The 41,533-nt window shown below is 59.0% G+C and carries 32 protein-coding genes; 14 read left to right on the top strand and 18 right to left on the bottom strand.

From position 1 onward, the window contains the following. Nucleotides 1-24: 24 nt before the first annotated feature. Entirely contained in the window at nt 25-249 is a 225-nt protein-coding gene (locus tag ABG996_RS06345; protein WP_347479079.1) for a hypothetical protein, read from the bottom strand. Between the two features lie 306 nt (nt 250-555). Between ABG996_RS06345 and ABG996_RS06350 the strand changes: the two genes are divergently transcribed. Further along, complete coding sequence (locus tag ABG996_RS06350; protein ID WP_347479077.1) at nt 556-1,695, top strand: DUF389 domain-containing protein; 1,140 nt, start codon at nt 556-558, stop codon at nt 1,693-1,695. Nucleotides 1,696-1,822: 127 nt separating this feature from the next. Here ABG996_RS06350 and ABG996_RS06355 read toward each other — a convergent pair whose 3' ends face one another. The 7 genes from ABG996_RS06355 to ABG996_RS06390 form a co-directional block, all read right to left on the bottom strand. Beyond that, nucleotides 1,823-2,272: a hypothetical protein gene (locus ABG996_RS06355; RefSeq protein WP_347479075.1), complete on the bottom strand. Its 450-nt coding sequence runs from the start codon at nt 2,270-2,272 to the stop codon at nt 1,823-1,825. A gap of 500 nt (nt 2,273-2,772) precedes the next feature. After that, nucleotides 2,773-7,554, bottom strand: a complete 4,782-nt coding sequence (locus ABG996_RS06360; protein ID WP_347479074.1) for an acyl-CoA dehydratase activase-related protein — start codon at nt 7,552-7,554, stop codon at nt 2,773-2,775. Nucleotides 7,555-7,566: 12 nt separating this feature from the next. After that, entirely contained in the window at nt 7,567-8,277 is a 711-nt protein-coding gene (locus tag ABG996_RS06365) for a TetR/AcrR family transcriptional regulator (RefSeq protein ID WP_347479072.1), read from the bottom strand. Nucleotides 8,278-8,551: 274 nt separating this feature from the next. After that, the gene (locus ABG996_RS06370; protein WP_260699404.1) at nt 8,552-8,677 is read right to left on the bottom strand and encodes a hypothetical protein; all 126 of its coding nucleotides are present in this window, start codon (nt 8,675-8,677) and stop codon (nt 8,552-8,554) included. A 471-nt stretch (nt 8,678-9,148) separates the two neighbouring features. After that, a complete protein-coding gene (locus ABG996_RS06375) occupies nt 9,149-10,006 on the bottom strand; it encodes an HAD-IIB family hydrolase (RefSeq protein ID WP_347479070.1) in 858 nt (285 codons plus the stop codon). Nucleotides 10,007-10,266: 260 nt separating this feature from the next. After that, complete coding sequence (locus ABG996_RS06385; protein ID WP_347479068.1) at nt 10,267-11,286, bottom strand: putative ABC transporter permease; 1,020 nt, start codon at nt 11,284-11,286, stop codon at nt 10,267-10,269. Nucleotides 11,287-11,289: 3 nt separating this feature from the next. After that, nucleotides 11,290-11,826, bottom strand: a complete 537-nt coding sequence (locus tag ABG996_RS06390; protein ID WP_347479067.1) for an HD domain-containing protein — start codon at nt 11,824-11,826, stop codon at nt 11,290-11,292. 228 nt (nt 11,827-12,054) lie between these two features. On the opposite strand from ABG996_RS06390, the gene ABG996_RS06395 reads away from it, so the two are divergent. From ABG996_RS06395 to ABG996_RS06420, 6 genes are all read left to right on the top strand, one after another. After that, on the top strand, nt 12,055-13,836 hold the full coding sequence (locus tag ABG996_RS06395; protein WP_347479065.1) for a 1-deoxy-D-xylulose-5-phosphate synthase: 1,782 nt from the start codon (nt 12,055-12,057) through the stop codon (nt 13,834-13,836). Between the two features lie 651 nt (nt 13,837-14,487). Further along, on the top strand, nt 14,488-15,483 hold the full coding sequence (locus ABG996_RS06400; protein ID WP_347479063.1) for a glutamate ABC transporter substrate-binding protein: 996 nt from the start codon (nt 14,488-14,490) through the stop codon (nt 15,481-15,483). A gap of 138 nt (nt 15,484-15,621) precedes the next feature. Next, nucleotides 15,622-16,281 carry an amino acid ABC transporter permease gene (locus ABG996_RS06405; RefSeq protein WP_347479062.1) on the top strand — a complete coding sequence of 220 codons (660 nt, stop codon included), beginning with the start codon at nt 15,622-15,624 and terminating at the stop codon, nt 16,279-16,281. Beyond that, nucleotides 16,278-17,111 carry an amino acid ABC transporter permease gene (locus ABG996_RS06410; RefSeq protein WP_117840241.1) on the top strand — a complete coding sequence of 278 codons (834 nt, stop codon included), beginning with the start codon at nt 16,278-16,280 and terminating at the stop codon, nt 17,109-17,111. The genes ABG996_RS06405 and ABG996_RS06410 overlap by 4 nt, the downstream gene beginning before the upstream one ends. A gap of 36 nt (nt 17,112-17,147) precedes the next feature. Next, nucleotides 17,148-17,912 carry an amino acid ABC transporter ATP-binding protein gene (locus ABG996_RS06415; RefSeq protein WP_117746439.1) on the top strand — a complete coding sequence of 255 codons (765 nt, stop codon included), beginning with the start codon at nt 17,148-17,150 and terminating at the stop codon, nt 17,910-17,912. An 87-nt stretch (nt 17,913-17,999) separates the two neighbouring features. After that, nucleotides 18,000-18,809 (top strand): gamma-glutamyl-gamma-aminobutyrate hydrolase family protein, encoded by an 810-nt coding sequence (locus tag ABG996_RS06420; RefSeq protein ID WP_347479061.1) that lies wholly within the window; start codon nt 18,000-18,002, stop codon nt 18,807-18,809. 109 nt (nt 18,810-18,918) lie between these two features. Here ABG996_RS06420 and ABG996_RS06425 read toward each other — a convergent pair whose 3' ends face one another. From ABG996_RS06425 to ABG996_RS06455, 7 genes are all read right to left on the bottom strand, one after another. Next, nucleotides 18,919-20,544, bottom strand: a complete 1,626-nt coding sequence (locus tag ABG996_RS06425; RefSeq protein WP_347479059.1) for a hypothetical protein — start codon at nt 20,542-20,544, stop codon at nt 18,919-18,921. After that, nucleotides 20,541-21,302, bottom strand: a complete 762-nt coding sequence (locus ABG996_RS06430; protein ID WP_347479057.1) for an ABC transporter ATP-binding protein — start codon at nt 21,300-21,302, stop codon at nt 20,541-20,543. The genes ABG996_RS06425 and ABG996_RS06430 overlap by 4 nt, the downstream gene beginning before the upstream one ends. Nucleotides 21,303-21,446: 144 nt before the next feature. Continuing rightward, the gene (locus ABG996_RS06435; protein WP_089572320.1) at nt 21,447-21,776 is read right to left on the bottom strand and encodes a helix-turn-helix domain-containing protein; all 330 of its coding nucleotides are present in this window, start codon (nt 21,774-21,776) and stop codon (nt 21,447-21,449) included. 8 nt (nt 21,777-21,784) lie between these two features. Continuing rightward, a complete protein-coding gene (locus ABG996_RS06440) occupies nt 21,785-22,324 on the bottom strand; it encodes a hypothetical protein (protein ID WP_347479055.1) in 540 nt (179 codons plus the stop codon). A gap of 251 nt (nt 22,325-22,575) precedes the next feature. Further along, nucleotides 22,576-22,932, bottom strand: coding sequence for an Hpt domain-containing protein (locus ABG996_RS06445; RefSeq protein WP_347479053.1), 357 nt, complete (start codon nt 22,930-22,932; stop codon nt 22,576-22,578). Nucleotides 22,933-22,956: 24 nt separating this feature from the next. After that, nucleotides 22,957-24,837 (bottom strand): diguanylate cyclase, encoded by a 1,881-nt coding sequence (locus ABG996_RS06450; RefSeq protein WP_347479051.1) that lies wholly within the window; start codon nt 24,835-24,837, stop codon nt 22,957-22,959. Between the two features lie 211 nt (nt 24,838-25,048). Further along, nucleotides 25,049-25,846, bottom strand: a complete 798-nt coding sequence (locus ABG996_RS06455) for an alpha/beta fold hydrolase (protein WP_347479049.1) — start codon at nt 25,844-25,846, stop codon at nt 25,049-25,051. Nucleotides 25,847-26,071: 225 nt separating this feature from the next. Here ABG996_RS06455 and ABG996_RS06460 point away from each other — a divergent pair, with 225 nt between their 5' ends. The 3 genes from ABG996_RS06460 (at nt 26,072) to ABG996_RS06470 (ending at nt 28,918) form a co-directional block, all read left to right on the top strand. Beyond that, on the top strand, nt 26,072-26,848 hold the full coding sequence (locus ABG996_RS06460) for a radical SAM protein (RefSeq protein ID WP_347479047.1): 777 nt from the start codon (nt 26,072-26,074) through the stop codon (nt 26,846-26,848). 160 nt (nt 26,849-27,008) lie between these two features. Next, nucleotides 27,009-27,896 carry a methionyl aminopeptidase gene (locus tag ABG996_RS06465; protein ID WP_347479045.1) on the top strand — a complete coding sequence of 296 codons (888 nt, stop codon included), beginning with the start codon at nt 27,009-27,011 and terminating at the stop codon, nt 27,894-27,896. 86 nt (nt 27,897-27,982) lie between these two features. Then, nucleotides 27,983-28,918, top strand: a complete 936-nt coding sequence (locus ABG996_RS06470; protein WP_347479043.1) for a D-2-hydroxyacid dehydrogenase — start codon at nt 27,983-27,985, stop codon at nt 28,916-28,918. Nucleotides 28,919-29,199: 281 nt separating this feature from the next. Here the strand turns inward: ABG996_RS06470 and ABG996_RS06475 are convergent, their stop codons facing one another. Beyond that, nucleotides 29,200-30,585, bottom strand: a complete 1,386-nt coding sequence (locus tag ABG996_RS06475) for a M18 family aminopeptidase (protein ID WP_347479042.1) — start codon at nt 30,583-30,585, stop codon at nt 29,200-29,202. 161 nt (nt 30,586-30,746) lie between these two features. On the opposite strand from ABG996_RS06475, the gene ABG996_RS06480 reads away from it, so the two are divergent. Beyond that, nucleotides 30,747-31,832, top strand: coding sequence for a carcinine hydrolase/isopenicillin-N N-acyltransferase family protein (locus ABG996_RS06480; RefSeq protein ID WP_347479039.1), 1,086 nt, complete (start codon nt 30,747-30,749; stop codon nt 31,830-31,832). Between the two features lie 138 nt (nt 31,833-31,970). Beyond that, nucleotides 31,971-33,050: a 6-phosphofructokinase gene (locus ABG996_RS06485; protein WP_117821054.1), complete on the top strand. Its 1,080-nt coding sequence runs from the start codon at nt 31,971-31,973 to the stop codon at nt 33,048-33,050. A gap of 541 nt (nt 33,051-33,591) precedes the next feature. Here ABG996_RS06485 and ABG996_RS06490 read toward each other — a convergent pair. Both ABG996_RS06490 and ABG996_RS06495 read right to left on the bottom strand, forming a co-directional pair. Beyond that, complete coding sequence (locus ABG996_RS06490) at nt 33,592-36,357, bottom strand: FtsX-like permease family protein (RefSeq protein ID WP_347479037.1); 2,766 nt, start codon at nt 36,355-36,357, stop codon at nt 33,592-33,594. Between the two features lie 5 nt (nt 36,358-36,362). Beyond that, nucleotides 36,363-37,064 (bottom strand): ABC transporter ATP-binding protein, encoded by a 702-nt coding sequence (locus ABG996_RS06495; protein ID WP_118206577.1) that lies wholly within the window; start codon nt 37,062-37,064, stop codon nt 36,363-36,365. Nucleotides 37,065-37,335: 271 nt separating this feature from the next. Between ABG996_RS06495 and ABG996_RS06500 the strand changes: the two genes are divergently transcribed. Next, a complete protein-coding gene (locus ABG996_RS06500; RefSeq protein ID WP_347479034.1) occupies nt 37,336-37,974 on the top strand; it encodes a GyrI-like domain-containing protein in 639 nt (212 codons plus the stop codon). 207 nt (nt 37,975-38,181) lie between these two features. Beyond that, nucleotides 38,182-41,193, top strand: coding sequence for a type II CRISPR RNA-guided endonuclease Cas9 (cas9, locus tag ABG996_RS06505; protein ID WP_347479033.1), 3,012 nt, complete (start codon nt 38,182-38,184; stop codon nt 41,191-41,193). Nucleotides 41,194-41,533: the final 340 nt, after the last annotated feature.

Genomic DNA, 41,533 nt, shown 5'->3' on the forward strand with positions numbered 1-41,533 from the left:
GGCCTGGCGTTAGCATGTCGCGATTCAATCTCGAAAACGGCATTGCCCAGTTGACAAAACTATAGGAACACCCCCCTGAACAGAATCGCCGTTATCGGTTGACGGTGCGGCGATTGCCGCCAGCGGCGACATGAGCGGCTGAGCGATGAGGCCCGCCGTCAAAACGGTTGCGACGGCGCGGTTGGCAACGCCCTTGACGTTGACGGCCTTGGCCCGAGGCTCAAAGTGTTGTGGACTGTAGTTTGCCATGGCTTTCTCCCTTTGACACGGATGTATCCATACGTATCAAACGGTATCTGTCGATTTTTGAATTCTGTTGCGCAACATTGGCGACCAGCGTTTTTTTGAAATTCGTGCTCCTGTGCTTCACAATTTCGTCACATTTGAAGGAGCTGGTGCATCATATTTTCGCGGGATGGAATTGAGCCTGTGATTTGCATTTGCTCCCGCGTCATCCGCCCTATCGGATTCCGCATCCAACAGACACCCCGCCCGCCACGGTGTAGAGTTAAGACAACGGGCGCGTTGCGCGGACCGCGCTGGAACGAGGTGGACATGGAACTCGACAAACAACAGATCAAGCGACTACGCGAACGCCATCACCGGCGCCACGGCATCCGCCCTGCTCATAGCGAGGCTGCCGAGCAGGCTGGTCGCTTTTTAAAGCGCGCGTTCAACATTCGCGAGGGACGCGCGCCCTATCACGTGATCCGCAAGCGTTTTGTAAACGGGGCGCGTCTGACTGGCTCTCACCTGTGTATCCTCATCATCGCCATGCTCATCGCAAGCATCGGCCTCGATATCGACTCGGACATCGCCATCGTGGGCGCCATGCTCATCTGCCCGCTTATGGGATCGGTCCTTGCCATGGCATATGGCATCGCCACGCTCGACCGCGAGATTACCGTCGAAGCCGTCGCCAGCCTTGCGCTGCAGATGGCCTTTTGCCTGGTCACGTCCACGCTGTACTTTAAGCTCTCGCCCCTTGGCACCACCACGGCCGCCATCATCGACAATTCGACACCGACTGTTTGGGACCTTGCCGTCGCGCTCGCGGGCGGCTTTGCGGGTGGCCTGGGCAACTCGCGCGACCAGGAACCCGCCACGCTCATCGCCGGCGTGGCCGTGGCGACCGCGCTCATGCCGCCCCTGTGCGCGGCGGGCTATGGCATCGCCATCGCAAGCGGGTCGCTGTTTCTCTCGGCACTCTACGAGTTTGGCATCAACGTGGTCTTTATCGCACTGGCTGCCGAAGCCGTACTGCTTCTTCTGCGCGTGCCGCTCAAGCGCGACCTGAACGGCGACGGTATTGTGACCGCTGAGGAAGACACCGAGGTCGACGAGCTGTCACGCAAAGTGCGCCGCCGCATCATCGTGGGAACGGCCATCTTTGCCATCCCCTGCATCGTTATGACGGCGGGGTCCATTGGCTCGGCGCAGACCGGCGTGCAGGACGGCTACGGTGTCACCGAAACTACGCGCGAACTTGCCGCGGTGCTGCCAGGCTTTAAGGATTACACCGTCGCCGTCGAGACCTCGGCTACCGAAGGTGACGAGGAAGGCATCGTCGAGCGCGAGATTGTCGCCCATGTGACGACAGGCGAGGCGCTTGGGGCGCACGACCGCCACGTCGCCCGCAAGCTCATAGACCTCAACGTACCCGAACTCGATCGCGTGGAGTTCGATGTGGAGTAATGCGGAGCATGGGATGGCTCCCGCGCACAGGCGCAAGTCGCGGCGAGGCTCAGACGCGACGCAGGCACATGCAAAAAGCGGGGTGCAGTTCACACCCGCGCCCCGCTCGCTTTTTTATTGCCGTGAATCAACTGTCCGAATCGACCTCGTCAGACTCCACCGTAAACGCCGGATCGGTGCTCACAAGATAAAATCGGGTCACCTTAGTATTTCTAATTAGGTAAATCTGCCCTTGATTGCGTCGGCGCGATATATATGCAACGTGAACCGTGCCGAACTCTTCGCCGTTTTCCTTCTTTAATACCAGGATATTGGGATCGTCCGTACGCTTAAACTGCCCGTCAACGCAGCTGCCGTCTTTGTCGACCAGTTGCCACCGATGGTTATCCTCTTCAAGAAAGGCCAGGGTTTCCAGACTCGTCTTGTCGTCCCGATAGTAACCGTCAATGGCAAACCCTTCGGAAGCGCACTCCTGCATATAGGACGTTTCTCGGCTTATAGCAAACAGCCCTGTAGCGCCCAGGAGCACAGTCAGGCAGACCACTGCAAGGGTTATCGAAATAGCACGGCGACCCATGTTAGCCCAACCGATAGTTGTTTAACGGAGCGTGAAACATACCTGGAACCTCCGATATTAGGGGGAACGTCGCCAGCAGGCTGGCGACAACTATATGTTTCTGATATCAAACCATATGGCTACCACTCACGGAGGGGGCATCGGCGAACGGCGTGTTTTCATACTCCATTGGTCAAACCTAAGCGCAGCGCTACAGCTCGTACTTGTACACGCGGTAGATATACTTTTCGGCTTCCATCTCGTAGGTGGCGATGGGCAGTCCATAGCGATCGTCTCGTCGTTTGGCAGATAGGTCACACTGTGCTGGCCTGCGTTGAGCGAAAAATCGCCTTGGGCCTGCAGTAACTTGTCCTCAAAGCCCGAACCGGCCCAAAAATCGGGTGAGCCCACGGAAGGCTGTAGCAAGGTCATTTGCGCAACATGTGTCCAGCAAAAACGGGTGGTAGCCGGTACGGTCACCACCCGTTTGTCTCATATCTAGCTATCTCATAGCAGGCCAGCTACTTCTTAATACCGCGCCCCAGACGCTTGGCGACCGATGCAACGGCCTCCTCGCTGGCCGGCCCGCAGCTCACACAGCCGTCGTGGGCACGCATCTGGCCGGTGACCTCGTCCATCGCGAGCGGCGCCACCTTCTCGAGCTTAAAGCCCTTACCGGCGCGCATGTTTTCCTTGGCCACGCTGATCATGAGCTTAATGCGGTTGAGCTGGTTGACCTCAGACGCGCCGGGGTCGTAGTCCACTGCGACGATGTTGCTCTCGGGATGCTGGCGGCGCAGCTCCTTGATCACGGCCTTGCCCACCACGTGGTTGGGCAGGCACGCGAAGGGCTGCGTGCAGATGATGTTTGGTGCGCCATGGTCGATCAGGTCGAGCATCTCGGCCGTGAGCAGCCAGCCCTCGCCCATGTTGTTGCACACCGACAGCACCGTGCGGGCCTTATCAGCCATGGTGCCGATGCGCTCGGGCGCCTCGAAGCGGCGGGACTTCTCGAGCATCTCCTCCACCGGCGTGCGCATCCAGTCCACGAGCTTGATGAGCGCCTGCATACCAGCGCGCGTGGTAGCGGAGCTTCCCAACTCGTCCTTCTGCAGCTCGGCGTTGCTCATGGAGTACAGGAAAAAGTCGAGCAGACCCGGCACCACGGCCTCGCAGCCCTCGCGCTCGATGACATCGACCACGTGGTTGTTGGCTGTGGGGTGGAACTTGACCAGGATCTCGCCGACCACGCCCACGCGCGGCTTGGTGCCCTCGCCCACGAGCGGCATGGTGTCGAACGCGCGGATGGCCTCGCGGCACAGCTTGGTGTAGTTGTGGCGATTGAACTTGGGCGCCAGCTTGCGGGCTCGTGCCATGTACTCCTCGTAGAGCGCGTTGGCGGCACCGGGCGTAGCCTCGTACGGGCGGCAGCGATAGAGCATCTGCATCATCACGTCGCCAAAGAGCACCGCGTAGACTGCCTGCTTAAGCAGCGCCGGCGTAATCTTAAAGCCGGGGTTGTCCTCGCCCAGCGCCACGGCCGAAAGCGAGATCACCGGGATCTCGGGGTGGCCGCTCTCGCGCAGGGCCTTGCGGATGAGTGCGATGTAGTTGGTGGCACGGCAGCCGCCGCCGGTCTGGCTGATAACCACGGCTGTCTTGGACAGGTCATATCGACCGCTCTCGATGGCCTCCATAATCTGGCCCGTTACCAGGATCGACGGATAGCAAATGTCATTGTTCACGTAGCGCAGACCGGCCTCGACGGCATCGTGGTCAGTCGAGGGCAGCAGTTCCAAGTTGTAGCCAGCACCACGGAACACCTCTTTGACTAGATCAAAGTGGATCGGCGCCATCTGCGGGCACAGGATGGTGTAGCCCTCGTCGCGCATCTGCTCGGTAAAGGGCACCTTGGGCCACGCGGTCGAAGCGCTCTCACGCTGGGCCTCGAACGTGTACTTGCGGCTTGCAAACGCAGGAGCATCCGTGGAGGGTGCCACCGGCGCGGCATCGCCCTGCTCGTAGGCCTCGCCCGCGGCCGTGGCCTCGGCCAAGCGCTCGGCCTCCTGGTCCTTAAGCGCTGCCATGAGCGAGCGGATGCGGATGCGCGCGGCACCCAAGTTGGATACCTCGTCGATCTTGAGCACGGTGTAGATCTTGCCGCTGGCCTCCAGGATCTCCTGCACCTGGTCGGTGGTCAGAGCGTCCAGGCCGCAGCCGAAAGAGTTGAGCTGAATCAGGTCCAGGTCGTTGCGCATCGTCACAAAGCGGGCGACGGCGTACAGGCGGCTGTGGTACATCCACTGGTCAACGACGCGAATCGGACGCTCGGGCTTTACCAGATGCGCGAGCGAATCCTCAGTAAAGACCGCAAAGCCAAAGCTCGAGATAAGTTCGGGCAGGGCGTGGTTGATCTCGGGGTCGTTATGGTAGGGACGGCCGGCGAGTACGATGCCGTGGCCGCCGTGGTCCTCGACCCACTTAAGGGCCTCCTCGCCCATGGTCTGGATATCCTCGTGGAAGCGCGCATCGGCCTCAAAAGCAGCGTTGACGGCAGCATCGACCTCGGAGCGCGTGATCTTGGGTCCACGCACGCGACCGCGACCGGCTTGCGCATCGGCCACGCGGTCGACGGCGAGCACCTGGTATAGACGGCGCTTGAGCTCGGTCTTATCGTGATAGGGCACAAACGGATACAGGAACTCGATGTTCTGCTCGCGGATCTCGTCGATGTTGAGTGCCAACGCCGTGGGGTAACTCATGACGATGGGGCAGTTATAGCAGTTGCCGGCGGTCGGGTCCTCCTTGCGCTCCCAGCGCACGCACGGCATCCAGATAAAGTCGACGTCGCGGTCGATAAGGTTTATCACGTGGCCGTGGCTCATCTTGGCCGGATAGCACACGCTCTCGGACGGCATGGACTCGATGCCCGCCTGGTAGGTCTTTTTGCTCGACTGGTCGGACAGCTGCACGCTAAAGCCCAGGCGCGTAAAGAACGCGTGCCAGAAGGGGTAGTTCTCGTACATGTTGAGTGCGCGCGGGATGCCGACGGTGCCGCGCGGGGCCTCGTCGGGACTCAGCGCCTCGCGGTTAAAGAGCAGCTCGTTTTTCTTTTTGAAGAGGTTGGGGGCCTCGGTCTTCTGCTTTTTGTGGCCGGCACCCTTCTCGCAGCGGTTACCGGTAATGAAGCGCCTACCGCCGCCAAAATCGTTGACGGTGAGCTGGCAGTTGTTGGAGCAACGACCGCAGCGGACATGCTTTTGCGTCACGGTGAGGTGTGCGATGTCCTCGGCAGAAAGAATGGTCGAAGTGCCGTCGGCACCAGCGCGATCGCGGGCGAGCAGGGCCGCACCATAGGCGCCCATGCAGCCGGCGATGTCGGGACGCACGGCGTGCACGCCGGTGAGCTGCTCAAACGCGCGCAGCGTGGCATCGGACATAAAGGTGCCGCCTTGGACGATCACCTGGCTGCCGATCTCCTTGGGATCGCGCAGCTTAATAACCTTGAACAGGGCGTTCTTGATGACGGAATAAGACAGACCTGCCGCGATATCGCCCACCGTGGCGCCTTCCTTTTGCGCCTGCTTGACGCGCGAGTTCATAAAGACCGTGCAGCGACTTCCCAGGTCGACCGGGGCTTTGGCATGGATGGCGGCGTTGGCGAACGCGCGCACGTCCATGTTCATAGAGACGGCGAAGCTCTCGATAAAGCTACCGCAACCCGACGAGCAGGCCTCGTTGAGCATGATGTGCTCGATGACGCCGTCCTTGACGCGCAGGCACTTCATGTCCTGGCCGCCAATGTCCAGAATGAACTCGACGCCGGGCAGGAACGCCTTGGCGCCGCGCAGGTGCGCGACGGTCTCGATCTCGCCGGAATCGGCCTTGAGGGCCTCAATGAGCAGCGCCTCGCCGTAGCCCGTGGTGGTCACGTGGCCGATGGTGCAGCCGGCGGGGATATGGTTGTAGAAATCGGCCATGATGACCTTGGCCGTGCCCAGGATGTCGCCGTTGTTGTTGCCGTACCAGGTGTGCAACAGCTGGCCGTCCTCGCCCACGAGCGCGGCCTTCATGGTCGTGGAACCGGCGTCGATGCCGATGAACACGCGGCCGGTGTAGCCGTCGAGCTTGCCCTTGGGGACGACCTCGGTGTCGTGGCGGTTCTTGAACTCAGCAAAGTCCTCATCGGTGGCAAAGAGCGGATCCAGGCGCTCGACCTCGGCACCCTGCGTGTCGCCCAGGCTGTCGATGGCATCGATGAGCTGCGGGAACGTGCTGAGCTTGTTGGACTCGTGCGCCATGGCGGCGCCGCTCGCCACAAACAGGTGAGCGTTTTGGGGCACGATACGGTGCTCCTCGTCCAGGCTGAGCGTGAGGTAGAAGCGGTGGCGCAGCTCGGAGAGATACTGCAGCGGGCCGCCCAGGAAGGCGACGTTGCCGCGGATGGGACGGCCGCACGCCAGGCCCGAGATGGTCTGGGTCACGACAGCCTGGAAGATGGAGGCGGCCACGTCCTCGGGGCGGGCGCCCTCGTTGAGCAGCGGCTGGACGTCGGTCTTGGCAAAAACGCCGCAGCGGCTGGCGATGGGATAGATGGTGGTGGCGTTGGCCGCGAGTTCGTTAAGGCCGCTAGCGTCGGTGTGCAGCAGAGTGGCCATCTGGTCGATGAACGCGCCCGTGCCGCCGGCGCAGGTGCCGTTCATGCGCTGCTCGATGCCGTTGTCGAAGTAGATGATTTTGGCGTCCTCGCCGCCCAGCTCGATGGCAACATCGGTGGCCGGGATGAGGGTCTCGACGGCACGCTTGCTGGCGATGACCTCCTGGACAAACTCCAGGTCGAGCCACTGGGACAGCAGCAGGCCGCCCGAGCCGGTAATGGCGCAGGTCATCTGGGCCGTCGGCAGCACGGTCGCAGCGCCCTCGAACAAGTCGCGGGCGCAAGCGCGGACGTCGGTGTGGTGACGCTGGTACTTGGCGTAGACGATCTGGTTATCGTCGTTGAGCACGGCGAGCTTGACGGTGGTGGAGCCCACGTCAATGCCCAGGTGCAGGTTGCCGCGAGCGTTCTCGGGGTTGAAAATTGCGCCTTCGGGGGCGTGGGCGGCGGCTACGGGCTCAGCGGCAGTGACGGGCTCGCTAGCGACGGACGTCTCCCCTGCCGCATTCTTGGCCTCGGCAACCGCCTCGGCAACTTTCTCGGCAGCCGCGGTCGCGGCCTTCTGCGCGGCGTCCACCACGGCGGGCGCGGCCTCGCGTGCGGCAGCGACCATGCGGTCCTTGATGCCCTCGACGAGTTTGCTCATCTGTCTCTCCTCTTAGTTGTTGGACTCGACGGTTGCGACGGTGTCGGCCGCATCCTCGAGCTGCAGGTTCAATAGCTTCAAGCCGTATTCCGGCACGTTGATATCGATGGGTTGGCCATATAAGTCGCCGGGACGCACAAAAGCGATAACCGTCATAATACGCGCCATGGCCTCGGGCGATTCGGTGAGCCCACGCTCAAACCAGCGCTGAATCAGGCCGACCTCGGCACTCACGACGTAGGTGACGTAGTAGTCAAAGAACGTGCCCAGCGCCAGGCCCAAAATGCCCGTCTGCGCACGCGGCACCACAGCCTCACGCGCGGTGTCGATGATCCGCTTAATGAAGGCCTGGTCGCCGCCCGGACCCAGCAGCGCACCGATTAAGTCGCGGTTGGCCGCAAGGTAGCGCAGCAACTCAACCGAACCAGGCGCCGGCTCGAGCTCATCGATGTTGTGATAGAGATCGGGCAGCTGAGCTGCGGTGATGAGCTCAATGCGCTCACGGATCTCGGCCAGTAAGCCGTCCTCGATTTGATTGATAAAGTCGGGGATATCACGGTAGTGCGAATAGAACGTGCGGCGCGTAAGACCGGCACGCTCGGTGAGCGACGCGACGTTAATGCGCGAAAGGTCGCCGCTCTCCGCAAGTTCGCTGGCAAGCGCCTGGCGAAGGGCGCGCTGCGAGCGAAGGGACCGGCGATCGCATTTCTCGAGCTGGGACAAACGTCCTCCTTGTTACTCAGCCTGTGCGCTATTGCACAGTGCGAGTATTATTGCACACCGTGTGCATCAACACGTAAAGGCAATATTTGGAATGTGACAAATGGCAGTCCCTTTGTCACATTCAGCGACCGCCTAGGTTGTGCCAGTTGTGCCTGGCTTTTGGAGCGGCATTGCCGATTGTTCAAAATGTCATTCGTGGGTAGAATAGTGTCGACGGCAGCCCAAGTTCTGGAAAGCTGGGCAGCGCCGTTGCTTGGATTAAGGGGTCAACGCCTTAGCGGCGGCGACCCCTTTTACGTTGCTTCGAACGTTGCTTGAGTGCCTCGGAAAGCCCGACGAGCGCCGTGGAGAACGAGACCAAAGCGGTCAGAAGTCTCACGAAATCAATCAGATCGGTCATGGGCATCACCTCCCATCAGATGGAGGGCGTTGCCCGGCACATGGAACTGCCGCCAACAGTATCAATTCTATCAAAGCGCAGTTAGATATGCGAATGTTTGTTCGCATTTCAGAAGATCGGAACTCGGGTATGGCGAAGGAACAGTTCCTTTGCCATACCCGAGCTTGTCGCCGAACTGCTACCTACATTTTTCGAGTTATTCGGCCACGCTGCTGGTTCTGCATAAATGCACCACCGGGATTATCTGAGAGTTTTTGTCCTTATTTGAGCGCATACATGCCCATTTGCGCACTTACGTCACCGAATCAAACACCGTTAGAGGTATGAATGTTCCTGCGAGGGCATCTTTAGCCATTTAACGACCTCCGACAGGCCGAATAACTCGAAATTTGTTGGTGGCGAAAGCGTAACAGTCCTATACGCCAAAAGCCGGCATCTCCCATGTGACAAAGGGACTATCCCTTTGCCACATTATTCGATGACGGTGCGGGGGTTTTGCTTGCGCATGGTGGCGAGCATATGCTTGGGAACGGCGTGGACCATGCAACTGCCGATGGTCACGCTCGCGGCGGCCTTGGCCGCGTCACTGCCGTTTTTGGTCGCGTAGCTGTGACGGAAACGCTTGAGCATGGCGATATCGTTGCCGCCGTCGCCGTAGACCGCGACCTCGTCCTCGGCAATACCGTAGTAGCCCGCCAGCCACGCCACGCTCTCGCCCTTGTTGCACGCCACGTCCGTGATCTCGAACATCACCGGATCGAACGGCGCGTTGACCACGCGGTCCGATCGCTTAGCCAAATATGCCTTAAGGTCGCGCTCCAGCTCGGGCGAGGTCACGCGGCAGTTGATTTTGCACACGTCATGACGCAGGATGTCACCGATCGACTGGTCGAAATACTGTTCCTCGTGATACCCGCCACGTGCACGCATGCCGCGCATCACGATGCGCTTGATAGGACTGTCCTTTTTAAAGCCCGCCTGGTGCATCTCGAACGAACCGCTCGAGAACATGCCGTCGGGCGTGGAGCAGTCGAAGCAAATGTCCGGGAACGCTTTGAGCAGCTCCTCGGTAACCTGCGGGTCGATGGTCCAGGTCTTGAGCACCTCACCATGGCTGTCGCGCACGATGGATCCGTTGGAGCAGCAGGCGTCGAGTGCCAGACCTGTGAAGCCATGCTCGCCGATCGGCAGCGTCGAGCGTCCGGTCGCGGGAACCACATGCAGCCCGGCTTCGGTCAGCTCGCGAATGGCGCGGCGGATGGTTCCGTCGGCCTCGTGTAGGGCATTCAGCAGCGTTCCGTCTAAGTCACTCGCAAACATCTTGATCATGGGCATGCCTCTCCTTCGTCTGCACGATATTGTAGACGAGAACGGGCGCATCCCAAGAGAGGCACGCCCGTCAGGCGAAAGATTGTCCTACACCGCGGCGGGGCCGTGTTCGCCGGTACGGATGCGGATGACCTCCTCGACCGGCTCGACCCAAATCTTGCCGTCTCCAACAGTGCCGCAATCTTGGAAACGGCGCGGCAACGGACGCGAAACGAACGGGAAATGCGCGAGCAAGGGAGCCGTGAGCGTGCCCGTCCCGGCTAGCGGCGGAACAGCTCGCGGGCACGGTCACGGAGGTCGGTAGCTCGGATGACGCCCTCGTAGCGGTTGATGCGCAAGCGCGGGAAGGCATTGAAGAAGCGCAGGTCGCGTCGGCTGAGCGACACGCTTGGCACCGGACGGCTCATGCGCTTGCCGGCAAGGTGACGACTGAGCGACGGACGCGGCATGTTCGGCGCGGCATCGGCCACGCGGCGGGCGGCAAGCGCCAGGCCGCGAGCACCATCCGCGATAAACGTCGGCATCGAAGCCTTCTCGCGCAGGGCATCGAGCGCGGCGTCACCTAGCTCGGCCAGCCACGCGTTAACGGCACGGCTACGGATGTGCGTCTGTGCCACCGAGTCAATCGTAGAATCGGGAATACGTTCGAGCATTGAGTCCGAGGCATCGGCAAGCGACTCATTGATGCGGTCGGCAAGGTCGGCCCGGACGCGCTCCAGCTGATCAGACAGACGCCGCCAGCTCGCCAACGAGCACACCGCGTCGACCATCATCGCGACCGCGACGATAAAGGCGGACAGCCGCACAATCAGCACCGGCAGATGGCCAAGCAGCCCCAGCAATGCCGGCTCCACTAAACGGCAAATACACAACGCACCCAAGCCAAACGCGCAAGCCCAGTACAGACAGATGCGTCCGTGCAAGTTAAACGGCAGGTGCGAGTAATCCCAAAAGCGAGCGCCCGTTGTTTTTTCCAACAGCACGCCTACGCTGTACTCAATCACGCTGCATACGAGCGCTGCAGCGACAAACTGGCTCGAGGCATCCGGAATCCCACGCAACAGCAGCCAGCAGGCAATGCCGCCCGCGCCATAGATGGGGCAGCACGGCCCAAGCAAAAAGCCACTGTTGGCAAATCGTCCGTGATTGAGCATGGCGCATACTGTCGACTCCCATGCCCAACCGCAAAACCCGTAAAAGGCAAACGAGAGCACCAGTGCCGAGAGTGGGCAGGCGGCAAGCGTCGCGCCGCCAAACGCCATATCAATCGCGGTCCCCACCGTCTACCCTCTCCTCTTTTCGCTCGATTCGCCACTCACGTCATCGTCCGCCTCGTCCTTGCGCCGCAGACGACCGGCGACCGTCTCGCGCAGAGCGCACCATTTATCTGCCAGGCATACAATCCAAGCCTCACGACACGTCGGCGGCACTGGCACCAGCGGAAACATATGCCGCACGATAATATTCCGTTCGCGCGGCGTCAGCTCAAAATCTTCCTCCGCACGTGCCAGGGCAAAAAACGGGTGGCGAAAGCCATGCAGCCGATGGCTTGGGTCGGGATCGTGCCAGTCATAGAGAAAGTAATCGTGCAGCAGGGCCCCGCGCAACAACGAAGCACGGTCGACCGAAATGCCGGCACGGCCCAAGCGCTCGGCAAAGGACAGGCTCGCCCGCGCTACCGAAGTCACATGTGCATAGACCGTCACGTCGCCATGCTGGATAAACTCGTGCGTCAGGTCCAAGCGGCCCGCCTGGGCCAGCTGGCGGGCGGCATAGTCGACCTCGTGCGCGATTTTCTCGCCACGAACGGTATCGGACATGCTGCCTCCTTCCAGCGACTCACGGCGACAAGCCACGGCCTGTGCACAATCGATAAAAACATCATGGAACATATCAGTATGGCATCGGACAAAACGTTTTGCCCCACCAGTTGGCGAATTACCGCGCCGCCGTCACATATCAAACGCCAAAATGTGCGAGACTGTCTTGTGCAATTGTGCCGGCCGAGGGAGTGCCGGCGCACGATTCGCATGGAGTAACCCACAACGATGCTGCTTACGCAAACGACAACGCCCGAGGACGTCAAGGCTCTTAATCGCGACGAGCTCCCGCAGCTCTGCGACGAGATTCGCCACGCCATCCTCGAAAGCTCCGCCGCCGTCGGCGGGCACGTTGCCCCCAACCTGGGCGTCGTTGAACTTACGGTTGCGCTTCATCGCGTGTTTAACTCCCCCATCGACAAGATTGTCTTTGACGTTTCGCACCAGACCTACGCCCACAAGGCGCTGACGGGGCGCGCGTACACCTATATCGATCCGGAGCGTTATGGTGAGGCTTCTGGGTTTGCCAATCCCGACGAGTCCGAGCACGACCTGTTCGCCATGGGCCATACCTCCACGTCGGTGAGCCTGGGCTGCGGCCTGGCGCACGCTCGTGACCTGGCGGGCGATGCGTACAGCGTCATTACCGTTATTGGCGACGGCTCGCTTTCGGGCGGCCTGGCGTTTGAGGGCTTTAACAATGCCGCCGAGCTCGATAGCAACCTGATCATCATCGTCAACGATAACGACCAGTCCATCGCCGAAAACCACGGTGGCCTCTATCGCAATTTGGCCGAGCTGCGCGCCAGCAACGGCACCTGTGAGCGCAACGTTTTCCGCGCGATAGGGCTCGACTACCGCTATCTGGACGCCGGTAACGATGTGTTGGCCCTCGTCGACGCGCTGCAGGAACTACACAATATCGATCATCCCATCGTGCTGCACGTCTCCACCGCCAAGGGCAAGGGCTTTGAGCCAGCCCAGAGCGACCCCGAGCGCTGGCACCATGTGGGTCCGTTTGATATGGCGACTGGCCGCAAGCTCTGCCCGGGCCATCCGAGCGAGCCCGCACCGCGCACCTATGCCGACATTACGGGCGAGGCACTCAGTGCCGCCATCGAGCGCGATCCGCAGGTCGTTGGCATCACGGCCGCCACGCCCTACATCATGGGCTTTACACCCGAGCTTCGCGCTGCCGCTGGCAAACAGTTCGTCGATGTGGGCATTGCCGAAGAGCACGCCGTGACCTTTGCCACCGCGCTTGCGCGCTCGGGCGCTAAGCCGGTCTTTGGCGTGTACGGTACGTTCCTGCAGCGCGCCTACGACGAACTGTGGCACGACCTGTGCCTCAACGACGCCCCCGCAACCATCCTAGTGTTTGGCGCGTCGATCTTTGGCACCACGTCCGAGACGCACCTTTCGTTCTTTGATATTTCCATGCTGGGCGGTCTTCCCAACATGCACTACTTGGCGCCGGCCTGCATGGAGGAATATCTGTCCATGCTGAACTGGTCGCTCGATCACCGCGAGCATCCCGTGGCGATCCGCGTACCGGGCATCGGCCTGGTAAGCCGCCCCGACTTGGCGCCCGCCGAGGGCGACGATTACGGCGTCGCGCGCTACAACGTCGTGCGCCAGGGCCGCGACGTTGCCGTGCTCGCGCTTGGCGATTTCTTTGAGCTGGGCGAGCGCGTGGCAAATCGCTTGGCTGCCGAGTACGGCATCGAGGCCACGCTCGTCAACCCGCGCTTTGCAACCGAGCTCGACCGCGAGTTCCTCGACAGCCTTGCCGCCGAGCACCGCGTTGTCGTCACCCTCGAGGACGGCATCTTGGACGGTGGCTGGGGCGAGCGCGTGGCATGTTATCTGGCATGCACGCCGTTGCGCACGCGCACCTTCGGCATCGCCAAGGGCTTCCCCGACCGCTACGACCCCAACGAGCTGCTCGCTCAGAACGGCATGACGGTCGAGAATATGGCTGCCGAAGCCGTACGCTTGCTGAACGAGTAAGAAAACCTCCGCAAGGAAAGCACCCCTGCGGAGGTTTTTATTTTCGCGACGCGATTATCTTAACCTGTAACATCTATGGCCCGAATTTCCGTCTAACTGTTACAGATCGAGATAAGACATCTTAGTCCCAGACCTTTGTCTCAATCTGTAACAGATAGGGACCTTTTGGCCGTCCAGATGTTACAGATTGAGACATTCGAATTCCCCTGAAGAGAAAATCTCGATCTGTAACAGGTAGAACCCATTTCCTCGTCTAACTGTTACAGATTGAGACAAAGCAGCGAGACAGGCCACCACATCTGCAAGAACCACCACAAAGGCGCCCGTCCCCTTTGTGGTGGTTTTAAGTCATGGTCGGCGCGAAAAACGAATAACCGTTCATACGCGATCTCCTTACTTATATATGCGTCACGTTGCCGCCATTATAGCGACCGCCGCGAGCGACCACGCCGTCCGCAAAACGCTATCTCAGCTGTAATAATCGACGTTTGCCCAGATAAAACCTGCCAAAATAAACCTGTCCCTTTTTGGTAGGTAGAATTACCCATAAGGTAAGTATGTTTCTGAGTTATTTCGTGTTGACCCATTTGAGCGCGATAGGGTATAACTCTACTCAACCGCTAGGGATTTTATTGAGAAAGGTGTTCTACCATGAGCAAGAACCTCTCCCAGCAGGTCGTTCTCGACCGCCGCGGCTTCGTTGCCGCCACCTTCGCAACCGTCGCCGGCCTTGGTCTTGCCGGCTGCTCTGACACCAGCGCCGAGGCCGACAAGGGTTCCGCCGCCGGTTCCTCCAAGAGCTCCGAGGATACCGTGGTTTCCGCCACGCTCGATGCCAAGGCATTCGACAAGCTCGTCAACGACGGCCCCAAGGCCGATGACGACACCATCGCCGCCAGCACCTGGGCGACGGCCGTCAAGGACGCCGGCGTCTTTAAGATCGGTGGCGTTCAGACCTCCACGCTCTTCTCCCTCCTCAACGAGAAAGACGGTCAGACCCGCGGCTTCGATGCCGGTATCGCACAACTCCTGTCCAACTACATTCTGGGCGAGAACAAGGTCGAGATCACCCAGGTGACCTCGGACACGCGCGAGTCGGTCCTGCAGAACGGCCAGGTCGACGCTGTCTTTGCCACCTACACCATCACCGACGAGCGCAAGAAGCTTGTCTCCTTTGCCGGTCCCTATTACTACACGCAGCAGGCCATCCTGGTGCTTGCCGATAACGACGACATCAAGAGCGTCGACGACCTGGCCGACAAGAACGTCGCCGTCCAGTCCGGCTCCAACGGCCCCGCCATCCTGGAGGAGTTCGCCCCCAAGGCCAGCCAGCAGGAGTTCAAGACCGACGAGGAGGCCCGCCAGGCACTCCAGCAGGGCCGCGTTGACGCCTACGTCATCGATAACAACATGCAGCAGAGCGCCCTGGTCCGCGAGCCCGGTAAGTACAAGATCGCCGGCAAGCCCTTCGGCAGCAAGGAGCCCTATGGCATCGGTCTGCCGCTCGATTCCGACGGCGTCGCCTTTGTCAACGACTTCCTTAAGAAGATCGAGGACGACGGCACCTGGACCGAGCTGTGGCAGATCTGCATTGGCGACCGCACGGGCGACACCAATGTTCCCGAGCTGCCCGAGATCGGTGCCTAGGCAGCGAACCTGGTAACGACCGCAACGAAACCATGTGGAAACGCATGATGCGCTTTATTGCGGTAAACTGTTTCCTCACTGAGTTGTCGGGGCTTCCGTACACACGGGAGCCCCTTTCCTTATCGGCGGGAGGTCCGCATGAGTCTCTCCGAGCTCTGGTCGCTCTATGGCCAGAACTATATCGACGCGCTGCTCGCAACCTGGGGCATGACGCTTGAGTCGTTTGCCATCGCCATGGTGCTGGCCGTCGCCGTCACCGTGATGCGCGTGTCGCTGCTCAAGCCGCTGCGCGTCTTTGGCGACCTGTATGTCCAGGTCTTCCGTAACATCCCCGGCATCGCGCTGCTCATCATCGTCGTCTATGCGCTGCCGCCGCTCAAGGTCGTCCTGCCCTACCGCACCTGCGTTATCGTCGCCACGGTCCTTTTGGGCTCGGCCTTTGGCTCCGAGAACTTTATGAGCGGCATCAACACCGTCGGCGTCGGCCAGGTGGAAGCCGCACGTTCGCTCGGCATGAGCTTCAGCCGCATCCTCGCCAAGATCGTGATTCCGCAGGCGCTGCGCTCGAGCGTACTGCCCATGACCAACCTCTTTATCGCCGTCATGCTCACCACTGCGCTCGGCAGTCAGGTGCCGCTTAAACCGCAGGAGCTCACCGGCGTGGTGAGCTACATCAACACGCGCTCGCTCGGCGGCGTCGCCGCGTTCTTTATCTCGGCGCTCGGCTACCTGGGCACGGCCTTTGTGGTAAGCCACATTGGCAACTATATCGATAAGAAGGTGAGGATCCTCCGATGAGCAAGCATTCCTCCCCTGCGCTCACCATGCGCGATGCGCTCTACGAGGCTCCCGGCCCCAAGATGCGCGCCAAGATTCGCATCGGCACCGCCATCTCGCTTGTTGCCGTCGCCGCGCTCGTCGTCCTCGTGTTGCAGCGCTTTTATGTGACCGGCCAGCTTTCGGTCCACTATTGGTATTTCTTTACGCACCTCACCACCTGGAAGTTCCTGCTTGCCGGCTTTGAGGGCACCGTTAAAGTCGCACTCACCGCTGGCGCCATCGCGCTGGTGCTGGGCTTAGCCCTTATGCTCGGCCGCACCAGCGACATTAAGCCGCTGCAGCTGGTCTGCCGCGTGCTCACCGATTTCTTCCGCGGCGTGCCGAGCCTGCTGTTCATCTACTTCTTCTTTTTGGTGCTGCCCCAGTACAAAATTGCGCTGCCGTCGTTTTGGATGCTCACGCTTCCCGTCGCGCTCGCTGCAGCTGGCGTACTCGCCGAGATCTTTCGCGCCGGCGTCAACGCCGTACCGCGCGGCCAGGTCGAAGCCGCCCAGGCACTCGGTCTCTCCAAGGCTAAAATCACCTTTAAAATCGTGTTGCCGCAGGCGATTCGGTTTATTATTCCGTCGTTGATTTCGCAGCTCGTGGTCGTAGTCAAAGACACCACCGTCGCCTATGTGGTGAGCTACCCCGACCTCATGCAAAATGCCCGCGTGCTCATCACCAACTACGACGCCCTCGTATCGGTCTACCTGGTGATCGCAGTCATCTACATCCTCATCAACGTCGCGATCAACAAGGCCGCCGTCTACGTTTCGCACAAGACCGGCGCGACCATCATCCGCTAACGCTTTACCATTTCTAGTCATAAGGAGCCGAGCACCATGGCACAGAGCACCTCTTCCACCGGCAATCAGCCGCTGATCGAGCTCAGACACGTCGATAAGCACTATGGCGATCTACACGTCCTCAACGACATCAATCTCTCGGTCGACCGCGGCGAGGTCGTCGTTGTGATCGGTCCCTCGGGCTCGGGCAAGTCGACCATGTGCCGTACCATCAACCGCCTGGAAACCATCGACTCGGGCGAGATCCTCATCGAGGGCGAGCCCCTGCCGCAAGAAGGCAAGGATCTTGCCCGCATGCGCGCTGAGCTGGGCATGGTGTTCCAACAGTTCAACCTGTTTGCGCATATGACTGTACTGCAGAACGTCATGCTGGGGCCGGTCGACGTGTTGGGCGTGTCCAAGGAGGAGGCTCGTGAGCGCGCCATGGACCTGCTGAGCCGCGTAGGCGTTGCCGAGCAGGCCGATAAGGTGCCCGCACAGCTCTCGGGCGGCCAGCAGCAGCGCGTGGCCATCGCCCGCTCGCTTGCCATGCAACCCAAGGCCATGCTCTTTGACGAGCCCACAAGCGCCCTTGACCCCGAGATGATCAACGAGGTGCTCGAGGTCATGGTCCGTCTGGCCCAGCAGGGCATGACGATGATCGTCATCACGCACGAGATGAACTTTGCCCGCCGCGTGGCCGACCGCGTCGTGTTTATGGCCGACGGCCAGATCGTAGAAACCGGCACGCCCGACGAGTTCTTCGACCACCCCCAGACCAAGCGCGCCCAGGACTTCCTCAACTCCATCAAGGGCCACTAACCCAATTGCCACGCGGGCAAATTCATCAGTAACGTTTGCCCCGCGCCACCCCTGTGCCATGTCCACCCGGATTCGAAAGCCGTAACCATGATCGGAACCCGCACCTCATCGTCCTACACCCCGTATGTCGACGTCGCCCCCGCCGACCGTCCGCTCATCCTCGTCGCGCCGCGCTGGGAAGAGGCAAAGCCGTTTTTGAGCGAGACGCTCTCCCCCAACGAGGAAATCGCAAGTGTCTTTGTCGATGCCATCCTTGCCGCCGGCGGCCTGCCGCTGCAGATGTCCATCACCGAGGACATTGAGGTCATCCGTCATTACGTCGATATCGCCGACGGCGTCGCCATTCCCGGCGGCCCCGATGTCAATCCCAAACGTTGGGGCGATGATCGACCCTACGACCCCACCCTCTGCTGCGAAATCCGCGATAGCTTTGAGTTTAAGCTGGTCGACGAGGTACTCCGCGCTAAAAAGCCGCTCTTTACCACCTGCCGCGGCACGCAGCTGCTCAACGTCGCCACCGGCGGCACCCTGTGCATGGACGTGCCGAGCCTGGGCGCGCGCGAGGGTCGCACGCAGTGGCGCCACACCCACGTGCTCAACGACCCCGTGCACCCTGTCGAGGTCATGCCGGGCTCGCTGCTGGAGCGCGCGGTTGGCGGGCACAGGCTAATCCAGACCAACTCCGCACACCACTGCTGCGTCGACCGTCTGGGTAAAAGCACGCGCTTGGTCGCCAAAGCAACCGACGGCGTTCCCGAGTGCATCGAAGTCGAAGGCCAGCCGTTCTGCCTGGGCGTACAATGGCACCCTGAGTACACGTGGAAGACGCTCGAGACCGACTTTAACCTGTGGAAGTCGTTTGTCGAGGCTGCTGCCAAGGTAAAGCAGACCCGCTAGTTCGCGAATCACACAGGCTTAAACCTTCCATGCCAGTGGGGCGGACACCAGCCACGGTGCCCGCCCCACTGTATTTGGTATGCTCGGTATGGTTATCCCTCACAAACAATCAAAGAAATCTCGACCGCAATCGGTCTACGGTAAAGCAAATGGTAAAAACGCTTGCTACGTTAATTAGGCAGTCAATTAGAATCGAAATGCATTGACTATTCCCCAACGGGGTCACGCCACAAATCCACATGAGCATCGAGGACGGAAGCGGAAGCATGGAATTGGCCCCGAGCTGTATATAGATCGCTACAACGTTGACAAGCAGCAGCATACCAATCGGGCCGAAGCCGGACCCAAAATAGGAAATAGCGATCACGCAAGAGACCACGTATGCAAGGCAGACGACACTCGCCAGAAGAAGTCGATAGCAAAAAAAATTTAGGTTGAAATACTGCTGAGCATCCAAAACGATTACGCAGTTAAGACAGTACAAAACGACACTCGATAGGATAAACGCGCCCAAAAGGGCAAAAGAAGACAGCACCACTCGTGCAACGATAGCGCACACACGCTTCCCTCCCCGAGCCTCCGACAACCCCCACGGTTCCCCAATAAAGCCCGAACTGACAAAGCGCGGCACAATGCAAGCCGCGATGAACGGAAAAAACAATGTATGAGCCAACGGGGCTACGTTGAACAGCAGACCGCGGAAAACCTCTGCATTACCAAATAGAAGGACATCCTCTGCCGATAGCCGAAGTGTCGGGTCTGGGAAAAAGCCCAAGAAACTGTTCTCACGGAGGCTACAGAACCACATCGGGAAAGAATTTAGCTGCAATACCACCATGCACGCATAAATTACCAGGATTAAGGCGTACGTCCATTTGCTCACATGCCTCAATTCTGAATGAAGGAATCTTCTAGTCTGACGAGCCATTGACACACCCCCAGCACGAAAGCTCACGAGAGCGTAAATCAATACCGATAGACAGCTGGCTGCCGTGCCATATCCCAGAAGCGTCAGCTGCCCCATATCGCTATACCCAAGGGCACATCCGACTCCAAGGTACGGCCCCGGAAGAAAGAAGATCCACCGCAAGGACGGTATGGGCGTCTGAAGGTAAGTTCCGTAGAGCGTCAAGCTCATGACAAATCCGATTATTACCACAGCCCCGCTAAATACGGCGCTGCCTGTAATCCGATAGATGGTCGTCGTCTCCAACGCAACCGATATCACCAATACAGCGTTGACTATCATTGCAGGCAAAAACGCAGTTAGCATATCGTGCGAGAGGTTATGCCCTCCACGTATTATGGCTATTGCAAAAAGAAGAAGGCAAAGCGCACTATATGCTACGCCAATTATTAAAGCAAACGAAAGCACATGTGCTAGGACCCCATTAAAGCGGGTAAGACCTCTTGCTGAAGAAATTCGGTGTCCCTCTTCATAGCCGCGCTCCTGTAAATTCGCCAGGCAAACGATGAGCGGAACGAACAGGGAGGTGCCGGCAAAAGCACTGCGCACAAGGGACTCATCGGGTGCAGAAGGATCGATTACATTCCAGCAGAAACCAATATCCTCCCCAAAAACGCTATTGCCAAAGGCGAGCAACGTTGTTCCGTTTTTTAGAAAGACACCGAAAAGAAGGCCGAACGCCAGCATAAGCGTAAGACCAAACTTCGCCGGAAACATCCTGTGCAAACGCATCATATCTGCCTTTATGGGATGGATCGCCCGCTTCATAGCGAGACCGCCTTCATCAAGCGCCTGTAATACTCTTTTAGGGACGATGCCTCATCCCTTATGATGTCCATCGGTTCCTTTTTCAGCAGTTCGCCGTCATGGATAAACACGCAACTTGTTGCAACTGATGCCAACTCATCCAAATCATGGCTAGAGATGAGCATGGTCTTACCCTGTTCTCGATTCAATCGACCGATAAGGGCCCATATACTCTCGATGCCCAGCGGGTCCAACCCGTTTGCTGGCTCATCAAAAATAAGCAGATCAGTGTCACCCAACAAAGCTGTAGCTATATCCAGCCGCCGTTTCATTCCCAGAGAAAAACTGCTCACGCTCTTTTTCTCTACGACGTCCAGCCCGACTAGGCTCAAAACGCGAGGAATCTCACGATTCGCATCAAGCCCCCATTCCAAACATCGGATTTGGAGATTCTCAACCGCACTGAGGGATTGGTATGCTCCGCTGGAATCTGGCACATAGCCGACACGCGTCCGCATCAGGCCAAGCTCTCTTTTTGATTTGCCTCCAAAGAGCTCCACGCTCCCCGAAGATGGCTCGCAGAGGCCCAGCACTATTTTAATAAGCGTGCTTTTACCCGCCCCGTTTGCACCAACAAGGGCACAGAGCTCAGACTGATGCACCTCGAAGGAAACGTCATGCAAAACGCGCCGTTTCCCGTAGCGTTTTGAAACTTTTGATAGCTTTATCGCTGATGCGTCCATTGGACCCCCGTTCTGCTTGATAGAAAAACCGCTCATATCGTTCCTTCTTTCCTTTATCGTTTTCCATGGTTGTTATTGTTTTTCGATAACTCATATTTGTCAAGATAGTCTAAAAGAAGGGACCCGTGTTAGACACGGGTCCCTTCACGCTGATACTTCGTTTTAGCTGTTCGTCTTATGCTACTCGTCGCTCAAATCGACAGCAAAGACTGATGTCGGAAGCGACGCCTCGTTGCCTCCGCCATCCCGCATCTGTCTCACGACATTTTTTGCGCGCTCGACAATAAGCTCCTCAAGCTCTTTCTCGCTCACGCGCTGAATAATATCTCCCGGTTGACAATCAAGCTCATCACAGATATCAAGAAGCGTCTTTAGGCGAATAGCTTTTATCTTTCCGTTTCTAAGCTTTGAAATATTAGCCGGAGTATGCCCCGTCGCCCGAATCAGATCAGCGCTGGTCTTTCCGGTCTTAAGCAGCTGCGTCTCAAGCTCGATGATGAGATAGCTCATGTTTCCTCCTACACAAGCTCGTCAGACTGCTCTTGGAGCAGCGAGGCATAACTCCAGATCGCCGAGATAAACAAACAGACAACTGCGCCGATAAACGACCCTGTATCAAAGGTAGCGCCTTGGCAAATCTCAATAACGAAGGAATGAGGCACGATGTAAAGCTCCAGCCCACCAATGGCGAGATTGACCGATCCATAGGCACCAACAAGCGAAACCGCGGCGTTAACAGCAAAGGCCAGCGCGAGAACACGGATAAGCCGCACATGCGTCTTGGTAAAGGGCGAGACGCCTCGCGAGATGTTACGGCTGATCCCGCACAGAACGACAAGCGAAATACCCACGACGAGTGCCAGGCACAGTCCGCTTGGGATAACGATGCACCCGCCATCGAGAAGTGTCACGACACCGAAAGCATCGACAGAAGCAACGTTTGCAACCGCATACCAGATCACGTAAACAACCAGCGCGGCAAAAGCGACGAGCATCCCTGCAAAAACGGCTGCCATGCAAAAACCAAGCTTCCTGATTTTTTCGCCCGCCTTGGCCATACGCTGAACGCTGTTGGACATACACTCACCCTCATCGACTCTATCGTTATTCGAACAGTTTATCGAACAACGATATGGATTGCATGCGGAAAGCCCCGACAGTGTGCATAGGCAATTCACTAATCAGAAGGGGTGAGCGTGGATTTTTGGACACGTATCGAACGAGAATGGATAATCTCCCACCTTGAGGCCGCCACCGGGCCTAAAAGGGGAGATTATCCACTCTCATAGTCATCAAAGCACGCAAGCTCTTATTCAGCCGCTTCGCGCAGGGCCGACATCGTTGTCGCATATTGCTGCTGCAACGCATGCATTCCCTCGCGAGCGCCGTCAACGGCATCGGCACCGCGCAGCGCTTCGGTCACCACGATCGCCGGCTCGTACAGATTATCGAATCCCAAGTTCTGGCTCACGCCCTTGAGCGTGTGCGCTGCCATAAACGCACCTTCGGCGTCTCCTGCCGCCATGGCGGCCTCCAGCTTGTCCATGCTCTCGTCATCCAAAAACTTGAGGGCAAAGCGGGCAAGCATTTCCTCGCCCATCAGCCGAGCGCACGCGTCATCATAATTAGCGCCGATCTTCTCATACGCCTCACGCATGGAAATCATGGATTAAAAACTCCTTTGTTCAAACTAAATCGTGGGAAACGCGACGACATCGGCGGGGCGTGCCAACGTCTCGGCAATACGGTCTTGCACCTCAAGCAGGCAGTCGAGCAACAGTGGGTTAAAGGTGCCGCACTTACCGTCCAGGATCATCTGGATCGCCTCCTTGTGCGGGATAGCGTCCTTGTACACGCGCACGCTCGTCAGCGCATCATACACGTCGGCCACCGAGACCACCTGCGCGGCAATGGGAATCTCGTCGCCCTTAAGGCCATCGGGATAGCCCTTGCCGTCCCAGCGCTCGTGATGCCAACGCGCAATCTGGTACGCATATTCCATAAGCGCATTGCCGACGTGATGGCGGCCCAGCTCAAGCAACATGTCGGCGCCCATCGTGGTATGCGTCTTCATAATCTCGAACTCCTCGGGCGTAAGGCGCCCGGGTTTGTTGAGAATCGCATCGTCAATCGACATCTTGCCGATATCGTGCAGCGCCGAAGCCAAGGCAATCGTGGAGCGTTCCTCATTGTCGAGGGAGATCGTGCCGCTACGCTGGACCAGACAGCCAAGCAGCAGCTCGGTCAGCTTCTCGATGTTCGTAACGTGCCTGCCGCTCTCGCCATTGCGAAGCTCCATGACGCCGGCCATGATGTCGATGAGCATGCGACTGTTCTTGACGCGCTCGTTGTACTGCTGGGACAGCAGGCTCGTCAGGCGGCGCTGCTTGGCGTATAGGCGGATGGTGTTGCTTACACGGCGGCGCACGACACGGGAGTCAAACGGGCGGTTGATATAGTCCGAGGCGCCCAGCTCGTACGCGCGCAGAACCATATCATCGGAATCTTCGCTCGAAATCATGATAAAAGGCAGATTGTCGATACCCGATCGGCGCGACAGATCGGCCAGCACCTCAAAGCCGCTTATGCCCGGCATGACAATATCCAGCAGCACGAGCGACAGCTCATCGCCATAGCGGTCGACCATGTCGAGCGCCGTACGACCGTTGGCGGCCTCGAGGATGCAGTACTCGTCCTTAAGCATCTCGTTGAGAATGGCTCGGTTCATCTCGGAGTCATCGACAATAAGCACCAAAGGCTTTTCGCTTTGGAAGGCTTCGATGGAATCGGCATCGGTCACGACCGTACCGGCTTTTGCCTTAGCGCGGCTCAATAACTGGACAGCGCGGCCAACGCCCTCATCGACCGTCTCGCCATGCATGCGAACGCCACCAACACATGCCGTCAAGCTCACGTACTCATGGCCCGGAACAATCGTGGCATGAACGGCATCGGACACCTGATGCAGGCGACGGGTGAAGTCATCGGAGGGAATATTGGGCATGACAACCACAAACTTGTCGCAGCCATAGCGTACGAGCTCGTCAGTCGAACGAATTCCGCTGCGTATGGCCGTCGCCACAGCACCGAGCGCAAGGTCGCCGGCATGACGGCCACACGTATCGTTGAAGACCCTAAAATCATCAAGGTCGATCACCGCAACGCCGGCATTCATGCGGGCGCTACGGAGCTTTTCCTCGTAATATCGGCGATTGCGCACACTCGTCAGCACGTCGGTGTAGACAAGGTCCTCTTCTGCAGTCTCTTGTTCATCGATCGGACGCACCATCAGCAGGACGTGAGGCTCGCCCTCGACCTTCAGAGGGCGTAGGCGGGCGCGGTACTCAACACCATCGTTGAGCAGTTGCTCCGACACCTCATCGGAATCTGCCAAGGCCTCAAGACTCGACTGACACAGACAAGGGCACCGATTGCCGGCGAGCAGGCAGTTAGGCTCGCTCTTAATCTGATCGGCCGACAGCAAACGCACCACGGGGTAGGTCTTCGCGACGCGGGCGACCTCAGCGGCAGCCTCCTCGTCGGTTAGATTGACCTCGTGATTTTTGAGCATATGGGGCCCTTTCGATAGTTTCGCATGGTAGCGGTGGGTTCCAAATGCTACAAGGGTAACACCTTGCCGATGCAGGCAAGCACGTGAATGCTGTTACATTTTTATGACCTGGCAAACGGCGGTGATGGAGCCGCGGGCGCGTGGTTATTGGCGCATTCGTTAACAATGACGAAACGCTAACAGCCCCTCTCCCCGCAGGTCATCGAGCGTGCTAACGCTCCAAGACATCGCGAACGGCGTTTGCCGCCGTAACGGGGCGATCGCGCAGACCGTTATGCGCGCCCGGGATCGTCACGAGGGGGCAATCGAGATATTCGGCAGCCGCTCGCGTACCAGCCTCGCGGGGCGTACCGACCGAGAGCTCGCCCAAAAACACGGCCGACACCGCCTTTGACGCGCGGGCGCGCTCCCAGTCGGGAGCATATGTCATATTCGTTCCATATTCGTTCGCCATAAAGCAACGACCATTGCGCAGGGCATGTTTGGCTTCCGCTTCGGTCGTCCCGGGAGCCTCGGGGTCCAAGTCGCCGAGGGCTCCCAAGAAAAGCCGGAGCGCCCTTGAAACCTTTCCAGCCGCAATCATATCGAGCAAAACCGGAGCTGCACCCATACCGACGCCTTCGGCCGACACAGCCGGCTCATGCAGAATCGCACGGGCGACGAGATGGGGTTCGGTGCGAAGAAGCTCCAGCGCCACCAACGTACCGGCGCTATGCGCAAGCACATTTGCCGGAGCGCCAACGTGTTCGATCACGGCTTGCAGGTCGGCGGCCTGAGCGGCAAGATCATAGCTGCCGTCTGCCGCATCGCTGCTGCCACCGCAGCCGCGGCGGTCGTAGGCAATTACGCGGTAGTTGCGGCTGAGCTCACAAGCGATACCGTCGAAAAATGTGCCGTCGACACAAGCGCCGTGCACGCACACCAAGGCAGGAGCATCAGGCGACACATCCGGGCCGGCATATTCGCGACAGGCAATCGTGGTGCCCGCATTCTCGACCGTAAAATCCATGTTGTGCCCCCATCATCAATGCTCATCCAGTTGCACGTCAGTGCGGTTGGATGGACCCGCATTGCCTTACACCTTGTTAACAGATTAACTTTACCCGACCCGAGGCTTTTCATGACACGGCATAATGAGCGACGTGAAAAAACGAAACTTGTAAAGCAAGAGCCCGCACCTTGCTTTGGAGCCGATGCTATGCTTAGGCACAATTGTCTTGAGGAGCATATGCCTATGTCTACGTTTTTGAATGCCAGCCCCATCTTTGGGCCCGTTCGCAGCCGTCGCCTTGGTCTCTCGCTCGGCGTCAACATGATGCCGGCCAGCGGCAAAATCTGCACGTTCGACTGCATTTACTGCGAAAACGGCCTCAACGCCGAGCGCCCCTGCCATGAGCCGTACAACACAGCCGCCGTGGTACTCGACGCGCTCGAGGCAAAGCTCCGCGAGATGGCAGCCGAGGGCGAGCTCCCCGATGTGATCACCTTCGCAGGCAACGGCGAGCCCACCGCCGCACCGGAGTTTCCGCAGGCCATCGCCGGCGCCGTCGCGCTGCGCGATCAGCTGGCCCCAAACTCCAAAATCGCCGTGCTCTCCAACGGTACGCGCGCCGACTGCCCCGAGGTGCACGATGCGCTCATGATGGTCGACGACAACATTCTTAAGCTCGATACGGTCGATCCGGCATTTATCCAGCTGCTCGACCAGCCTGTTGGCCCCTACGACGTCGAGCACCAGATTGAGACGTTCGCAAGCTTTGACGGTCACGTTATTATCCAGACGATCTTTTTGACCGGTGAGTATCTGGGCAAGCCCATCGACAACACCGGCGAGGAGTACGTTGCCCCCTGGCTCGCGGCGCTTGAGCGCATTCGCCCACAAGAAGCGACCATCTACACGGTGGCGCGCGAGACACCAATCGCCGGCCTTGCCAAAGCGGCGCCCGAGGCGCTCGACGCCATTGCCGCGCGCGTCCAAGCCCTCGGCGTTCCCTGCCAGGTGAGCTACTAGCAAAACCACGCAGCAGCCAGTGTCCGCCATCCCGCTCCATCAGTTGCGGTGATATAGTTCCTATTTATGCTGTTAAACCGCTTAAATCGGAACTATATCACCGCAACTTTTATGGACGCGTGGGTGGGCTATACTAGCTGCGGATGAAAGGAAGTTAGCCATGTATGACAAAGGACCCGTGCCCGGCCGCAACGACGCTTGCTGGTGCGGCAGCGGCAAGAAATACAAGAAATGCCACAGCGCCTTTGATGAGCGCCTCGAGCGCTTGTGGGAAGAGGGCTGGGAGGTTCTGCCCCGCACGCTCTACAAGACGCCCGCCGATATCGAGGGCATCAAGCGCTCGGCCGCCATCAACGTGGGCGTGCTCGATTGCGTAGGCGAGCACATCGCCGCGGGCATGACCACCAACCAGATCGACCAGATGATCTACGACTACACCGTCGAGCACGGCGGCACGCCGGCCGACCTCAACTACGAGGGCTACCCCAAGAGCGTGTGCACCTCGATCAACGACGTCGTCTGCCACGGTATCCCCTGCGATACGGATGTGCTGCACGAAGGCGACATCATCAACGTGGATTGCTCCACGATCTTGGACGGCTACTTTAGCGACTCGAGCCGCATGTTCTGCATCGGCGAGGTCTCTGCCGAGCGCCAACGCCTGGTCGACGTCACCCGCGCCAGCGTGGAGGCGGGTCTGGCGGCCGTCAAGCCATGGCTACCGCTGTCCGTTATGGCCGAGGCCGTGCAAAAGACCGTCGAGGACGCCGGCTTTAGCGTGGTGCGCGAGTACGGCGGACACGGCATTGGCAAGGAGTTCCACGAGGACCCGTTTGTGGGCTTTACCACCGAAGCACCCGATGTGGACACCATCATGGCCCCGGGCATGGTCTTTACCATCGAGCCCATGGTCAATGCCGGAGCGCCCGACATCAAGATCAGTAAGGGTGACGGCTGGTGCGTGCGCACCAAGGATGGCAGCGATTCGGCCCAGTGCGAGGTACAGCTCGTGGTGACAGAGGACGGCTACGAGCTGCTGAGCTGGTAGCCCGGCGTTTTTATAGCGTTTTGCCTGATACAACCTGCCAAAATAAACCTGTCCCTTTTTGGTAGGTCGAGCGGAAAGGACTGCTTGTGAACATCCTGGTTTTGCTGCCCGTCAACGACCGCCATCGCGCGATCCTCGAGTCGAGCGCTCCGGGCGAGGACTTTATCTACACGAGCGCCGACGCCATCACGCGCGAGCAGGTCGCCGATGCCGACGTGATCTTGGGCAACATCGACCCTGACATGCTCACAGCATGCGAGCATCTCCAGCTGTTGCAACTGCAGACCGCGGGCTATGACGATTACTTGGCCGCCGGCACCGTGCCAGCCGACGCTAAGCTTTCCTGCTCGGTGGGCGCCTACGGCCAGGCTGTGAGCGAGCACATGTTTGCCATGGTCCTTTCCATGATGAAGCGCCTGCCCGGCTATCACGACTTGCAGCGCGAGCATCGCTGGGAGGATTTGGGGCCGGTCACCTCGCTCAAAAGCGCCAATGTGCTGGTGCTGGGCGCGGGCGATATCGGCGGCCACTTCGCCACGCTCTGCCGCGGCATGGGCGCGCACGTCCGCGGCATCAAGCGCCATCCGCTCGTCTACCCCATTGTGTTTGAGGACATGGACGGAATGGACGCCCTATCCGAGCGCCTGGCCGAGGCTGACATCGTCGCATCCTTTATGCCCAGCACACCCGAGACCCGCGGCCTGGCGAACGCCGAGTTCTTCGCCGCGATGAAACCGGGCGCCTTCTTTGCCAACGGCGGCCGCGGCGACCTTGTGGTCGCCGACGACTTGGTTGCCGCCCTGGAGTCGGGACATCTCGCCGGCGCCGCGGTCGACGTCACCGACCCCGAACCGTTGCCTGAAACAAGCCCACTGTGGGATGCGCCCAACATGCTCATCACGCCACACGTCTCCGGCTGGTTCCACCTAGCCGCCACGCTCAACAACGTGGTCGACATCGCCGCGGAAAATCTTCGCCATCTGCAAGCCGGCGAAACCCTGCGCTGCTGGATCGAACATTAAGAATTACGCCGTTTTACAAACGGCGTAATGAGCCGACGCTGCGAGCCCGCCGTTTGGCCAATCTGCCGTTCAATTTTAAAGGCGCGACCAGAAGGTCAGCGCCTTTTCATTTCACGGCACCTTGGCTCAAACGGCGGGCTCTCGCTGACTTTTATTCGACCTGCGGGATCTGACTAGCGCAGGCTCTGCCTATGAAGTCCTAGCAGTTCCGTCTTGTCGTTGGCGTTGAAGCATTTGCCCAGATAAAACCTGCCAAAATTGTCATCTCATCTTGGTCGATTTTAGAGCTCCACGCTTTCGGCGCCGTTGATGGTTAGGTTTCGCTCGTAGAAGGCCGTGAGGGCGCGGATGGCACACATCACGTCGCGCACGCCGCCGGTCTCGTAGCTCGAGTGCATGGCAAGCTGCGGCAGGCCCACGTCAACGGCATGCATGCTCGCCTGCATGTTCGACAGGTTGCCCAGGGTCGAACCGCCCGCCATATCGCTCTTGTTGGCGAAGGCCTGCGTGGGCACGTCGGCGTCATCGCAGATGGCTTGGAACACCGCGCGGCTAAAGGCATCGGTGCAGTAGTGCTGGTTGGCGGCTTCCTTGATGACAATACCGCCGTTGAGTACGACCTGGTTGCGGGCATCGCACTTCTCGGCATGGTTGGGGTGCACAGCATGCGCGTTGTCGCAGCTCACAAGCATCGAGGCGGCAAGCGCGCGATGGTACGACTCGTCATCGAAGCCCAGCGACCCGTTGATGCGTCGCAACGCGTCGGCCAAGAAGGTCGACATGGCGCCCTGCTTGGTCTCGGAGCCAACCTCCTCGTTATCAAAGCAGCAAAAGACCGAGACGTCGTGCGCGTTCTCGGTGCCCAAAAATGCCTGTAGCGAGGTATAGGCGCAAGCCAGGTCATCAAGCTTGGGCGTCGAGATAAACTCGTCGGCCCAGCCCCAAATGCGCGCATCCTGGCGGTTGACCAGGAACAAATCGCGGCCCAGAATTTGCTCGGGCTCAACGTCCAGCTCTTCGGCAATCAGGGCATCAAAATCTCCCTGCTTGAGTTCGCCGGCGCTGATGAGCGGGCACAGGTCGACGGCTCGGTTGGGAGCAAAGCTCTCGTTAACGCCACGGTTCATGTGGATGGCAAGGCTCGGGATGATGGCGACTTCGCGCTCGGTAGCGAGCAAACGACTCTCGATACGGTCGCCCTCGCGTACCAGCACGCGGCCCGCGAGTGCCAGCGGACGGTCGAACCAGGTGTAGTCGATCATGCCGCCGTAGGCCTCGGTGTTCAGGCGCAGCGTCTCGCCCGCGCCGTCGAGCTCGGGCACGGCCTTAACCTTAAACGTCGGCGAGTCGCTGTGCGACGCCGTCAGCTGAAAATGGTAGTCGCCGGCAACGCCGTCCTCGCCCCACGTAGCAGCCAGGTCCTCGCCCACCTTAAAGGCGATAACGCTCGAGGTGTTGCGCTGCGTGTAATAACGCCCGCCCGGCTCGATGTCCCACGCCGCGTTCTCGGACAGGTAGGTAAAGCCCGCCTCGTCGAGCTCGGCCATAATGGTCGCCGCCGTATGGAACATGCTGGGGCATGCCTCGATAAAGTCGATAAGGTCGTTGGCGGCCTCGATATCATCGGCCGTCACATGCGCGCGCTCGGGCGTTTCCTGATCCGTCATGCTCTCCCCTTTCGCTGGGTTGATGGTCCCTTCCAGCATACCCCGCCGCGCCAGCGCTGCACTCTTCATTCCGTGTTTAATCCCGCACCGCTCACCAAGTTGAGCCATCATGCCCGTGCACCTTTTGCGACAATTACGCTAACAGGACGAGAGGAGCCGCCATGAAGCCACGTAACATTGCCATCGCCTGCGGTGTCGCGGGAGTCGCCGTCGGCCTTGCCGCTGCCACCGGTATCGTTTATCACAAGCAAATCAAGTCCGCCGCGTCGCTCAAGCGCTTGACCGGCTACGCGGATGGCTATGACCTGTACGCAATCGACATCGCCTACGACTACGATCTTGATCGCATCATCGCCGCTGGCGTGCGCGACGACCAGGCCTACATCGATGCCGTGGTGGCGCAGGTGCTGCCCGGTGTGCCGGTACATGTCCAGGCGCCCCAGTTTGCCTGCAGCGCTTTTGTCGCCGTAGATGCCGAAGGCCGCGTGCGCACCGGTCGCAATTACGACTTTAAGGACGACACCTCGGCGCTGCTGGTGCGCAATCACCCACGCAACGGCTATGCCTCCATCGGGTTTGCTGCCCTTAACAACCTGGGCGATAACACTCCGTTTGACTCCGTCGGCGGACGCGCCGCCGCACTCATGGGCCCGTTTGCCCAGCTCGACGGTGTTAACGAATGCGGCGTGTCCATTGCCGTACTCACTCTGGATTCCAAGCCCTGTGACCAGGACACGCAACGCCCCGTCATCAATACCTCGCTCGCCATCCGTCTGGTGCTCGACCGTGCCGCCACCACGCAAGAAGCTGTCGACCTGCTTTCCGCCCACGACATGCACGCCATGGCAGGACGCGATTACCACTTCTTTATCAACGACGCCGCCGGTGACGCGCGCGTAGTAGAGTGGGACCCGCGCGATCCGGACCGCGCTTTCAAAGCGACTCCTGTACGCCAGGTTACGAACTTCTACGCCTGCTATGGCGACGAAGTGCTACCCAACCAAAAGAATGGCGAGCTGGGCCATGGTAAAGAGCGCGCCGTTGCAATCGCCGATGTCCTTGATACCCATGTCGGTGCCCAGGACGAAACGATTGTCTGGGAAGCCCTGCGTGCCGCAGCGCAAGAGCCCAATCCGGAAGACATCACCAGCAATACGCAATGGTCGGTCGTCTTTGACAATACCGAACCCGCCGCCGCCATTACGCTGCGCCGCCACTGGGGCGACGTCGACGCCTTCGCACTGTAAGGAGCCAGGCCCGTCGACCTTACGTTCCCTGACGTTGCTTACATTTCCATACGCTTGAGCTAACACGTTTACCCCCGTATCAACAGTGTGCGGGGGTAAACTTATGCGCATGTTATAACTTGCCCGGAAGGATTCATCATGCTCAGGATCGGTCTTCTTACCAGTGGCGGCGACTGCCAGGCGCTCAACGCCACCATGCGCGGCATCGTCAAAACGCTTATGACCAATAGCGAAGAGCCTATCGAGATTTATGGCTTTGAGGACGGCTATCAGGGCCTTATCTACAGCAGGTTCCGCGTCATGACGCCCGCCGATTTTAGCGGCATCCTCACCCGCGGCGGCACCATCCTGGGCACGAGCCGCACACCGTTCAAGCGTCTGGATACCCCCGAGGCCGATGGTGTCGAGAAGGTGCCGGCGATGGTCCACACCTATCATAAGCTGCAGCTCGACTGCCTGTTTATGCTGGGCGGTAACGGCTCCACCAAGACCGCCAACCGCCTGCGCGAAGAGGGCCTCAACGTTATCGCGCTGCCCAAGACCATCGATAACGACACCTGGGGCACCGAGCTGACGTTTGGCTTTACGAGCGCCATCGACGTCGCCACCAAGTGCATCGACGACATCCACACTACCGCCTCGAGTCACGGCCGCGTGTTTGTTATCGAGATCATGGGCCACAAGGTTGGCTGGATCCCGCTGTACGCCGGCGTCGCGGGCGGCGCGGATGTCATCTTGATTCCCGAGATTCCCTACGACATGGACCAGGTCATCAAGACCATTGAGCATCGCATGGAAACCGGCAGCCGCTTTACCATCGTGGCCGTCGCCGAGGGCGCTATCTCCAAGGAGGACGCGGCGCTGTCCAAGAAGGAGTACAAGAAGAAGCTCGCCGAGCGCACGAGCCCGTCGATTGTCTACGACATCGCCAAGGAGATTGAGGCCAAGACCGGTCGCGAGACCCGCGTCGCCATCCCCGGTCACACGCAGCGCGGCGGCCAGCCCGACGCCCAGGACCGCATCTTTGCGACCCAGTGCGGCGTCGAGGCCGCGCTTGGCTGCCTGCGCGGCGAGTTTGGCTACATGATTGCCCTGCGCGACGGCAAGATGTGCCACATGCCGCTCGAGGATGTCGCCGGCAAGCTCAAGTATGTCGACCCCCAGAGCGATCTGGTGCGTGAGGCCAAGGCGTTGGGCATCAGCTTCGGCGACGAATAGCCTCGGCTGGAACTGCTCTCATCGGAGGCCCCAGGGCTTACCTCCCAAATCGTCCTCGGACATGTCAGGATCCCGCCGTGCGCTTCGCGCGGCGGGATCCTTCCGTCCTGCGGAAAGATTTGGGAGGTAAGCCCTGGGGCCTCCTGCGGTAACTAAGGAGGCCATGGCTATTCGTCTTCTTGCTGCGGGTGCCTGGGGTAGGATGCGGCGTGCATTTTTGGGAGTATTCAGCAGCCGAGGGTGCCTGCATACTGGATTTTGGGCGAAAGGCAGGCACCATGAGCCGCATCCTGTAAAAAAACGAGCGGCTCTAGAGGCGTTGGGACTCAGAATCGGGGCTTTCAGCGCGGTTTTGTGCACCCGCCCCCGCGCCCGCGGACCCCGGGACGCTGAATACTCCGGAATTTGCACGGCGCCCCCTGGGGTACCTGTGGGCAAAAAGCAACCGCCCCGTCAAAGTATGCATTTGGCGGAGCGGTTTATGCAAAAATACTGCTGCGGGCGCGTCGGCAGCTCGCTAGAACTTGAATCCCAGGACAGGTTACTCGGCGCTCTTGAGGGCGCCGACCATGTCGATCTTGTTGAGGGTACGATTGGTGGCGAGGTTGACGATAAACGTAAAGCCAAAGGCCAGCAGCACGGCGAGCACGTAGCTCAGTGGCTCGACCTCGACGTCAAAGTACAGCGACGGCATCTGCAAAATGTAGGTAAAGCTCTCGGCCAGCAAGCCGCCCAGCGGCACGCCCAGCGCAGCGCCGATCGCCGTGAGGATCAACGTCTCCTTGTTGACGTAGTGGTGCACCTCGCCACGGCGGAAGCCCAGCACCTTGATGGTCGCCAGCTCGCGCTCGCGCTCGGAGATATTCGTGTTGGACAGCGTAAACACCACCACAAACGATAGGCACGCCGCCATAAAGGTCACGAGCACCACGACGGAATTGATGATAGTGAAGTTCGCCTCGAAGTTCTGCCAATGTTCAGCCGTGCTCGAGATGGTGAGCCAACCGTCGCTCTTAAGCTTCTTGCTAAACGCAATCTGATCGGCCGACGAGCCCTTAAGCAGCACAAAGACGCCGTTAAGGCGCGCACTTCGACCGAACGCGCGCTCATAGGTGCCCTGCGTCATGTAAAGCGTGTTGCCCAGATAGTTGAGCGAAATGTCGCTGACTTTGACCTTGGCTACGTTGAGCGACGAATCCTGGACGTGTGCCGTATCGCCCGGTTGAATCCCCAGTACCAGCTGTGAACTCTTGCTCAGATACACATCTCCGTCGCGCAAAGATAGAGGCTCTTTGGACTCATCCTCGAGACGCACGTAGTCGTCCAGGTCGTTCGTGCGGTCATCGGGCACCACGATCAGCTGCACGGTCTCGCTCTTGCCGCCAAATGTAAAGGTGACGTTGTCGGTCATAATCGGCAGCGTCGAAGTCACGGTCACGTCGGAATCCTTGGCTGCGCTTCGCTCGTCGAGCGCCGCGCACGTCTGCGAAAAATCGTCGGGATTGGCAACCGCCAGCAGGTCATAGCGCGTGATATGCCCGTACTGCTTGGGCGAAAGCGCGACCGACGTATCACGAATGCCCATGCCGCAAATCACAAGCGCCGTACAGCCCGCGATGCCAAAGATGGTCATAAAGGCGCGCTTTTTGTAGCGGAACAGGTTACGTGCTGCCACCTTGTTCAAAAAGCCCATGCGGCGCCAGATAAAGCCGATGCGCTCGAGCAAGATACGCGAGCCGGCGCGCGGGGCCTTGGGGCGCATGAGCGAGGCTGGGGTCTCGGCCATCTCGTGGCGGCAGGCAATAATCGTGGCGCCCACCACGCCCACGGCAAACAGCGCCACCGACACGAGCGACGACACGATATCGTACGAAAGCAGCATCTGGGGCAGCGAGTACATGTCGTCGAACACCGTAAACAGGAACAGCGGCAGGCCCACAAATCCGATGATATTGCCGAGCACGCCGCCGATCAGGCACGCCCACAGCGCATAGTCCACGTATTTGGACAGGATGCGCTCGCGCGAGTAGCCGAGCGCCTTGTACAGGCCAATGAGCGTGCGCTCCTCCTCGACCATACGCGTGGCGGTAGTGAGGCTGATGAGCACGGCGACGATAAAGAAGATGAAAGGGAACACCGTGGCGATGGCTTCAATTGACGAGCTATCGCTCTCCACGCTCGAGTAACTTGCGATATTGCCGCGGTCCTGGATGTACCAGGTGCATTCGCCCAGGTCAGAGAGCTCGGCGCGGGCATCGGCAAACTGCTGGTCGGCGGCGGCGCGACGCTGGTCCAGGTCGGCCTGCGCTTGCACGCGCTCCTCACTGCCCTCTGCCATGCGGTTGATGTTGCCCTGTTCAATCCCAAAGAGCATATTCGCCTGGCGCTCAGCCGCATCTAAGCTTGCCGGCGTGTCGACTGTCAGCTCCTTAGCGCGCGCCTTCTCACGCTCCTCGCGGATCTTCTCGATATTGTCCTTGACCTTGTTGATCTTTGCCGCGTAGGCATCGGAATAGGAGTTGAGGCTCTTGGCTCCCTCGACGATCACGTGGACCGCGGAGTAGGAAGAAGATGTCGCGGCGTCCTCGCTCACATAGAACTTATAGTCCGCCGCCGAAGCAGCGCGAAAGGCGTTGACTGTCGAGTCGGAGCTCACATCAGTGGGATCGAGGACCTCGGCCGTAATGGTGTAATCGCCCGCGGCAAACTGATCCTTGGCGCTTTGGTTCGATGAACTTGCGTCATTGGCGGCAAAACTCACTGTATCGCCGAGCTTTTTGCCCGAAGCCTTCAGGAACTTCGAAGTCACCGCGACCTCATCGGCGCTCTCGGGCAAATCGCCGTTCACGAGCACCGGCTGATCGATGTTCTCCTTGGAGAGACTTTGCACGACCACTCGCTCGCGCGTTGTGCCCACGGCGGTGTAGGCGGTCTCGGTGTAGATACCCTCAGCCGTCTCGACGCCGTCGACCTCTTGGATAGCCGCAAGATCGTCGCGTGTAAGGCCATAGGTCGACTGCACGTTAATGTCATAGACATTCTGCTGGTCAAAATACGCGTCGACCGAATCGCACAGATCCTCGCAGCCCGCCTTAAGGCCGCACATCACACTCACGCCGAGAGCGGTGATAACCACGATGGACAAAAAGCGCTTAAGACTGCCCCGAATCGTGCGGTAGATGCCACGGCGAAAAACCGTCGGCACCATATCGTTTGAGCTTTGGGCAGTGCGGTAGGTCGTAAAATCCTGCTCGCGCTCCGTGTTCCGCGCGTCGCGGCGTTGGCTGTTTTGGCGGTCCTGATCCATGGGCGCTACCACTCGATCGTCTCGATAGGCACGGGATTTTGCTGGACCGTCTCGCTCTCCACGCGACCGCTCTTAAAGCGAATCAGGCGATCGGCCATGGGCGCGAGCGCGGAGTTGTGCGTGATGATGATGACCGTAATGCCCTGCTTGCGGCAGGTATCCTGCAGCAGCTGCAAGATCTGCTTGCCGGTTTTATAGTCGAGCGCGCCCGTGGGCTCGTCGCACAGAAGCAGCTTGGGGTTCTTTGCCAGTGCGCGGGCGATGGACACGCGCTGCTGCTCGCCGCCCGAAAGCTGTGCCGGAAAGTTGCCCAGGCGCTCGCCCAGGCCAACCTGACGAAGCGTCTGTTCGGCATCGAGCGAATCGGGGCAAATCTGAGCTGCGAGCTCAACGTTTTCGAGGGCCGTCAGGTTGGGAACCAGATTGTAGAACTGGAAGACAAAACCGACATCGGCGCGGCGGTATTCCACGAGCTGCGCCTCGTTAGCGGAGCTCACATCGCGCCCGTCCACCGTCACGGTGCCGGAGGTCGCCGTATCCATGCCGCCCAGAATGTTGAGCGCCGTGGTCTTGCCGGCACCCGAGGCACCCAGGATAATGGCGAGCTCGCCGCGCTCGACCGTAAAGCTCGCGCCGTCGAGCGCGTGGATGCGGGCATCGCCCTCGCCGTATGCTTTGATGACGTCTTTAAATTCGATATAGGCCATCGATTGGTTCCCATCTGGTCGGATAACTCTCTAGTATTACCCATTTCCCACCTACCAAAAAGGGACAGGTTTATTTTGGCGGGTTTTATATGGGGAAATGGAAGCTATAGATGAGACGCCGGGGAGGCAGAGAAATCATCGATTGGGTCAGGCCGACCGCCAAACACAACGCACGCATCTCAATCTGTCAGCCAAATCATTCGAACAGCTGTTCGTTTCTATGATATGATTCGGCTATCTAAGCAGGCCAATACGCAGAAAGGCGGCCAACATGGCGTTCGACTTTAAGAAGGAATGCAAGGAGCTCTACAAACCTGCAAGCAAGCCGAGTATCGTAACTGTCCCGCCTATGAGCTACGTTGCCGTTCGCGGAAAGGGCGACCCAAATACCGAAGGTGGCGAGTATCAAAACGCCCTGCCGCTGCTTTACGGCATCGCCTATACCATCAAGATGTCGAAGAAAGGCTCAAGGAGTATCGAGGGCTATTTCGACTTTGTGGTACCGCCGCTCGAGGGTTTCTGGTGGCAAGACTCCCCGAGCGGCGACATCGATTATGTACGCAAGGACGATTTCAACTTTATCTCGTGCATCCGCCTGCCCGATTTCGTCACCCGAGATGACTTTGACTGGGCGGTCGCGGAAGCCACAACCAAAAAGAAACTGGACTTTTCCGCCGTCGAGCTGCTTAAAGTTGACGAGGGTCTCTGCGTTCAATGCATGCACACCGGGCCCTACGACAACGAACCGGCGACCGTAAACGCCATGCATGAATACACGACCGAGCAGGGCTATGTCCCCGACTTCTCAGACACCCGTTTACATCACGAAATCTATCTCTCCGATCCACGCAAGTGTGCGCCGGAGAAACTTAAGACTGTGGTTCGTCATCCTATCAAGCGCGCTGAATAGCGTGGAGCGCCGCCCCGCCATTCAATCTCAGGGCGGGATTCAGCCGGGTTTCAATTTCAACAAACAGCATCATCCGGAAACCGATATGTAAGGCTGTATAAATCGTTTCCGTTTGCCTAACAAAATGACCACTCGGCTAACAAGCTCGGCCCATGTCCTCACGCGATGGTACTGTTCTCTAGAGTTCTTATTAGAGAGGGATGCTCCATGGAGATCACCATCAATCGCGAAATTGGGAAGCTCGGACTTCCCAGGCATCTTGTGCTTGGCATGGATCCAGGTATTGCAAGCTGCGGATTCGCACTTATCGACACAGCTAATCATGAAATCCTGGATTTGGGCGTCAGATTATTTGACTCTCCAACTCATCCTAAAACGGGCCAAAGTCTTGCGGTTATTCGCAGGGGCTTCCGCTCTACCCGTCGAAACATTGACCGTACCCAGGCGCGCTTGAAGCACTGTCTCCAAGTCTTCAAGGCTCATGGCCTCATCCCCCAAGACGCCACCAAAGAGTACTTCCACACCACAAAAGGCGACAAGCAGCCGCTCAAGCTTCGTGTTGATGGTCTTGACCGCCTGCTCAGCGATCGCGAGTGGGCGCTAGTCCTTTACTCCCTCTGCAAGCGCCGTGGATACATCCCCCACGGAGAAGGCAATCAGGATAAATCAAGCGAAGGCGGCAAGGTTCTATCTGCCCTTGCGGCCAACAAGGAGGCAATTGCGGAGGCCTCGTGCCGCACCGTTGGCGAATGGCTCGCTCAGCAACCTCAAAGTCGCAATCGCGGCGGCAATTACGACAAGTGTGTAACGCACGCCCAGCTTATCGAAGAAACTCATATCCTATTTGATGCTCAACGCTCCTTTGGCTCCAAATACGCTTCGCCGGAACTTGAGGCCGCGTATATCGAGGTTTGCGATTGGGAGCGTTCGCGCAAAGACTTCGACCGCCGCACGTACGACCTCGTCGGACACTGCTCATACTTCCCAACAGAAAAACGAGCCGCACGCTGCACGCTTACGAGCGAACTCGTTTCAGCCTATGGGGCACTCGGCAACATCACCATCATCCACGATGACGGGACCTCTCGCGCCCTGAGCGCTACGGAGCGCGATGAGTGCATTGCAATCCTGTTCTCGTGCGAGCCAATTCGAGGCAACAAAGATTGTGCTGTTAAATTCGGCGCCCTCAGAAAAGCGCTCGACCTTAGTTCCGGCGATTACTTTAAGGGAGTTCCAGCCGCCGACGAAAAAACACGCGAGGTGTACAAGCCCAAGGGATGGCGCGTGCTCCGCAATACCCTCAATGCAGCCAACCCCATTCTCCTGCAGCGTTTGCGCGATGACCGTGATCTCGCCGATGCCGTTATGGAGGCGGTGGCATACTCTTCAGCTCTCCCCGTACTTCAGGAGAGGCTTCAGGGGCTGCCGCTTTCGGAAGCGGAAATCGAGGCGCTTTGTAGGCTTCCCTATTCATCCAAAGCTCTTAACGGCTATGGCAACCGTTCAAAAAAAGCACTCGACATGCTGCTCGATTGCCTCGAGGAGCCCGAGGTCTTCAACCTTACGCAGGCCGAAAATGACTGCGGCCTGCTGGGACTTCGCATCGCTGGCGCCCAGCTCGAGCGCTCCGATCGCCTGATGCCCTATGAGCTCTGGGCTGAACGCACCGGTCGAACCAATAACAACCCGGTCGTCATTCGCTCCATGTCGCAAATGCGAAAAGTGGTCAACGCCATCTGCCGCAAGTGGGGCGTGCCAAACGAAATCCACGTTGAGCTTGATCGAGAGCTCAGGTTGCCTCAGCGCGCAAAAGACGAGATTGCCAAGGCCAATAAGAAGAATGAGAAAAATCGTGAGCGCATTGCCGGACAAATTGCTGAACTGCGTGGCTGCACGGCAGATGAGGTCACAGGCAAACAGATAGAGAAGTACCGCCTGTGGGAAGAGCAGGAATGCTTCGACCTTTACACGGGCGCTAAAATCGAAGTCGATCGCCTAATTAGCGACGACACCTACACGCAGATCGACCATATCCTGCCGTTCTCTCGCACAGGAGAAAACTCGCGGAACAACAAAGTCCTAGTCCTCGCCAAAAGCAATCAGGACAAACGCGAACAGACGCCTTACGAATGGATGTCCCACGACGGTGCGCCTTCATGGGATGCTTTTGAGCGTCGCGTTCAAGAAAATCAGAAACTCAGCCGTCGCAAAAAGAACTTCTTGTTGGAGAAAGATCTTGATGCCAAAGAGGGCGATTTCTTAGCTCGAAGCTTTACCGATACTGCCTATATGTCACGAGAGGTATGTGCCTATCTCGCAGACTGCCTGCAGTTCCCCGATGATGGCGCAAAGGCACATGTTGTTCCTACCACTGGCAGAGCGACCGCATGGCTGCGTCGCAGGTGGGGGCTAAACTTTGGGTCGAATGGCGAAAAGGATCGCTCGGACGATCGTCACCATGCCACCGATGCTTGTGTGATTGCAGCATGCAGTCGAAGCCTCGTGATTAAAACCGCTCGGCTCAACCAAGAGACACACTGGAGCATAACCAGAGGTATGAACGAGATTCAGCGTCACGATGCCATAATGAAGGCCCTCGAAAGTGTTATGCCCTGGGAGACCTTTGCGAACGAAGTACGTGCGGCGCACGATTTCGTCGTACCCACACGCTTTGTTCCGCGCAAGGGAAAGGGCGAGCTGTTTGAGCAGACGGTCTATCGTTATGCCGGCGTCAACGCACAGGGTAAAGACCTCGCTCGCAAAGCGGGCTCCGACAAAGACATTGTCATGGGCAACGCCGTTGTATCGGCAGACGAGAAGTCGGTCATCAAGGTGAGCGAGATGTTGTGCCTGAGGCTCTGGCATGACCCGGAGGCCAAGAAGGGGCAGGGCGCTTGGTACGCAGACCCCGTCTATAAGGCGGATATTCCTGCACTTAAGGATGGGACGTATGTGCCTAGAATTGCGAAGGCCCACACTGGTCGAAAAGCCTGGAAGCCTGTTCCGAAAAGCGCCATGGCGAAGCCACCATTGGAAATATACTTTGATGATCTGGTGCAAATCGGCGATTTCATCGGACGATTTAGCGGCTACAACATCAATAGTGCCAACTGGTCTTTTACTGACAGGCTTACTAGATTGAACCTAAGCTGCCCCACCGTTGGACAACTAAACAACGACCTATCGCCTGTTGTTATCCGCGAATCTCCCATCAAATAAAGTAACCGCTCGCCCCGTACGCTCCCATTTTGACGTACGGGGCCCTTTTGCTCGATTGAGGACCCCCTTCCCCAAGGTGATACGCTCGGGCGTGCTCCCAGTCTGTCGAATGGTAGGTCTTGAGCACGCGCCCTTCCCCAAGGTGATACGCTGGTGAACACGTCGATGTGGTCGAGGTTCCAGTCTTGAGCACGCGCCCTTCCCCAAGGTGATACGCTAGACGAGGGGCCTAGGAGGTTCGCATTATGGTCTTGAGCACGCGCCCTTCCCCAAGGTGATACGCTCGAGTCGATCGGCAGGCACGTCGACGCCATGTCTTGAGCACGCGCCCTTCCCCAAA

The sequence above is a fragment of the Collinsella aerofaciens genome (assembly GCF_039836695.1).
Classification (GTDB): Bacteria; Actinomycetota; Coriobacteriia; order Coriobacteriales; family Coriobacteriaceae; genus Collinsella; species Collinsella aerofaciens_BD.

Coding starts and splice junctions, on each gene's coding strand:
- ABG996_RS06455 (WP_347479049.1), bottom strand. CDS start 25,846: ATGGATTTTACGGTCGAGAATGCGGGCACCACGATTGCCTGTCGCGAA.
- ABG996_RS06495 (WP_118206577.1), bottom strand. CDS start 37,064: ATGGCCTATATCGAATTTAAAGACGTCATCAAAGCATACGGCGAGGGC.
- ABG996_RS06430 (WP_347479057.1), bottom strand. CDS start 21,302: ATGAGCGGTTTTTCTATCAAGCAGAACGGGGGTCCAATGGACGCATCA.
- ABG996_RS06485 (WP_117821054.1), top strand. CDS start 31,971: ATGCTCAGGATCGGTCTTCTTACCAGTGGCGGCGACTGCCAGGCGCTC.
- ABG996_RS06405 (WP_347479062.1), top strand. CDS start 15,622: ATGAGTCTCTCCGAGCTCTGGTCGCTCTATGGCCAGAACTATATCGAC.
- ABG996_RS06465 (WP_347479045.1), top strand. CDS start 27,009: ATGTATGACAAAGGACCCGTGCCCGGCCGCAACGACGCTTGCTGGTGC.
- ABG996_RS06400 (WP_347479063.1), top strand. CDS start 14,488: ATGAGCAAGAACCTCTCCCAGCAGGTCGTTCTCGACCGCCGCGGCTTC.
- ABG996_RS06370 (WP_260699404.1), bottom strand. CDS start 8,677: ATGACCGATCTGATTGATTTCGTGAGACTTCTGACCGCTTTGGTCTCG.
- ABG996_RS06395 (WP_347479065.1), top strand. CDS start 12,055: ATGCTGCTTACGCAAACGACAACGCCCGAGGACGTCAAGGCTCTTAAT.
- ABG996_RS06355 (WP_347479075.1), bottom strand. CDS start 2,272: ATGGGTCGCCGTGCTATTTCGATAACCCTTGCAGTGGTCTGCCTGACT.
- ABG996_RS06475 (WP_347479042.1), bottom strand. CDS start 30,585: ATGACGGATCAGGAAACGCCCGAGCGCGCGCATGTGACGGCCGATGAT.
- ABG996_RS06480 (WP_347479039.1), top strand. CDS start 30,747: ATGAAGCCACGTAACATTGCCATCGCCTGCGGTGTCGCGGGAGTCGCC.
- cas9 (WP_347479033.1), top strand. CDS start 38,182: ATGGAGATCACCATCAATCGCGAAATTGGGAAGCTCGGACTTCCCAGG.
- ABG996_RS06500 (WP_347479034.1), top strand. CDS start 37,336: ATGGCGTTCGACTTTAAGAAGGAATGCAAGGAGCTCTACAAACCTGCA.
- ABG996_RS06420 (WP_347479061.1), top strand. CDS start 18,000: ATGATCGGAACCCGCACCTCATCGTCCTACACCCCGTATGTCGACGTC.
- ABG996_RS06435 (WP_089572320.1), bottom strand. CDS start 21,776: ATGAGCTATCTCATCATCGAGCTTGAGACGCAGCTGCTTAAGACCGGA.
- ABG996_RS06360 (WP_347479074.1), bottom strand. CDS start 7,554: ATGAGCAAACTCGTCGAGGGCATCAAGGACCGCATGGTCGCTGCCGCA.
- ABG996_RS06410 (WP_117840241.1), top strand. CDS start 16,278: ATGAGCAAGCATTCCTCCCCTGCGCTCACCATGCGCGATGCGCTCTAC.
- ABG996_RS06460 (WP_347479047.1), top strand. CDS start 26,072: ATGTCTACGTTTTTGAATGCCAGCCCCATCTTTGGGCCCGTTCGCAGC.
- ABG996_RS06490 (WP_347479037.1), bottom strand. CDS start 36,357: ATGGATCAGGACCGCCAAAACAGCCAACGCCGCGACGCGCGGAACACG.
- ABG996_RS06440 (WP_347479055.1), bottom strand. CDS start 22,324: ATGGCCAAGGCGGGCGAAAAAATCAGGAAGCTTGGTTTTTGCATGGCA.
- ABG996_RS06445 (WP_347479053.1), bottom strand. CDS start 22,932: ATGATTTCCATGCGTGAGGCGTATGAGAAGATCGGCGCTAATTATGAT.
- ABG996_RS06425 (WP_347479059.1), bottom strand. CDS start 20,544: ATGAAGCGGGCGATCCATCCCATAAAGGCAGATATGATGCGTTTGCAC.
- ABG996_RS06390 (WP_347479067.1), bottom strand. CDS start 11,826: ATGTCCGATACCGTTCGTGGCGAGAAAATCGCGCACGAGGTCGACTAT.
- ABG996_RS06350 (WP_347479077.1), top strand. CDS start 556: ATGGAACTCGACAAACAACAGATCAAGCGACTACGCGAACGCCATCAC.
- ABG996_RS06375 (WP_347479070.1), bottom strand. CDS start 10,006: ATGATCAAGATGTTTGCGAGTGACTTAGACGGAACGCTGCTGAATGCC.
- ABG996_RS06415 (WP_117746439.1), top strand. CDS start 17,148: ATGGCACAGAGCACCTCTTCCACCGGCAATCAGCCGCTGATCGAGCTC.
- ABG996_RS06450 (WP_347479051.1), bottom strand. CDS start 24,837: ATGCTCAAAAATCACGAGGTCAATCTAACCGACGAGGAGGCTGCCGCT.
- ABG996_RS06345 (WP_347479079.1), bottom strand. CDS start 249: ATGGCAAACTACAGTCCACAACACTTTGAGCCTCGGGCCAAGGCCGTC.